Source organism: Phaeovulum sp. W22_SRMD_FR3 (genome assembly GCF_052113705.1).
Lineage (GTDB): Bacteria > Pseudomonadota > Alphaproteobacteria > Rhodobacterales > Rhodobacteraceae > JBGQOG01.
Genome location: NZ_JBGQOG010000018.1, coordinates 1 through 54561, shown reverse-complemented (window position 1 = coordinate 54561; position 54561 = coordinate 1). Strand labels below are relative to the sequence as shown.

The window sequence follows — 54561 nt, the reverse complement described above, 5'->3', positions numbered from 1 at the left end:
GCCTTCTCAGCACCTTTTTCGGCGCGGGCCTATTGCGCCCGGCCCCCGGCACCTGGGGATCAGCGGTGGCCATTGGCCTCGGGCTGATCATCCACGGGCTCGGCAGCTTTCCCCTGCTCTTCGCGGCCTTCGTCGCGGTGACCGGCTGGGGCTTTTGGGCCTGCGAGCGCGAATTGGCCAGCCGCCCCGGCGAAGACCCGTCGGAGATCGTCATCGACGAGGTGGCGGGGCAATGGCTGGCGCTGCTGGCCCCCTCCTTCGGCTTTTGGATGATGGGCCTCGACAATTGGCGTTTCCCCTATCCGGGCTGGGTCGGTGCCTTCGTCTTCTTCCGTCTTTTTGACATCTGGAAGCCCTGGCTTGTGGGCCGCGCCGACCGACGGCACGATGCGGCGGGGGTGATGCTGGATGACCTTTGGGCGGGTCTGTTCGCCGGGATTGCCACCATGGTGGCGGCCGGCCTTGCACATGGATTTCTGATGTGAGCATTACAGCACAAATTCTTGATCTTGCACGGCAAAAGTCATTCAAACTCGCTGCGGCCGAAAGCTGCTCCGGCGGTCTGATCGCCGTGGCGCTGACCGATCTGCCCGGCAGCTCCGAGACCTTTGACCGGGGCTTTGTCACCTATTCCAACGCCGCCAAGCAAGAAATGCTGGGCGTCGGCACCGGCACTTTGGCCGAATATGGCGCGGTCAGCGAAGAGGTCGCGCGCGAGATGGCCGAAGGGGCGCTTGAGCATTCGGCGGCGGATATCGCCGTGGCGGTGACGGGCATTGCCGGGCCCGGCGGCTCCAAGGTCAAGCCCGAGGGGCGGGTCTGCTTCGGCCTCGCCCGGCGCAATGGCGCAACACGGGTGGAGACGGTGGATTTCGGCCCGCTCGGCCGCAATGCGGTGCGCCATGCCACCCGCGATCACGCTTTGGCGCTGATCCTGATCGCCCTGCGCGAGGCCTGAGAGCGCCCCCCGGCCCCCGGCACCCCGCGGCGAGAGAGTCGCGCGGTGCTGCATCTTTCATCACAAAGACGCATCCAAAAGCGCCACATTGCGCTTTTTCGCGCCTTTATTTTGGGCGATTTGCGCAATGCGCGCGATATTGGCGCCCTTGCAGGCATCTGCCTCTTTTAACATCGCCCCGCGCATGTTCCTCAGCGGCCCACGGTGGCGCGGGATGCGCCGGGGCTTTTGGGGGGATTGCGATGAACGGAGCGGATACCGCGTGGATCATGGTGGCGACGGGGCTGGTGCTCTTCATGTCGCTGCCGGGGCTGGCGCTGTTTTACGGCGGCCTGGTGCGGGCGCGCAATGTGCTCTCGGTTTTCATGCAGGTCTTTGGCATCGCGGCGCTGATCTCGGTGCTTTGGCTGCTGGTCGGCTATTCCATCGCCTTTGGTGAGGCGGGGCCGCTCTGGGGAGGCCTTGCCAAGGCCGGGCTGCGCGGCATCACCGCTGACAGCCTGCATGGCACCCTGCCCGAGGTTTTGTTCTTCACCTTCCAGATGACCTTCGCGATAATCACCCCGGCGCTGATCGTCGGCGCCTATGCCGAGCGGATCAGCTTTGGCTTTGTCATGCTGTTCTCGGCGCTCTGGATGCTCGTGGTCTATGCGCCGGTGACGCATTGGATCTGGGGCGGCGGCCTGATGGCGGATGGCGGGATTTTCGGCGCCACCGGCACCCGGGATTTCGCGGGCGGCATCGTGGTGCATGAAACCGCGGGCCTTGCGGCGCTGTTGCTGGCGGTGATGCTGGGGGCGCGCCGCAACCGCACGACACCGCCGCACAGTCCCGGCCTGACGGCGATTGGCGCGGGCATGCTCTGGGTGGGCTGGTTCGGCTTCAACGGCGGCTCGCAACTCGCGGCAGATGGCCATGCGGCGATGGCGATCACCGTCACGCATCTTTCGGCCGCCGCCGCCTCGCTGAGCTGGATGGCCTGGGAGCGGATCAAATTCGGCCGCGCCTCGATGATTGGCCTCGTCACCGGTTCCATCGCCGGTCTCGCCTCGATCACCCCGGCGGCGGGCTATGTCGGGCCGCTGGAGGCGCTCCTCATCGGCGGCGTGGCGGGGGTGCTTTGTCAGGAAGCGGTCGATCTGATCCGCCACCGGCTGGCGATCGACGATACGCTTGATGTTTTTGCCGTGCATGGCGTGGGCGGCATCTTTGGCTCGGTGATGGTGGCGGCGCTGGGGCATGGCGCCTGGGTCGCGCAGCTGGGCGCGCTGGCGCTGGTGGGGGTCTATACGCTGGCCGTCACCTGGGTGCTGGCACGGGCCATCAACCTCGTGCTGCCGATGCGGGTGGATGCCGAGACGGAGCACACCGGCCTTGACCTTGGCACGCATGGCGAGCGCGCTTACGACACCGCCTCGTGAAAGATCTCAGCCCGCGCCATACAGCGCGCGGGCACGGTCCTCAAAGGCGCGGACGATCCGGCGCATCGCCTCATCAAAGACGACGCCGATCACCTTTTGCAGGATGATGTTCTTGAATTCGAAATCCACGAAAAACGCCACATCGGCACCACCCTCGGGCCGGTCGGCAAATTCCCAGTAGCTTTTCAGATATTTGAACGGCCCGTCGAGGTAATCGGTCTCGATCCGGCTGCGTTCCGGGAACAGCCGCACCCGGCTGCCAAACCGCTCGCGGAAAAGCTTGAAGGAAATCACCAGATCCGCCTCCATCACCTCGGCCCCCGCGCCCTGATCGGGCAGCGGGCGGCGCGAGCGGATGCGGGCGGCGGAATTCCACGGCAGGAATTCGGGATAGCGCGCCACATCGGCCACCAGATCATACATCTGCTGCGCGCTGTAGGGCATTACCCGGCTTTCGGCATGTGTTGGCATGGTTCCCCGTGGGTCTGGCGTGACAAGCTGCGCCCTTTTCGATAAGCCTGCCCCGGAAATCAAGGGGAAGCCCCCGGAAATCAAGAGGAAGCGATGTCGCAGCGCCCCTATGTCATTGATCAGATGATCTCCGCCAAGGCGATTGCCGCCCGGGTGGAGGCACTTGCCGCAGAAATCACCACAAAATTCAAAGATACCGACAAGCTGGTGGTCGTCGGCCTCCTGCGCGGCTCTTTCGTCTTTATCGCAGATCTGGTGCGCGAGATCGACCTGCCGGTCGAGGTGGATTTCCTCGAAGCCTCCTCCTACGGCGACAGCACCACCTCCAGCCGGGAGGTGCGCATCCTCAAGGATCTGCGCTCGGGCATCGAGGGGCGCGATGTGCTGGTGGTCGAGGATATCGTCGACACCGGCTTCACCCTCAGCCATGTGGTCGGCATGCTGAAGGCCCGCAAACCGGCGCGGCTGGAGGTTTGCGCGCTTCTGGATAAACCCGCGCGGCGCGAAGTGCCGGTGCAGGCCACCTGGACGGGGTTTGAGATTCCCGATGAGTTTGTCGTGGGTTACGGCATCGACTTCGCGCAACGCAACCGCAACCTCTCCTATATCGGCAAGGTGCGGTTCACCGACTGAGGGGGGCTGATGGCGCAAGCGGACACCGAAACCGGGGCGCATAAACTGCCCGACCGGCTTGGCCCCGGCCTTGATCTGGTGTTTTGCGGCACGGCGGCGGGGGCGGCCTCGGCCCGCGCCGGGCATTACTATGCCGGTCCCGGCAACCGTTTCTGGCCGCTGCTGGCAGAGGCGGGAATCACCCCGCGCCTGCTGCGCCCGGACGAGGATCACCTGCTTCTGGGTTGGCGCATCGGTCTGACCGATCTGGCCAAAACCGCCGCCGGGGCGGATCGCGAGATTCCCCGCGCGGCCTACAACCCGGACCGCCTGCGCGAGAGCATCCGGTCCCATGCGCCGCGCGCGCTTGCCTTCACCTCGCTGACCGCCGCCCGTCTGGCATTGGGGCAGCGGCAGGTTGTGGGACCGCTGGCGCCGCAGCCCGGGTTTGGGCCGACGCAGCTTTGGGTGCTGCCGTCGCCCTCGGGCCTCGCGCGCGGACATTTTTCGGCCGATCCTTGGCTGGCTCTGGGCCGCTGGCTGATGAAATTGCGCGAAGAAAGGCAGGCAAATATATGAATTTCCTATGGTTTGTCCGCGCCGCCCGTTGGGCCCGCAACCCGCCATCCCCCGGACGGGTCAAGCTGGTTTTCGCGGTCATCCTGTTGGGGCTGGTGATCTTTGGCCTCGACCGTGCCGGGCTCTGGCCCGATTGGGCGCGGATGGAAAAGCCGCCGCGCCACGGGGTGAAACTGATCGCCCAGCCGTGATTCCGGCCTCTGCGGTCTTGCCCGGGGCCCGCCCCTCGGTCAGACTGATCCGAGTTGGATTGGGAGAGTTTCCATGCGCAATTTTTTGATGAGCGGCGCGGCCCTCGTCCTGATCTCCGGCGCGGGCTTCATGGTGATCACCAAGCCGCAGCATGTGGACGCCGCCGCCTTTGCGGCGCTGACCCCCGATCCGGCGCATGGCAAAGAGGTCTATGATGCAGGCGGCTGCGCCTCGTGCCATTGGGCGCCGGGGGCCGAGGGGGAGGCGCGCGATGTGCTCTCGGGCGGGCAAAGCATTACCTCGGCCTTTGGCACTTTCTATGTGCCCAATATCTCCAGCGATCCGGCAGAGGGGATCGGCGACTGGAGCACCGTTGATCTGGCGAATGCGCTGGTGAAGGGCACGGGCCCGGCGGATGAACATCTCTACCCGGCGCTGCCCTATGCCTCTTACACGCATATGGTGCCGCAGGATGTGGCGGATCTGCGCGCCTATCTGGCCACCCTGCCCGCCGACCCCACGCCGAGCAAACCGCATGAGATCGGATTTCCGTTCAACATCCGTGCCTTGCTGGGCGGCTGGAAGCTGCTTTACCTCAAGCCAGACTGGGTGGTCACCGGCCCGCTGACGGCAGAGGAAGAGCGTGGCCGCTATCTGGCCGAGGGGCCGGGCCATTGCGGCGAATGCCACAGCCCGCGCGATGCTTTGGGCGGGATCGACCGCAGCCGCTGGCTGGCAGGCGCGCCGAACCCCTCTGGGCGCGGCCGCATCCCCAACATCACGCCGGGCGGCCTCGACTGGACCAAAGATGACATCACCGAATATCTGACCTCGGGCTTCACCCCGGATTTCGACTCGGCGGGCGGTGAGATGGTCTATGTCATCGACCATTTCGCGCTCTTGCCCGAGAGCGACCGGCAGGCGGTGGCGGCCTATCTGAAGAAGGTGCCCGCCGTGGAAACCCAGCCCGGCGATGGCTGACGAAAAACCCCCGGTCGCCACAGGCGCCGGGGGTTTCCCTTCAACTTCAGCGATATAGGGCGTCAGCCCTGCGCGAGCTTGGCCATCCGCGCATCGCGCAGCCGCGCGAAATCATCGCCCGCGTGATAGGACGAGCGGGTCAGCGGCGTCGCCGAGACCATCAGGAAGCCTTTGCCATAGGCAGCGGTCTCATAGCTTTTGAACTCGTCCGGGGTCACAAAACGATCCACGCGGTGGTGCTTTGGCGTCGGCTGCAGATATTGGCCGATGGTCAGGAAATCGATGTCGGCGGCGCGCATGTCATCCATCACCTGCAACACGCCCTGCCGGTCTTCGCCAAGGCCCACCATGATGCCGGATTTGGTGAACATGCTCGGGTCCATCTCCTTGACCCGCTGCAACAGCCGCAGCGAGTGGAAATAGCGCGCGCCCGGCCGCACCTCGGGGTAAATTCCCGGCACGGTTTCCAGATTGTGGTTGAACACATCGGGCTTGGCCCGAACCACCACCTCGAGCACCGACGCATCGGCGCGGATGAAATCCGGCGTCAGAATCTCGATCGTCGTGCCCGGCGATTGCTTGCGCACGGCGCGGATGGTCTGGGCGAAATGCTCGGCGCCGCCATCGTCAACGTCATCGCGGTCGACCGAGGTGATCACCACATGCTTCAGCCCCAGCTTTTTCACCGCATCGGCAACCCGGCCCGGCTCGAACACATCCAGAGCCGAGGGCGGCTTGCCGGTGGCGATGTTGCAGAAGGTACAGGCGCGGGTGCAGACCTCGCCCATGATCATCATCGTGGCGTGGCCCTGGCTCCAGCATTCGCCGACATTGGGGCAGCCCGCCTCTTCGCAGACGGTGACGAGCTTATGTTCGCGCATGATGTCGCGGGTTTCTTTATAGCCCTGCGAGGTCGGCGCCTTGACGCGGATCCAGTCGGGCTTTTTCGGCTGCGCCTGATCGGGCTTGCGGGCCTTTTCGGGGTGACGTTCGGACGGAATCTTCAGGTCGCGCACGGCATGTTCCTTGTCACAGATCGCCCTCTTGATAGGCGTTTGCGCATCAAAACGCAACGCAGGCCAGATGTGCATCCGGCGCAAGGCTCAAGGCGCAAATTTCTGCACCGCAGCGCGTTGACCTTCCCCTTTGCTCGGGTATAGCCATGGGCGAAACCTGCCCCTCCCCGGGCCCGAAACGATGAGGTACATCATGATTCCGGGTATGAAACTCCCCTCGGTCACCTTCCGCACCCGCGTGCGCGACGAAAGCATCGGTGGCCCGAACCCCTACCGCTGGGAAGACCTGACCACCGAAGATTATTTCGGTGGCAAACGTGTGGTCCTCTTCGCGCTGCCGGGCGCCTTCACCCCCACCTGCTCGACCTTCCAGCTGCCGGGCTTTGAAAAGGGCTTTGCCGATTTCCAAGCCGAAGGCATCGACAGCATCTATTGCCTCAGCGTCAACGACGCCTTTGTGATGAACCAATGGGCCAAGGCGCAAGGCCTTGAAAACGTGAAAGTCATCCCGGATGGCTCGGGCGAGTTCACCCGCCGCGTCGGCATGCTGGTGCGCAAGGACAACCTGGGCTTTGGCCTGCGCTCCTGGCGCTATGCCGCCATCATCAACGATGGCAAGGTCGAAGCCTGGTTTGAAGAGCCGGGCCTGTGCGACAACCACGGCGAAGATCCCTATGGCGTCTCGTCGCCCGAAAACGTGCTGAACTGGCTGAAAGACGCCAGCCGCGAACAGGCCGCCTGATCCAGACCGGATCTGCGCCCCAAAAAGGTCGGGGGGCCGTCTGCCCCCCGGCTTTTTCTGCGAAAAAGCGCCCCCCGAGGATATTTTCACCGAAGCAAGCCCGGGGGGGCAGAGCCTGCGCCTCTCCCCCTTGCCTTTCTTCTTGGCCAAAATACCTCGGGGGAGTCGCCGTCAGGCGACGGGGGCAGCGCCCCCTTCCCGGTTCGGGGTCACAGCGCCGTCCAGCCGCCATCCACCGAGATTGTGGTGCCGGTGATCTGATCGGCCGCCGCCGAGCACAAGAACACCACCGTCCCGCCCAGCTGCTCCACCGTGGCGAATTGCTTCGAGGGCTGCCGGTCGAGCATGACCTCCTTGATCACTTCCTCGCGGCTCATGTTATGGGTCTTCATCTGATCGGGGATCTGCGCCTCGACCAGCGGGGTCAGCACATAGCCCGGGCAGATCGCGTTGCAGGTGATCGGCACTTCGGCCGTCTCCAGCCCCACGGTTTTCGTCAGCCCGACGATCCCGTGTTTCGCCGCCACATAGGCCGATTTGAACGGGCTCGCCGTCAGGCCATGCGCCGAGGCGATGTTCACCACCCTGCCCCAGCCTTTTTCGCGCATCCCCGGCAGGGCTGCCGCGATGGTATGGAAGGCCGAGCTGAGGTTGATGGCGATGATCGCATCCCATTTTGCGACCGGGAAATCCTCGATCGGCGCCACATGCTGGATGCCCGCATTGTTCACCAGAATGTCGCAGCCGCCGGCCTTTTCGACCAATGCCCGGCATTGATCGCCCTTGGACATATCGGCCTGAATATAGCGCACCTGCACGCCGAATTCGGCAGCCATATCGGCGGCGAGTTTGTGATCTTCATCGCTGTCGGTGAAGGAATTCAGCACAACCGACGCACCGGCGCGGGCCAGTTCGCGGGCAACGCCCAGCCCGATCCCCGAATTCGATCCTGTGATGATTGCGGTCTTGCCTGCCAGGGTCATGTGATTCCCTCCTATGCTGCATCTGCAAAGACATTACGCCGAGAAACCCTTTTGGCCAGCACCGGGTTCCTGCCTTCAAGATTTTGTGTGCAGCCTATACTTTTGCCCCATTGGCAGCGGGCTGGCCAAGGGCGTTAACTGTCGTTAATCCGCATTTGACCAAAAAAAACGCCCGCACAAGGCGGGCGCTAAGTCATGAGGCAGGTTTCATACAGGCAAGAAACCTATCGAGCAGTGAGATCTTTATAGGCGTTTTGCGAAGCCTCTTCCAGTTAAAAGTTTGCAAGACCGTCTGAGCAAAGCTAGCTTCGCGCCTGAAATCACAAGAAATATGGGGATTGTCGCGATGCAGGCGCCAGAGTTTTTCCGTCAAATGACGCCTTTTTCACGGGCTTTTGCCGTGTTGGCGGTGACGCTCAGCTGTGGCTTTGCGCCTGTGGCGGCGGGGGCTGATTCTCCCCGCCACGGCATTGCGATGGCGGGCGACCCGGCCCTGCCCGCCGATTTCACCCATCTGCCCTATGCGAACCCGGAGGCGCCGAAAGGCGGTCGCATCCGTTTCGGGGAATCGGGCGGCTTTGATTCGACCAATCCCTTCATCCGCAAAGGCCGCGCCGTGACCGGCGTCACCAACTATACGGTCGAGACGCTGATGGCGCGTTCGCTGGACGAGCCCTTCACGCTCTACGGCCTGCTGGCCGAAAGCATCCAGACCGATGCCGCGCGCAGCTATGTCGAGTTTACCCTGCGGCCCGAGGCGCATTTCTCGGATGGCAATCCGGTGACGGTTGAGGATGTGATCTGGAGCTATGAGACGCTGGGCACCGTGGGCGTCGGCGCGCCGCGCTATCTGGGTGCCTGGAGCAAGGTGGCCAAGATCGAACAGACCGGCGCGCGCAGCCTGCGCATCACCTTCAATGCGCCGGACCGCGAGATGCCGCTGTTGATGGGGCTGCGCCCGGTGCTGGAAAAGGCGCAATGGGAGGGCAAGGACTTTGCTGAAGCCGCGACGGTGGTGCCGATCGGCTCTGGCCCCTATACGATCGACACGGTCGATATGGGCCGCACCGTTGTCTACAAGCGCGATCCGAACTGGTGGGGCAAGGATCTGCCGTTCAATCAGGGGCTGCACAATCTTGATGAAGTGCGCTTTGATTATTTCGGCGATGGCGGCGTGGTGTTTGAGGCGTTCAAGGCGGGCGAGCTGGACAGCTGGCGCGAGGTGAATGCGGCGAAATGGGAACGGGACTTCAGCTTTCCCGCCGTGACCTCGGGCGCGGTCCTCAAGGCCGAGATCCCGCATTCCCGCCCCTCGGGCATCACCGGGCTGGTGTTCAACACCCGCAAACCGATCTTTGCCGATTGGCGCGTGCGCGAGGCGCTGACGCTGGCCTTCAATTTTGAATTCATCAATGCCACGCTGAACAACGGGGTCGAGCCGCGGATCACCTCGTATTTCTCGAACTCCGATCTGGCCATGGACCATGGCCCGGCGACGGGCAAGGTGGCCGAGCTGCTGGCCCCCTATGCCGCCGAGCTGATCCCCGGCACGCTGGAGGGTTATGACCTTCCCGTCTCGGATGGCAGCGAGCTGAACCGAGGCAACACCCGCAAGGCGATCAAGCTTCTGACCGAAGCGGGCTGGACCGCCGATGCGGCGGGGATTTTGCGCAATGCCTCCGGACAGGCCTTTGATTTCGAAATCCTCTTGGCGCAGGGTGCCAGCGAGACGCAGCAGGTGGTCGACATCTATGTGGAGGCCCTGCGGCGTCTGGGCATCACCCCGCGCATCGAAACGGTGGACAACGCGCAATTCATCCAGCGAACCAATGCCTATAACTTTGACATGAGCTGGATCCTGCGCTCGCTCTCGCTCAGCCCGGGCAATGAGCAGAACCTCTATTGGAACTCGGCCGGGGTCAGCGCGCCCGATAGCAGAAATGTGATGGGGGTGAACCAGCCGGCGGTGGATGCGATGATCACCAAGATCGTGACCGCCGAAAACCCCGAGGATTACAAGGCCGCCGTGCAGGCGCTGGACCGGTTGCTGACCGCCGGGCGCTATGTGATTCCGATCTGGTATTCGAAAGTGTCGCGGCTGGCCTATGCCCGGGATCTTCACTATCCCGACCGTCTGCCGTTATATGGGGACTGGCCCGGGTTCCAACCGGACGTCTGGTGGTTTGAGGCAGAGAAATGAAGAAACTGATCGTGATCGCAATGATGATGGCACTGGCTGGCTGCAACACTGTGGCGGGCATGGGCGATGATGTCGCGGGTGGCGCCCGCACCGTGCAAAGCTGGTTCTGACCGCGCGCGGCGCGGCGGCGCCACATCAGGCGCCGGAGCGCTGCCCGCGCTCTTGCAGGGCACGTTCTGGCAGGGCGTGTTCTGGCCGTACGCGTTAGGGCTGTACGCGTTGGGGCTGGGCGGGTGCCAGGCCGCACGCTCCCGGCGGACCGGGGCGCTACCGGCCCCGGGGTGTCTCTGGGGCAGAATTGCGCCTGAATGCCGGTTCTCGCGCTGCGATGCGGCGGCCCCTCTGCGGGCCGGGCGGCGCGCGCGAAGAAAACCGGGCCTGCCGGGAACCACAACAAAGCCTTCGCGTTTTTCATTTGCAATTTAACGCCTTGGCCGCAGAATAGGCGGGCATGGGCGGGCGCGCGACTGTATACGGCCCGCGAGGGCCGCGCTCAAAGATCCGGGAGGAGCCTCAGATGAAATGGCAACATGTGCAGGAGAACTGGTCCGCATTCTACGATGCGATCACCGAACGCTGGCCTGCCGCGGATGAGGCCGAACTCGATGAAATCGACGGCGATCAGCGCGCTTTCATCGCCTATATCGCAGGGCTGGAAGAGCAGGAAGCCGCTGAAGCCCGCGAAGACATCCGCGATTGGCTGACGGGCGAACTGCCCTCGGATGTCGTGATGGACCCCCGGCATGACAATCAATCCATCGCCAATTCCGCCAAATATCTGGGCGAAGGCGAGGATGAATATGACGATGATTCCAAATTCGGCGATGACGACGCGGAGTGAACGGGCAGCCTGAGCGGGCCTGATCGGCGGTACGTTCAACGGAATATCACGCGCGAGGTGGCGGATGGGGCCGCCGCGCGCGTTTTGTCTGCGCCTGGGGTGGGCCGGGCCTTTGGGGGCGCTGCCCCCGGCGGCTGGCGCCGCCTCCCCCGAGGTATTTTCGCCAAGAAGAAAGCGCGGGTCCGGCGGTGGACGGAGGTTGCGGGGCGCGGGTTTCGGGGTCGGGGTGTGTTTCCGGCGGGTCAGGTCAGCGAGGTGACCCAGAGCACCAGCGCATCTTCTTCGCCGGTAGAGATCAGGTTGTGGCCCATGCTGGCGTCGTAATAGGCGCTGTCGCCGCGCCGCAGATCGACGGGTTCATAGAATTCAGTGAAGAGCCGCGCGGTGCCGGTGAGGACATAGAGAAATTCCTCGCCGTCATGGCGGACCCAGCCGCCGAATTCCTCAAACTTGCGGGCGCGGATGCGGGCGCGGTAGGGCAGCATCTGTTTGCGTGTGAGACTGTGGGCCAGAAGCTCGTGCTCATAGGTGGTGGTGATATGCGCCTGGCCCTCGCCGCTTTTGGTGGTGGTCATCCGCCCCATGACCTGTCCGCGCGAGGGGGGCGTGAAGAGTTGCGGGACGGAGATTTCCAGCCCCTCAGCCAGTTTTTTCAGCGCCTCATAGGTGGGCGACATCTGGCCATTCTCGATTTTGGACAAAGTTGAGCGTGCCAGCCCCGCCTGAACCGCCGCCTGCTCCAGCGTCCAGCCGCGCGCCTTGCGCAATTCGCGTACCCGTACCGCAAGATCCACCGGCTCGGGCACGGATTCGCTGCCGTTTTCGCGGGCAATCCGGATGATCCTGGTCTGTTCGATCTCGCCCATGGCTCTCTGGCTCCGTTCTCTCTCATGCATTGTGCACCGGCGGGCCGGGCTGCGGGAGCGTGCCTGCGCGCGCGCGCCGGGCTTGCAACGATCCGGCGTGAGGCGTAGCAAAAACCGATGTGCTCTGTCCATGCCGATCCCTGTGCACTGTTCCGCTCTTTGTGGCGGTGGTGGCGGGGCGGCGGCTGACAAGGCGGCCCTGTCCGGAGGCTTTTGCCATGAGTTTTGAATTTTGGCTGGTCTTTGTGCTCGCCGCCCTCGCCCTGTCGCTGACGCCGGGGCCAAATGCCCTGCTCTGCCTGGATCACGGCGCGCGTCTGGGGGCGCGGCGGGCGGTCTGGACGGCCTTGGGCTCGGTGCTGGGCATGTGGGCGATGGTGGGCATCTGTCTGGCCGGTCTCGGTGCGGTGATGGCCACCTCCGAGATCCTGTTTCGCGCGGTGAAATGGGCGGGGGGCGCCTATCTGATCTGGCTGGGGCTGCGCCTGTGGCGGGCGCCGGGGTTTGCCGGGGCGGAGGCGGTGGCACCCCCGCGGGTGCAGGCGGCGCATCGCGGTTTCGTGCAGGGGTTGATGGTGATGCTGTCGAACCCGAAGACCTTATTGTTCTTTACCACCTTCCTGCCGGTCTTTATGACACCGGGCGCAGGTTTCACGCATGAATTTCTTCTGCTGGGCGGCACGCTCGCCGTGGTTGAACTGGCGGTGGAGCTGACCCTTATTCTGGCCGCGGCGCGTCTGGCGCCCTGGCTTGCCCGTCACGGGCGCATTTTCAACCGCATCACCGGCGGTGCCTTTGTCGGCATCGGTGCGCTGGTGGCGCTGGCCGCAAAGGACTGACCCCATGATCCGTCTGGATATTTTCGCAGATCCCACCTGCCCCTGGTGCTATATCGGCAAGGCACATCTGGACCGCGCGCTGGAGGCCCGGCCCGAGCATCCCTTTGCGGTGGAATGGCATCCGTTCCTGCTCAACCTCGGGATGCCGCCGCAGGGGATGGACCGTATCGAATATCTCGAGGCGAAATTCGGCGGTGCCAAGGGCGTGCTGAAATCCTATGGCCCGGTGGTCGAGGCCGCCGAGGCCGCCGGGATCGAGATGAACCTGCCCGCGATCGAGCGGACGCCGAACACGATTGACGCGCACCGCCTGATCTATTGGGCGGGGCTGGAGGGCAAGCAGACGCGGATGCTCTCGGCGCTGATGCGCGCCTATTTCCGCGAGGGCAAGGACATTGGGGAACCCGCCGTGCTAACTGATATTGCAGCGGCACAGGGCATGGAGCGGGCGCTGGTGGTCCGGCTTTTGGCCAGTGATGCCGACCGTGACCTGATCCTGTCGCGCGATGCGCATGCGCGCGAACGTGGCGTCAACGCCGTGCCGACCTATATCGTCGCCGAGACGCATGTGGTTTCGGGCGCGCAGCCCAGCCAGCTTTGGACGCAAGTGATTGACGACTTGAAGGGAACATCCCAATGACCGCGAATTTGACCTCGGAGGTGACGGCCGCGGCGCCGCCCCTGCGCAAGCAGCCGAGCCTGTTTGAATTTACCGCCATGTTGGCGATGCTGTTTGCCACCGTGTCGTTTTCCATTGATGCCATGCTGCCCGCCCTGCCCGAGATTGGCGCGGCGCTGAGCCCGGACAATCTGAACAAGGCGCAGCTGGTGCTGACCGCCTTTGTCTTTGGCATGGGGGCGGGTACTTTCTTTGCCGGGCCGCTCTCGGATGCCTTTGGCCGCAAACCGGCGATTGCCGGAGGCGTGGCGCTCTATGTGCTGGGGGCGCTTCTGGCGGCCATGGCGCCGACGCTCGAGATGATGCTGCTGGCGCGGTTCATTCAGGGCCTGGGCGCCGCGGGGCCGCGGATTGTGGGGCTGGCCATGGTGCGCGACCAATATTCGGGGCGCGAAATGGCGCGGGTCACCTCTTTCGTGATGATGATCTTCATGCTGGTCCCGGCTGTGGCCCCGTCCATCGGGCAGCTGATCATTCATCTGTCGGGATGGCGCGGGGTGTTTCTGGCCTTTATCGTCTTTGGCCTCAGCGGGCTGCTTTGGGTCAGTCTGCGCCAGCCCGAGACATTGGAGCGCCCGCATCGCCGGCCGCTGCATCTGGCCACGCTGGTCGCGGCGGCGCGCGAAGTGCTGAGCAACCGGGAAGTGGTGATCTACACCATGGTGATGACCTTGGGTTTTGCGCAGATGTTCGCGATGATTTCCTCGGCGCAGCAGATCTTTGACGTGACCTATGGCCGGGGCGAGAGTTTCCCGCGCTGGTTCGCGCTGATGGCGGTGATTTCGGGCGTGGGCACCATGCTGAACGCGAAATTCGTGATGAAGCTGGGCATGCGGAAAATCGTCAGCTGGGCCTATCTGATGCAGGTGGTCTCGGCCGGGCTGATGCTGGCGCTGACGCTGGGCGACGCGTTGTCTCCCGCGCTGAAATTCCCGGTGTTCTTCATCTGGGCGGTCAGCCTGATGTTCATGGCCGGGGTGACCTTTGGCAATCTGAACGCGCTTGCCTTGCAGAAAATGGGCCATATCGCCGGGATGGCGGCCTCGATCGTGGCGGCGATTTCCACGGTGTTTGCGGTGCTGATCGCGGCGCCGATCGGGCTGATGTTCAATGGCACCCCGGTACCGCTGGTCTCAGGCGCGTTGATCTGTTCGGCGCTGGCCTGGCTGCTGATGCGGCAGACCGAGGAGTTTTGACCGCAATCCGCGCGCCCGGCATTGCGTGCGGAAGCCTCCGGCGGGGATATTTTGAACGAAGCAAAGGGCGGGGCCAGTGCGGTCCTGCCCTTTGTTTTTATCGGTTTCGGCGTCCTGTGCTGCGTTAGCGGCGCGGTTTGGGGGCGGGCTTGACGGGTGCCGGGCGTGAGGCGGGGCGGTTGTCACTGGGCTTGGCCGTCGCTGGTTTTGGCGCGGCGGGTGTGGTTTTGGCCTTTTCCGCCAGATCGCGGGCCACGGCAAAGGCGCCCTTGATCTTGTCGGCCTCATTGGTCCAGTCGCGGCGGATGCTGATCTTGTTGTTGACCACTTTCGCCATGCCGCGCTCGGCGGTCAGGTAATCGACAAGACCCGCCGGATTGGGGAATTTATCCTGATGGAACTGCACGGTGCAGCCCTTGGGCCCCGCATCCATCCGTGCGATATGGGCGCGTTTGCACATCGCCTTGATCCGCATCACAACGAGCAGCGTGTTCACCTCGCGCGGGACCGGACCGAAACGGTCGATCAGCTCGGCGGCAAACCCCTCCATCTCGACCTTGGTGGTCAGCGTGGAGAGGCGGCGGTAGAGGCCGAGGCGGATGTCGAGATCGGGGATATAACTCTCCGGGATCATCACCGGCACACCAAGGTTGATCTGCGGCGCCCATTGGCCGCTGTCTTCGGGGCCGGAGATCTCGCCGGATTTGATCTTGGCAATCGTGTCTTCCAGCATGGATTGGTAGAGCTCGAACCCCACCTCCTTGATATGGCCCGATTGTTCCTCGCCCAGAAGGTTGCCGGCGCCGCGCAGGTCAAGGTCCTGGCTGGCCAGGGTAAAGCCCGCGCCGAGGCTGTCGAGGCTGCCCAGAAGCCGCAGCCGTTTCGTGGCTTGCGGCGTCAGCGGCATCCGGGGTTTGGTGGTCAGATAGCAATAGGCACGGGTTTTCGCCCGGCCGACCCGGCCGCGGATCTGATAGAGTTGGCTGAGGCCGAACATATCCGCCCGATGCACGATCATCGTATTGGCGGTGGGAATGTCGAGGCCGCTTTCGACGATGGTCGTGGCCAGCAGCACGTCATATTTACCGTCGTAGAAGGCGTTCATCCGGTCATCGAGCTCGCCAGCCGCCATCTGCCCATGCGCGGTGATAAAGGTCACCTCGGGGACATGGGTGGTCAGGAATTCCTCGATCTCGCGCAGATCCGAGATGCGGGGAACCACATAGAAGCTCTGGCCGCCGCGGTAATGCTCACGCAACAGCGCCTCGCGCACGGTGACCCCGTCGAACTCGGAGACATAGGTGCGGATCGCCAGCCGGTCGACCGGCGGCGTGCCGATGATCGAGAGGTCGCGCACCCCGGTCAGGCTCAGCTGCAGCGTGCGCGGGATCGGCGTCGCGGTCAGGGTGAGGACGTGAATCTCCGCCCGCATTTCCTTCAGCCGCTCTTTATGCCCAACGCCGAAATGTTGTTCTTCGTCAATCACAAGCAGGCCGAGGTTCTTGAACTTCACCCCCTTGGCCAGCACCGCATGGGTGCCGATGACGATATCGACCGACCCATCCGCCAGCCCCTCCCGCGTGGCATTGGCATCCTTGGTCGAGACGAAACGCGACAGCGGCCGCACGGTGATCGCGGTGCCGCGGAACCGCTCGACAAAGCTGTTGTGGTGCTGACGCGCGAGGAGCGTGGTGGGCGCCACGACGGCCACCTGCATCCCGGCTTCGGCAGCGACAAAGGCCGCGCGCATCGCCACTTCGGTCTTGCCAAAACCCACATCGCCGACCACCAGCCGGTCCATCGGATTGCCTGCCGCGAGGTCGGTGACCACATCCTCGATCGCGGTCAGCTGATCCTCGGTCTCCTGCCAGGGGAAACGCGCGGCGAAGGCCTCCCATTCGTGATGCGGTGCCTCGAGGATCGGCGCCGCGCGCAGATGACGCTCGGCAGCGACCCGCATCAGACGCTCGGCAATCTGGCGGATGCGTTCCTTCAGCTTGGCCTTTTTCGCCTGCCATGCCCCGCCGCCAAGCTTGTCGAGAAGCCCCTCTTCATGGCCATAACGGCTGAGAAGTTCAATGTTTTCAACTGGAAGATAGAGACGGTCGCCGCCCGCATATTCCAGCCAGACGCAATCATGCGGCGCCCCGAGCGCGGTGATCGTCTCAAGGCCCTTGTAGCGGCCGACGCCGTGATCGACATGGACCACCAGATCCCCCGCCGAGAGGCTCTGCGCCTCGGTCAGGAAATTATCCGCTTTGCGCTTTTTCTTCGGGCTGCGGATCAGCCGGTCGCCCAGCACATCCTGCTCCGAGATCACCGTCAGCCCTTCGGCCTGAAAGCCCTGATCGAGCGCCCAGATGCCAAGGTAGATGCCGCCCTTGCCTTCGGGGACATCGCGGATGTCGCGGATGGGCGTGGCGCCCTCGATCCCCTCATCCTCCATCAGGCCCTTCAGACGCTCGCGCGCGCCCTCGGACCAGGAGGCGATGATCACCTGCCCTTCGCGGCGGCGCGCATTCACATGATCGGCCATCGCCTTGAAGAGGCTGACGTTTTCCAACTGACGCTCGGGGGCGAAATTGCGGCCGATGCGGCCTCCGGCGTCGAGAACTCCGGGGCCGGTCGCCTGCGGCAGCACCGCCAGCCGCAGCGTGCGGTGCGGCGCGAGGGCCGCATTCCAGGCGGCCTCATCCATATACAGCAGATGCGGCGCGGCGGGTTTATAGACCGAATCCACCCGGTCACGGCGCTTCATCGCCTCGGCGCGGGTGTCGTATTGATCGAGGATCGACTCCCAGCGCGCAATCCGTTGCGGTTCGACCTGATCGTCCACCGTCACCGTGGCCTGCGGCAGATAGTCGAAGATCGTCTCCAGCCGGTCGTGAAAAAAGCCCAGCCAATGCTCCATCCCCGCCTGTTTGCGGCCCGCCGAAATCGCCTCATAAAGCGGATCTTCGGCGCCGCCCGAGCCGAATTCCACCCGGTAATTCTGCCGGAAGCGGGTGATCGACGCTTCATCGAGGATCACTTCCGAGACCGGGGCCAGTTCCACCGCCGTCATCTTTTCGGTGGTGCGCTGGGTCACGGGATCAAAGCGGCGCGCGCCATCCAGCACATCGCCGAAGAGATCGAGCCGGACGGGCCCGGATTCCCCCGGCGGGAAAATGTCGATGATGCCGCCACGAATGGCATAATCGCCGGGCTCAGACACGGTGGAGGTTTGCGAAAAACCCATATGCACGAGGAAGTTGCGCAAGGCAGCTTCATCAATCCGGCCGCCGACTTTCGCCACAAAGGACGAGGCGCGCAGCAGGTCGCGCGCGGGCAGCCGCTGCATCGCCGCCGAGAGCGTGGTCAGCAGGATGAAATTTCCCGGCATCCCCGCTGCCAGCGCCGCCAGCACCGCCATCCGGTTGGCCGAGACCTCGGGGTTGGGCGAAACGCGGTCATAGGGTTGGCAATCCCAGGCCGGGAAGCTCAGCACCACCGCCTGCGGCGCCAGAAAGGCCAATGCTGCCCGCATCGCCTCCAGCCGCCGGTCATCGCGCGCGATATGGAGGACGGGCGTGCCCTTGGCCCATTCCCGGGCCAGGATACGCGCGTCAAAGCCCTCGGGGGCGCCGGATAGGGTGAAATGGTTCGCCTGCATCATGCCTCCGACCTACCCCGCCTTGAGGCGAAGTCAAGCCCCGCGCCGGTGAGAATAGTGCCACATCCTGAGACCCTGCGGCCCCTGTCGCCCGCCGCGCTTCAGCCGCCCAACACGGAATAGGTCAGGTTTTGCAACATCCCCCAGAGCGCGGTGACGGTGATCGCCAGCATCCCGAGGATCTGCACCTGCAAACGGTGGCGCAACAAAGCGGCGGTCAGCACCTCAGGGTCGGGGATGCCCGCCCCGATCAGCGCCGCGATCCGCCCCGCTGCGCGCAGGCTGAGCAGCCAGACGAGCGTGTAGGGAAACAGCAGCAAAAACAGCGCCTGACTGAATTCGAGGTGATAGAAAAAGCCGGTCACCGCCAGCGTGGTCAAGAGGAAGCTGACAAAGACGGTCAGCACCAGCCCGCCCTCTTTCTCGATGTAAAGGATCCGCCGCAGGTGAATGCGCAACAGCGCCACCATATCCTCGGCGGCCTCCCCGCCGCGCCGCCGCGCCCGCATGATCAGATCATGCGGCACGCCGAGCACCCAATGGGTGATCGAGGACCAGCCGACCGCCAGCACGATCCAGTACCACAGGTTGGAAAAGGACCGAAGATCGATGAGTTGCAGGATGGATTGCGTCAGATGCACCGGGCTGCTCCGCTGAGTGATGCCCGACAGTAGCGAAGGCCGCAGGCGAGGAAAACCCGACAAACGACGCCCTGCGCCGCGGCCCGCTGCATTTCGAGCGGGGCCAAGCGTCTTGGCAATCGCCTCGGGCGCGGGTTCGCCGTCCCCGTGCGCGATGGTCGCAGCGCGAAAGGCTTGAGCCGGGCGGCGATCCGTGGCACCCCTCTGCCATCCCGGAGCAAGAGCCAGAGCCAGATGCCATTCCAGCCGCACGCCCCCGCCGCTTTCCCGACCGCCCGCCTGCGCCGCCTGCGCGCGAGCGCTGCCCTGCGCGATCTGGCGCAGGAGAACCGGCTGAGCGCCGCGGATCTGATCTGGCCGATCTTCATCACCGAAGTGCCGGGCGCGGATGTGGAAATTCCCTCGATGCCCGGGGTGAAACGCCTGACGCTGCAAGGGGCGGTGCAGGCCGCCGAGCTGGCGGCCGAGCTGAAGATCCCGGCGATCTGCCTCTTTCCCTATACCGATCCCGCCGCCCGCACCGCGCATTGCGCCGAGGCCTGGGACGCGGACAATCTGGTCAACCGGGTGATCCGCGCAGTGAAAGCGGCGGTGCCGGAGGTGGCGATCATGACCGATATCGCGCTCGACCCCTATAACATCGACGGCCATGATGGCTTCGTCTCGGGCAACCGCATTCTGAATGATGAGACGGTGGAGGCGCTGGTCAAGATGGCGCTGGCGCAGGCTGAGGCTGGCGCGGATATCCTCGGCCCCTCGGATATGATGGATGGCCGCATCGGTGCGATCCGCGCGGCGCTGGAGGCGCATGGGCATCAGGATGTCACCATCCTTTCCTATGCCGCGAAATATGCCAGCGCCTTTTACGGCCCCTTCCGCGATGCGGTGGGCGCGACCGGCACGCTGAAGGGTGACAAGAAGACCTATCAAATGAACCCCGGCAATTCGGATGAGGCGCTGCGGCTGGTGGCGCGCGATCTGGCCGAGGGGGCGGATATGGTGATGGTCAAGCCGGGGATGCCCTATCTCGACATTTGCCGCCGGGTGAAAGACAGCTTTGGCGTGCCGACCTATGCCTATCAGGTCTCGGGCGAATATGCGATGATCGCGGGGGCCGCGCGCAATGGCTGGATCAACGGCGATGCGGCGATGATGGAGAGCCTCTTGGGCTTCAAACGCGCCGGTTGCGACGGGGTGCTGAGCTATTTCGCCCCGGCCGCCGCGGCGCTCTTGGCGGCGGGCTGAGGCCCGCCTGCCCCGTCCTCAGGCGCGCTTCTGGCGGATTACGGCGTATCTTGCGGCGGTCACGGTCATTTCACGGGGCTTTTGCTTGACAGATCCCACCAGCGACAGTGACAAGTCAGGGAATTTCGTCTATCTATAGAAAAAAAGGGCATCCAATGCCCGGGAACCAAAGCGAGGCAGAGCAATGACCCGGAAATCCCCTTCTTTCGGCACGTCCCTGAGTGAAACCCCTTCGACGGTGCGCCAAGCGCGCCTCAGCCGCCGGGGTCTGATCCTGGCGGGCGGTGCGACCCTGGGCCTTGCGGCCTGCGGCAATGGCATTGGCACCGGCGGCGCGGCCAAGCTGGATGCGCGGGTCGATGCAACGCGCGACTTCCTGATCAACCGCTATCCCGGCACGCAGGATCTGATGAACAAGGCGGTCGGCGTGCTCTATATGCCGCTGGTGACCGAGGCGGGCTTTGGCTTTGGCGGCTCTTACGGGACCGGCGCGCTCCGGATCAACAATGTGACGGTGGATTACTATTCGGCCACCTCGGCGAGCTTTGGCTTCCAGATCGGCGCGCAGCAATATGCGCATGCCTTGTTCTTCATGACGCAAGATGCGCTGGCCAATTTCCGCCGTGCGGATGGTTGGGAACTGGGCGCGGATGCGCGCTACGCGCTGCCCGACCGCGGCGGCGCCATCGGTGCCGACACCACCACCGCCACCGCGCCGGTCATCGCGCTGGTCTTTGGTCAGGCCGGTCTGATCGCCGGTGCTTCGCTGGCGGGGTCGAAATACACGCGGATCATTCCGTAACCGCCTGCCGGATTTCAATGGGCCTGAGATTTCACATAGCCTGAGAGATATTCAGGCCCTATGCAGAGAAAAGCCGCCCGACACCGGGCGGCTTTTTCGCAATATATCGCTGGATTGGCGGCCGCAGCGCCCTGTTTGCGAAAGGGCCGCGCGGTTCGTTGACAGGGGCAGCCTAACGGCCCGTCGCCGCCGGCTGAACGCCATAGCTCCGATAGGCATCCGCGCGCATCTCGGCTTCGCTGCGCGTTGGGAAGAATGTGTAGCTTGGCGCCAGGATCGGGGACCTGCGGGTCACATGCACGGAAATCACGTGGCGGATGGGAAAATGACCCCCCGCCATCGCGGTCAAGGGGGCGCACAAGGCCGGATGTTCGGGATGATCTGCCGCGATGATCTCGGCGGTGCCGTCCAGTTTACACCCCCTTTGCAGGAAAATGTCGATCATGCTCACACAGACCTCCGGGTTGGCCCTGATGTTGCGCACCGTGCCCGCCGAAGCGATATCGGCAATGACAAGGTGATCCTCCGCGATTTCCGCAAAGATCTCCTTTGGCGAGACATTGGGCCGGTTTCGGGCATCAACGGTTGCCAGCCAGCACAGGACGGGCTTGTGCGTCAGCATGGTGTGATCCTTCGTGTCGCGGGGGCCGGGCCGGTCAGCCGCTGCCGAAAACCACCCGCACATAGTTCAGGGTTTCCTGATAGGGCGGCACGCTGCCATGCTTCGCCACCGCCTCCGGCCCGGCATTATAGGCCGCCAGCGCCAGTTTCCAATCGCCGAACCGGTCGTACATCATCCGCAGATAGCGCGCGCCGCCGTTGAGATTGGCCTGCGGATCGCGCGGATCCACCCCCAGCTTGGCCGCGGTCCCCGGCATCAACTGCGCGAGGCCGATGGCACCTTTGTTGGACACGGCATTGGGATTCCAGCCGCTTTCCTGCTGCACGAGCCGCAAGAAGAGATCCTCGGGCACACCATACCGGTTCGCCGCCGCCTTGGCCGTGGCCAGATGCTCGCCACGGTAGCGGCCGCGGTAGCGGGGCAGCACGATCGCCTCGTCGCTGTCGTCGAGGGTGAAACCAGGCTGCAGGCGTTTCGAGGCGGAATATTGCGAGGACAGACGGCGGTCCATCAGCCGGGTTTGCGTTGCGAACAGCGCCGCGCGCGACTTCACCGACCCACCCGAAAGTGACAGCCCTTCGGCCCCCACCGTTTGCGGCATCAAACCCATGCCCCCCAACACAACCATCGCCACAACACGCCGCATGCATTTCCCCCGAACCCTGCTGGCTCCGCAGGGACTATACCCGGATGTGGCCAAAGCGCCAGCCTTGTGAAAAGCTCCCTTTCCGGGCCGATTTCCCTCGGCAATTCCCCGCCGACGGAAAGGCCCTGCCCCGTGCCGCCGCGCGCTGTCCATTTGTGCCCCCCACCGACCCAAGCGCCGCTTTCTTCCGCAGCAGCTTTGGTCTATCACGGTCGCCAAATCAGATTCGAGCGGAGGACAACATGGCGGGTTCGGTCAACAAGGTGATCATCGTCGGCAATCTGGGCCGCGATCCGGAAGTGCGGTCTTTCCCCAATGGCGGTAAAGTCTGCAACCTGCGGATTGCCACCTCGGAAACCTGGCGCGACAAAGCCTCGGGCGAGCGCAAAGAGCGCACCGAATGGCATTCGGTGGCGATTTTCTCGGAACCTTTGGCGAAGATCGCCGAGCAATATCTGCGCAAAGGCTCGAAAGTGTACATCGAAGGCCAGCTGGAAACCCGCAAATGGCAGGACCAGTCGGGGGCAGACCGCTATTCCACCGAGGTGGTGCTGCGTCCGTTCCGCGGTGAGCTGACGCTTCTGGACGGCCGCGATGGCGGCGGGTCGGGCGGCGGCGCGGGCCAGGGCGGTTACGGCGGCGGTCAGGGTGGCGGCTACGGCGGCTATGACGAGGAACCGCGCGGCGGCGGCAGCGCAGGCGCCAGCGCGCCGGGCGGCAATTCGGGCTTTGACGACGATATCCCGTTCTGATCACCGGGCCTTGGACGGTTTGCGGAAAAGCGCCCCGCGCCCGCAGTCTGCGGCGCGGCCTTGATGCAGTGACCCTCGCCAGACCGTCACACTTTCCGGCCTGACCCTCCTCCCTGGTGGAGCATCGGAGCCCCTCGTCGGCACATCGGTGGCGTCGGGGGCGGTCACGCCCGCAAGGCCGGATCGGCAAGAACCGGCCCTCTCAACCGTAGACTCCAGACGGAAACTGCCTGCGGCTGCCCCCGGCGCCACGGCGGCTGCGTTCGGTCGAACAGCTCCGTCCCCCCTTGCCGCACCAACCTGCCCGTACAACCACCAAAACGCGCATTCAGCCCAGCGGCCGCTGCCGGGTCAGGCACTGGCGTCTCTAGGTTTTTGCCCGGAACATCTGGCCCGGCGAGGTTCCGTATTCCGCCCGGAATGCCGTGATGAAAGACGACACATCCTTGTATCCGACGTCGAAGGCCGCCGCGGTCACCGAGACACCTGCCCCAAGTCGCGCCAGCGCCGTCTGAAGCCGTAATTGTCGCCGCCAGGCCCCGAAAGACATTCCATATTCCGACAAGAAATGGCGCGCGGCGGTGCGCTCGCTGAGGCCCGTGCGGCGCGCCAGCGCTGACAAAGGGTCCTGCAGCGCGGGGTCATTCAGCAGGAGTTTCGCCAGCCGCGCCACCGGTCCCTCCGATGCAATCGGCAAGCCCGCTCTGGGATCCGGCAGGGCTTTCAAACGGTCGAACAACACACTGACCAACCGTTCGGCTTCCGGCGTTTTCCAATCCGCGCCGAGGTCGGCAATCTCGGGCAGCAACGCCTGAGTCAGGGCATCAATGGCGACAATGCCTTGGTGCTGTGTGCCGAAGCGTTCCGGCTCCACATAGCAGGTCGTCAGCGTAAACGGCGTGGCAGAGGCGATCCGGTGCGCGCTGCCGGGGGCGATCCAGACACCGCGCTGTGGCGGAATGGTCCATTGATGATGCCGGGTGGCAACGGTGAGTGTGCCCTGGCTCACATGAATGAGCTGGGCGCGGCGATGCGCGTGGAACGGCACGCGGATATGCGCGTACCGCTCCTTCAGAACGAAGATCGGCATCGGCGTCTGGTCAGGGTCGATCCGCGCGGTCATCGCTTTCTCTTCGGTTTGGCAGTTAATCCATATTCATTGGCAGATGGCGGAAAGTCAGCCAAGCCTGTCGTGGCTATACCTCCCGTATCGACACAAAACAGGAGAAATGTGATGAAGGTAGCAATTCTTGGGTGCGGGAACATGGGCGCGCCCATGGCCGAGCTGAGCCGCAAAGCCGGATATGATGTGAGCGTTGTGGGTCAGGACGGGGACGCGGAAACCGCGATCAAAGCCGCCGACCTCGTCGTGCTCGCCCTGCCCTACGATCCGGCAAAGGCGCTGCTGTCGATAAGGTCGGTGCAGGATGCGCTCACGGGAAAGGTGCTGATCGATGTCACCAATCCGCTGGCTCCGGACTACATGAGCCTGACGGTTGGGCATGATACATCTGCCGGTGAAACCCTGGCCTCCATGGTCTCCGGCACGCGGGTGGTCAAAGCGTTCAACAAGGTCTTTTCAGACCTTCTCAAAGGTCAGGCCGCGGGCATGGCCGCGCCGGTGCCGGTCTATGTTGCCGCGGATGATGCCGATGCGCGCGCGCAGGTCATGCGCTTTGCCGAAGATCTGGGAATGGTGGCCATCGACTGCGGCCCGCTCCGCAATGCACGCTATCTGGAACCGATGGCCGAGATGATGATTCAACTTGGGTACGGCTTGGGACATGGTGCAAGGATTGGTTTCGCATTGGTCAAAGCCGCCTGATCAGGGCGGCTGGCAGGCGGCGGTTCCGCCACCGCCTCGCCAAAACCACCGCTTGTTCCGCGCCTCACCCGTCGCCGAGATGGGGCAATCGCGCCAACAGCGCGCGGCAGCCGCAACCGCGCCATTCGCCCCCGGATGTCGTGGCGACAGGCCATGAACGGCGCCCCACGGTGCCGCAAGCGGGCGCAAAGCCCAAATGGTCAGCGGCTGTCCGGTGCTTGGCGGACCACTATTCCCTGTGCTGCAAGACGCTGTAGGGGCAGACATCATCGTCAAACGGCACGTGGCGGCGGCGAAAACTTGTTCCCGCCACCGCCACTGGCTGACTGATCCGATCCATCCGGAAATGACGAAAACCCGCGCGCGCGGGGTCCCATCCGACGAGATACCACAGCGGCGGCAGGATCAGCATGGCCTGGGGTTCGACCTCGCGCTCTGTGTGCTGCCCCTTCGCATCGCGATAGTCAAAGCGGAGGCGTTCGCGGTGAAGAAATGCGGTCTCGAAGGCGGGCAGAAGGTTCCGGTCCATCTTGCCCATGTCCGACAGGTCCTGGAGCGGCGACAGCTTCCCGATGTGCAGACAGCCGAGAAAGGCGCGCAGGTCCTTTACCTTGTCGGCGGGCAGCGCCTTTTCGATCCTGGCCAGCCCGGCATCCGCGAGTTCCGAGAACGGCAAGGTGCCCGCCGCGCGCATGGCGGCGACGCTGATCAGCAGGGCGAAGACTTCCGGCACGGAAAACCTGGCCGTCATATGCACCGATTGCGGATCGAGCTGAAGCCCGCCGCCGCGACCGACATCGGCATGGATCACATAGCCCTGATCCCGCAGCGCGCTGATGTCACGCAATATGGTGCGGCGCGAGCTGCCAACCTCTTCGGCCAATGTCCGGATCGTGGAGGTTCCGTTGCGCCGGAGGCTGCGCAGGATGGCGTCTTGTCTGATGCGTGCGTTCATGGCCCCACCATAGCATAAAAGGTGACACATTTTGGCACTGTTTCAAATTAGAGCCTTTACAGCAACCAAAGCAGGAGATGTGCACCATGGAACGCAAAGCTGTGAACCCTTGGGATTGGTCGGGCAAGCTCGGCTACAATCAGGCCGAAATCATCATTGGTGCCCGCCGTCAGTTGATCTGTGCGGGCCAAACCAGCGTTGATGGGGATGGAAGGCCGCAGCATCCCGGCGATATGCGGGGTCAGATCGGCCTCGCGCTCGACAACCTTGAGGCTGTTCTGACGGCGGCAGGCATGACCTTGCGCGATGTCGTCAGGCTTGGTCTCTATGCGACGGATGTTGAGGAGGCGCTCAGGAACTTTGACCTCATGGGCAAGCGCTTTGGCCCGCATCAGGTGGCGCCGCCGATGACCCTCCTCGGGGTGACAGCGCTCGCGATGCCGGGACTTCTCTTCGAGATCGAAGCAACGGCACTGGCCTGAGAAGAGCGCCGGCCGCCCGAGACAAGATGCCGGGCGGCCGCAAGCTGGCCCCGACCCCTTCGCGGTCATTGCTTTGGCTGAAATGTTCCCGTAAAGTTCCTATCGTCAAAGGGGAGCTTTCATGTCGGCATCTGCAAACAGCACCTCTGCGGATCGTATTCCGCTGGCCGTTGCGTCGATCATCCTGACCGTGCTGTCGCTGTCACTCGGGGATGCGCTGATCAAGATGACCAGTGGCAGCTTCGTCATCTGGCAGATCTTCGTGGTCCGGTCATTGGTCGTGGTGCCGGTTCTGGCGGGCGCGGTGATCCTGGCCGGGCAGTGGCGGATGCCGAAAGCCTGCGGGTGGATCGCGGTGCGAAGCCTGATGCTGATCGCTATGTGGGTTTGTTACTACCTCTCGCTGCCAAAGCTGGCGCTCTCTGCGGCGGCTGCGGCCTATTACACGCTGCCGATTTTCATCACGCTCTTCTCGGCGATCTTCGTCGGCGATCGCATCTCCGGAACCGGATGGCTTGCCGTTGTTCTGGGCTTTGCGGGCGTTTTGCTCATCCTGCGGCCGAAGGCGGGGGACTTCAATCTCTATGCCCTTTTGCCGTTGCTGTCGGCGATGCTCTATGCCGGGGCGATGATCGTGACGCGGCGACGGTGCCGCGAGGAACACCCGTTGATCTTGTCCCTCGCCCTGAACCTCGGTTTCATCATTGTCGGAGCGCTCGCGGCCGGTCTGATCCTGCGCGTGCCTGCCGTGTTCCGGCACGGGTTCTTGCTGGCGCCCTGGACAGCCATGGCGCAGGGCGAATGGGTCTCAATGGGGCTGCTGGCGGCCGCGATCCTGATCGGCAGCATCGGTGCCGCCATCGCTTACCAGAACGGCCCGCCCGCGATGATCGGGGCCTTCGACTTTGCCTATGTCGGTTTCGCCGTCCTGTGGGGCATCGTGTTTTTCAACGAGACACCGGATCTGATTGCATCTTTGGGCATGGTGATGATCGTCAGCGCAGGTGTTTTGTCCTTGCGCCAGTGAAGCTCCGTTCTGTTTGCTTCGGCATCAGCCCTTCCCGAATTGTGCTGCGTCAGGCCATACCGCCGCCGGGGGGGCGCCGCATCGTCGCGCAGGCCAATCACCGGGGGTGCAGGGCCGCCTGCCCTATCACCGGCTGCGGGGTCATCCCACGCCGCCGCGCCCGCGCCTGTCCCCGCCTGGACCACGCCCGGGGCTTTGCGGTCGCGGCCTACGAAATGCGCGTCCTGCCGCGGTGCATCGGCGGATGGATAGCCTATGTCATCGCCAGTTCAGCCGTCATCCGTTCCGCGCGCATGGCCCAAAGGGCCACCCTCACCGCGAAACCCTCAGAACGGCGCTTGCGCATCGCCTTGTCGGATCGCTTCTGCCCCGGCGCGGCAGCGTCGCACCGGGCCCGGATGCGGGCGCGCAGATCAAGACCTCAGGACCATTCGGCCCGCCGCGCCAGCGCGGCGCGGCGCAGCAATCCACTGTCGATATCCACCGCGATGAACAGGGCACCGGCCGCTTTGGCCTCGCGCAGAAAATCCTGATCCAGCGACAAAATCCCGGCCGGCACGCCGAGATCACCAAGCACGCCAATGCCATCAAGGATCGCCTTGCGGACCTCGGGATGCGACGGCTGGCCGGGATGGCCCAGACTGGCCGCCAGATCCGCCGGGCCGAAGAACACACCGTCCACCCCCGGCACCTGCGCGATTTCGCGCAACTGCAGCAGCGCCTCGCGGGTTTCAACCTGCACCAGCAGGCAGATTTCCTCCTGCGCACGGGTGGCATAACCGGCCACCGCACCGTAACGGGTGGCGCGGGTGATCCCCGAGACGCCGCGCAGGCCGTGGGGCGGATAGGTCACCGCCGCCACCGCCGCCCGGGCCTCCTCCGCGTTCTGAACATAGGGGATCAGCAGGGTCTGTGCCCCGGCATCCAGAAGCTTTTTGATCTCCACCGGATTGTTCCAGCCGGGGCGCACCACCGCGCTGACCGGATAGGGCGCAAGCGCGCGCAAAAAGCCCACGACCTCGTTCAGGCTCGCGGTCGAATGCTCGGTGTCGAACATCATCCAGTCATAGCCGCATCCGGCCAGAAGCTCTGCCGCATTCGGATCGGCGAGCGAGCTCCAGAGGCCGATCTGGCGCTGTCCGGCACGCAGCGCGGCCTTGAAATGGTTGGGCGGTAGGTTCATGGCCAGATCCTGCATGGTTGCGTCGCGAAAGGGGTAAGGGGCGGCCGGGTCACTCGAACCGGACACCCAGAGAGCCGAGGGGGCCGTAATCGGCAAAGATCACATCGCCCGAGACAATATCGACGGGTCGGGTGAACGAGCCGCCGAGCACGATATCGCCCTTTTTCAGCCCGCCGCCCAAGGGCGCCAGCTTGTTCACCAGCCAGGCCAGCCCGGCCGCAGGATGCCCCATGACCGCAGCCGAAACACCCGATTCCTCGATCACGCCGTTTTGCGACAGGGTGGCGCCGATCCAGCGCAGATCGACATCGAAGGGGCGAATTGTGCGGCCGCCGAGAACGATGGCGCCAAAGGCGGCGTTGTCGGCGATGGTATCCACGATCTGGCGCGGCACTTCGGTGCGGTAATCGATGATCTCCAGCGCGGGCTGCACGAATTCCGTCGCCCTGAGCACGTCATGCACCTGACATCCGGCGCCGGACAGATCCTCGCCCAGAACAAAGGCCAGCTCGACCTCAAGCCGTGGTTTGATGAAGGTACCGGCCTTGATGCGCGCGCCGTCCTGAAACAAGGCATCGTCCAGAATGACACCGTAATCCGGCTCGGTCATCTTCGAGGCCTGCTGCATGGCGCGGCTGGTCAGGCCGATCTTGCGGCCGACGATCCGCGCCCCGGCGGCCATGCGCGCCGCAGCCCAGCGACGCTGCACGTCATAGGCATCTTCCAGCGTCATGCCGGGCCAGGTCTTCGAGGGTTGCGGACAGACCTGACGGGTCTGCTCGGCGTGCAGGATCGCGTCGGCCGCCGCCTGGCGCTGTACTTCTGTCAACATCTGCTGCTCACTTGATCGGGGGAATGGGAAGTGTGGAGACGCCCGGTTCCAGCGTCAGCCTGTGTTCGAGCATGAACCATTCGCCGACATCGCCATCTTGCGGATGCGGCCCCTCGTGCCGTTCAAGCGTGCCGATCAGCGCCTCGGTCACCCCGAACTGGACATCCGAGGTGAGGTAATCGGTCTCATCGACATAGGTCTGGTTGATCAGCGTCTTGAACCCCGGCTTGTGGGCAAGGACATGGACATGCGCCGGGCGGTACGGGTGGCGGTTCTGCGCGTCCAGCAGCCTGCCGACCGTCGTATGCGTCGGGATCGGATAGCCGACGGGCTTGACCGATTTGAAGCGCACGATGCCGTCCGCCCCTGTGATGAACTTGCCGCGCAGATTGAAGGCGGCCTGGCTCTCGTCCTGGTTCTCATAAAGCCCGACGGGCGAGGCATGCCAGATGTCCACCTCCAGCCCCTCGATCGGCATGCCCGCCGGATCAACGAAGGAAAACGTGCCATAAAGCCGGGGCCCCGGCGTGTCCGAGCGCAGGATCGAGCCGCCGTTCTCGGTCAGGGGGTGGTGCAGGCGCCAGAACGGACCGAGCAGCGATTGCGTGGTCTCGGTCGTGCCCTTGTCGCCGTTGTTGAGCAGACAGACCAGCGAGGAGACGCCCAGCGATCCCGCCATGAGCACGAATTCATTGTGCTTGTCATTGCTCTGCTGACCCATGGTGTTGAGGATCCGCGTCGCTTGCTGGAATTCGGTCTCGGTCAGCCGCACGTCACGGATGAAGCCATGCAGATGCGTGATCAGGCTCAGCATGATCTCGCGCAGGCGCGGGTCGCTGGTCTGCTCCATGACCTTCAGGACAGCGGGTGTCACCTCTTGCTGGTTGTGAATGATGGTCATTGAAAATCCTCCGTCGGTGTTGCGGCGCCCGCCGCGATCAGCGCGGAGGTCGCCGCAAAGATGGCGCGGGCGCGTTCGGGCGGCGGCCGGGTGTCCTGGGCCGAGGGCAGTTCAACGGAAACAATCGTTTCCCCGGGCAATGCCGCGAGGATCCCCGCAAGGTCCAGCCCGCCGTCGCCGGGCAGCAGCCGCCCGCCGCGCGCCTCGGCCAGCAGGGCGCCCTCGCCCGATGGGGCAACGGCCGGCGCATCGCAGAGTTGCGCCGAAACCACCTGTCCGCGCAGCATCCCTGCGATGTCCCCCGGCGTGCCGCCACAGCGCGTATGGTGCAGCGCATCGAGCAGATAGGCGGCGTTCGGCGCGCCCGACGCGGTGATCAGATCGAGACAGGCGCGCGGCGTGTTGATCCCGCGCCAGGCCATGCATTCCAGATCCAGCGCCAGCCCGCAGTCCGCGGCCCGCGCGGCGATGTCGGCAAAGGTCTCGGAAAGACCCGGAAACACATCCGCACAGACATTGACGCGCTTGCCGCCCAATGCGGCGGCAGCCTCCATCGCCGGAACAAGGTCCCCGGGCCGCAACGCCGCATCAATGACAATCGTTTCGATGTCGTAAAGCCTGACCCCCTCGCCCTGCAGGACGCGGGCCAGTTCGCGTAGGCCCGCCGCATCGGGCAACCAATGGAGCCCCCCCGGCGCGACCGGATGAAAGCGCAGCCCGACGAAGTCAAAGCCTGACTGGCGCGCCAGCCGAACCAGTTCAACCGGGGGCAGATCCAGAAAGGTGAAATGTCCCAATCCGAGCGCGCGTTTCACAGCGGCACCGCCGGAAGCTCGGCGGCGATCAGCGGCCGCAGGTTGTTCGTTGAGGCCTGGATATGTGCGGCCAGCAAGGCGGCGGCATCCTCGGCACGCCGCTCGACCGCGGCCTGGGCAATCGCGGTATGCTCCGCGATCACATCGCGCTGGGCCGCCACCGCCTGCAAATAGAGATGCCGGTAGCGGTCATTCATGCTGACGAGTGATTTGTACATCTTGAGCAGCAGCGGCATGTCGCAGCGCGCGACCAATGTCAGATGAAAGGCGTTGTTCGCGGCCTCCCAGGCGGCAAGGCTGGCGGCATCGCCGGGAATCCGCTCGGTCTTGTTCAGCCGGTGCAGCGCGCCCATGACCTCAGATTCCCAGACGAGGTTGCCGTTTTCAATGGATTTGCGCAGCGCATAGGGCTCCAACTCCAGCCGCAGGGCGCAGACCTCGTCAAGATTGGCAATCGAGATCGGGGCGACGGAATAGCCGCGCTGCGTTTCAACCTCGAGCAACCCTTCGGTCACCAGCCGGGTGACGGCCTCGCGCAGCGGCGAAAGCCCCACATCCATCGCCGCCCGCAGCCTGTCGAGATTGAGCTTTGCGCCGGGGGCCAAGGTGCCGTGCAGAATATCGCGCCGCAGCCGCGCCTCGATCTGCCCCGCAATCGTGGGTTTGCCCGCTGATTTTCCGTTGAGTTCCATGGCTGCCCTGTCCGTGTTGGGTGCCGCCGACAGTGGCCGCCATGAAAAGCGATGTAAAGACATAAAACCGATCTTGCTCCAACAAATCGATTTCATCATCGGTGACCGATTTCCATTGGCAATGCTGCAACCGGCAGGCAGTCCTGTTTCCGGTCCGCATCCTCGGAATATGCCGTGGCGGCGGAGGGGTGCGATTTTGCTGGCGGGCGTGCTGGGAGACAGTGTACGTCGGGCGGCTTTGGTGGGTCCGGGCGTCGCGTGCTGATCGGGAGGGTCAGTGTAGTGAGGAAAGCGACGCCCATGAAACGCCGCAACGTCAGCCGCGAACGCAGGAAAGTGGCTACTGCTCCCGGAAATTGGGATCCGGACAGTGTGGATTGAGAGCCCGCAGGCACACTAATGATTCAAGGTATTGAAAAATGGCGGGTCGTGACGGATTCGAACCGCCGTCATTCTCGGTGTAAACGAGACGGAATTCCTTATAATTCCTTGAAATATATAAACTAAGGGTTTCCGCCACGCGCAGGGATATGGATCTCATGGATGAGACCAAAGATGGAATTTGGGAACCTCTGCTTTCATCGTGCGACGACGTTAGGCGCCAGCCGCACTGGATCCCACGGCCCCACCGAAGACCGAAGTATGCGTTGAGCGCGCCGCCCATCACCGTCCCACGCACAATGCTCAAGATCGGAAAGTCGAACGCAACCATTTGCGGCCGGTCGTGCCAGTCGCAGCACCGCGCCAGTACTGTGCATGAAAGGCGGAGGTCAATCTTTCGGGGCGCTCCGCACCAAGGTCTGCCGAGCGGTCGAACCTGCCGCCTATTGTCGCGCCATAGAGAATAGGCGACTTTTCTTTCGTATAGCGTGAGGATTGGTTTGAAATGCCCTTAGACGACGAAATATTTATGTGGGCCTGCAAGTGCCTGAGCGGAGAAATCTCTACCGAAATGAGGATGATAGTCCTCAAAATGGACGGCAGAAAGGCAACATTCAGATACTATCTGGACCAAGAACCATCTGAATTTACACGTGAAAGGGCCGAAGTCGTAGCGGTGAATTTTGACTCCGGTTTGAATTTTGCGCTCGATGTACTCGACATTGAATTTGAGTATTCAACAGTGCCCTTGGGAAAACTGGATGTTCTTGACGGCGCATTGTTCAGGCGCTGGGAGAACGACACTTGCGGCACTGAACAAGATCAATGAGAAAGTGAACTATGGGCTCGAAGCCGTCATGCAGCAGCGCGGCGAGCACTTCTTGAGGCCAGCGCCGTCGTATCGACCTGATCGGCCCCCAGCCGCCGGTCGAGAGTGTTCTTACGCTGCGGTGCGGCTTTCCCGAAGCGGCCGCTCATGGCCTGGCGTAGCAAAGACCGGGGACGAATTTGCTGATGCGGGCGGAGCCGCCGGGCGCGTCCTTGACGTCTGGATGCTGTCCGAGATGCATCAGGGGCTCGACCCAGTCAGCCGGGAAGCCCTTCTATCCTTTCGATGGAGGCAAGATCCCTGTCCCAGTTCGCGCGACTGGAACAGCAGATATGCGCCTTGGGTCGTATGTCGATCTGACTGTCAAGCGATCCTGCGGGCACGACAAGCAAACCAACATCCGGCTGGGAAACCGGCAGCGCGGACCCGCAGTCGGAGCAAAAGCTCTTTACGTGGCGTGATCCGGAGAGCCTGAACGTCTTGATGTTTTCCTCGCCTGAAACCCAGGTAATTGTGGCCGTGGACGAAAACAGGTTTGCCGAATGGGCCGAACCGCTGTCCTTGCGGCAGCGGGAGCAGTGGCACAGGAAAAAGCTATCGAACTCTCCCGATATGCGGAATTTCACAGCGCCACAAAGGCATTGTCCAGTGGTCGGATTGTCGTCCATTCACACTCCTATCGACAGGCCAACCCCCTGCCGCCCGTCGAACGCACTTTCATTGATCCCTTGTATCCGCATGTTGGATCACGGTCAAAAGGGCTCGAAGCGGTCATGCCGCGGCGCGGCCCGTCGAACCGGCCATTCGTGCATGTCGCAGCATTTTGGAATGCTGGAACGTCGGTGTGCGGACCTTTCTGCCGTTCGCCGTGAGCTCGGTCTCCGCTGCGATAGCAAGACTATTGGCGCGTTGGGCGGAGAGAGGAGATTCACCGGTGCTCGTTTTGCCGCCCCCGGCGCGGGCAGAAGCGGACCCCGAACGCTCACCCAGTCGCTTTGTTATTCATGTCGTGTGAGGCCGTGGGCAGGGAATGGCGCTGCCGGAAGCGTCAGTAACGGTTTATTATCCTTGATGCGGATATGCCAACGGTAGTGTTTCCTTAGAATGAGGGCGACTGAAGATGGCAAAAGACCTCGCGCTGACCTTTGACGAAGATGATCAAATTCATCAAAAGCTTGATTATCAGGAGGCACAAGACGCGGACCACCTTGTCCACCTTGCCAAACGCGAGCCGCTGACAGATGGCGGGCTGCGAACGTCGCAGCTCCTCTTGGCGGCCTTGGCCAAGGACCCCCATCACCACGAAGCGCAGATATTGCTGGAGCGGCTCTACCAGATTTTCGTTCCCCGTTGGCATTTTCCCATGCTCGCGGACAAGCTTCGCAATCGAGCCTATGCCGATGCCATTGCCGCGAAAGTAAGGCCGGGTGATGTCGTCCTCGACATTGGGTGCGGCGCTGGCTTGACGGCAATGCTGGCGATACGCGCCGGTGCGAAACACGTCTATACCTGCGAGCAACAGCCCCTGATCGCACAGGCTGCGGTGCGGGTCATCGAAGCGAACGGGCTCGCGGATCGTATAACAGTCATCCCAAAGATGTCGCAAAACCTTGTCGTCGGCGTGGATCTTCCGGAACCGGCGGATGTCGTGATCTCTGAAATCGTCGATACCGTGCTGCTCGGAGAAGGAGCGCTCGCCACGCTCGAACATGCCATGCAAAAGTTGGCGAAGCCCGATGCGCGTGCAATTCCTGAACGCGGTAAATTGAAGGCTCAGTTGGTGGAAAGCGACAAGCTTCTGAATCTCTGGCGTCCGCATCAGGCAGAGGGCTTTGATCTGTCGGCGTTTCACCACTTTGCGACCGTTGCGCGGATCACGCCGAATGACTTCGCGACCTGTGGTCTGCGGCCGCTGGGGCCTGCGAAAGATCTGTTCGAGTTTGATTTCACCAGACCGAAGATGGACTCTGGCCACGTGACCGAGACTCTCGACTGTACCGGCACCGGCACCATCCACGCCGTTTTCGTGTATTTCGAAATGGACCTTGCATCCGGCATTCAGCTGACGAATGGCCTGGACCCAGAGGGTCATTGGGGAAGGACGGCCTTCCTGCTGGACCGGCCGATCCCTGCGGAGCCGGGAGTGCAGCTGAAGATCACCGCGCATCATGACACATCTCAACTGAGCCTATCAGCGCAGGAAGCCACGCATTGCACAGATGGCGCTCACCAGAACGTTGTGTGGATGGACCAGGTGTGGGATCGTCGGGGCATCCCCGAGAAGATCTGTCAGAACGCCGTTTCGCCCTCCGCACCGCGTTGCACAAACACCAGCAAAGCTCCTGCCAAGGTGCTAGAGTTTCAGACGTGAAGTGCTTCGACCGCAAGTCTGAAAACGCGCGCCGACGAGGGCCTCCGCCACGCCAAGATCGCCGGTCGCAAGGGGGGCGTGACGGGGCTCGCCTCACTGCAATTGCCAATTTGACCTGACGACCCACGGTCAATTTGGGCTCAAAGCCGCCTTGCGGCGCTGCTGCGTGGTGGCTGCTGGGCTTAAGCCGGGAGCGCCGCCGCTCCGGGCCCTATGCGGTCATTTACCCAATCGACCAATACCGCAGTGCAGCTTTCACATTTCTGACATTCATACACTCCGCAGCATTTCTGACAGCGCATCAACTTTTTAGCGGAGCGCATAATGGATACAGGAAATCCAATCATTGTGCCCTCGGCCTAGGTAAATGTGGGACAAGACAGGGCGACAACCAGCGCCAGCCTGCGCAAATTCACAAAGCGCATGTGGTCCACCTTGGTTCGTCCAGATGTGGGAAGACCGCGCCGGAATGTAACGGGTCTGGACAGTTTGCCGCGACGGGTAATCAGGCGGGTTTGGCAGCGGACATCACTTTGCCACCAATTGCTCCAAAAGCTGTGGGATTTGCTTTTTTACCTTAAAGAACCCGGCGGTCGCATGCGGCCAGATCGCGCGGTCCCAGTCGCGCTGCCATTCACATAAACGGATGCCGCGCGCGGCCAGAGCGGGTGCGGCCGCGTCCAGCCAATCGCGCAATGGGCCGCGGGTGACATAGGCCGTGGCGATCTGTGTGGCCCCCGCCGATGCCGCCCATTTGGCAAGGTCGTCGGGAGACCCTGCGCACAACTTTTCCGGTGTAACTCCGGCACGCGCCGCCGCATCGGCCAGCGCCGCCACCTCAAACTGGGATACGCAAGCAGCGACCGGCAAAGGCGAGCGAAGATGGCTGGTGGTCAACGTGGCCGCCGTGCGGAGATCAAGATCGGCACGGCCGAAATCCTCGATCCGGCAATCCTCATCCGTGATCAGCAAGGCTGTCGGCCCACCGGGCTGCGGCGGTGTGCGGGGACGCAGCGGCAGAACCGGCGGCAGGCCGTCAGGCTCGGTCGCCTCCAGCCCTTGTGTCACCTTTGCCAGATCAGCCGCGTGCGGGTTGAACCGACCTGCGGTAAAGGTTTCGATATTGGCAGCCTCGGCGGGATAGGGCTTGCCGCGGGTATGCAGCCCGGCAACCCAGCGCCAGCTCAGCGTGTTTGACGCCGCATCGCCATCCAGAAGGTGACGATAAAAGAAATCCGCCCCCAGCCGCCACGGCAAGCCCAGCGTAAAAATCCAGATCGAGGCAAACCACATCCGGGCGTGGTTGTGCAGATAGCCTGTCGCCAGCAGTTCCTCGGCCCAAGCATCAAAACACGCAAGGCCGGTCTGGCCGTCCATCGCCCGCGCGACATCGCGGGTCAGACGGCGGTCGCGGTCCAACATGGCAAGATCGGCCCGCAGTCCCGTCACATAGCTGGCCCAGACCTGCGGGCGACATTCCAGCCAGCCTTTGAAATAGCCGCGCCAGATGACCTCTTGCACGAACTTCTCGGCATCCTTTGGACCGTGCGCCGCGAGCGCCTGCGCCACTGCATCAGATTCCAGCACAAGCCTGCGACGGATATAGGGCGACAAGACTGACACGGCTGTATGTGCGCCCTGCCCGTGATCTGCGTTGCGACCGCCCGCATAGCCCCGCCCCATACGCGGCACAAAGCCTGCAAGCCGGTTTTCGCCCTCGGCACGGGTCGCTATCCAGTCGGTCATGCAGTCACCATTTTCATTTTCACCGCTGAATGTGGCGCAGGGCAAACCGATTTCAACGGGACTCCGGTTTGCAATAGGCCGCGACCATCGGGCCCAGGGCGACACGCGCCCGCAGCTTTGCCGCCATCAGATACATGCCGCCGATCTTGCGGTGCAAAAACAGGGTTTCTGCGGGGGGCACATGGGCAAGCTCACGGTCAGTGCCGATGGTGAGGCCCATGTTGCGCAACCGTCCCAGCAGGTCACTGCTGCCGAAATCGAAGGGGGTGGTTTGACGCAGCGGTTCCATCGCCATATTGAACATCGTGACGATCAGATCCTGATGATGTGGCGCGGTCTGGGGTCCGAAATACCCGATCCGCAGCATCGCGGCCCGCCTTTCATCATCGCCGCCAGCCAGCGCCGCCTGTGCAAGGGCGCGGAACTGCGCTGCCAGTTCTGGCGCGACCGCCTGCACCGCCCCAAAATCCAGCAGCACGATACGCCTGGTTGTCGGATCATATCGATAATTGGCAAGGTTCGGATCCGTCTGCATCGCCCCAAAGACAAAGAGTTCGCGCAGCACCAGGTCGATCAGGGCTGCGGCCACCCGATCGCGATCGGCTTGGGGCGCATCGATCAGGGTTTCGATCGGAACACTGTCCAGATAGGTCATGGCAAGGACCTGCGGCGTGCAAAACTCTGCATGCAGCTCCGGCAGAGTGAAGGTGTCAGATCCCGCGAGCGTTGTGGCAAAGCGGGTCAGATGCTGCGCCTCTGCCAGGTAATCGGCCTCGGCGTGCAATTGACGTTTGGCTGCGGCCATCAGGGGCGCAAGGTCCATCCCCCGCGGCACAAGGCCCGGCATGCGCAACAGCGTGGCCATGTTATCGACATCGCTGTCGATGCTGGCCCGCACGCCGGGATATTGCACCTTGATCGCAAGTTCGCGGCCGTCATGGGTCTTTGCACGATGGACCTGCCCGATAGAGGCCGCCGCAAAGGGGCGCACGTCAAAGCGGGAAAAGCGTTTGTGCCAGCCCGCGCCCCATTCGGCATTCAGCGTGGATTGCAGCTGTTTGGGCGGCATGTGGCGGGCGTCGGCGCGCATCCGCCCCAGGATTTCAGTCAGATCGTCCGACAGAACCAAACCGGTGTCCATCGACATCATCTGCCCCAGTTTCAGCGCTGCCCCGCGCAGATGTGAAAGCCCGTCTGTCAGCCGCAACGTGTTGGCCGGTGTCAGCAAAAGCCGCGCCATATCGGGCCGCTTGCCCTGTGCCAACGCGCGCAAGCCCCCCGCCGCGACGCCGCCCGCTATGCCGCCCGCGATACCACCAAACCGCAAAAGCCGCCCGACCCGCCCCGTTGGCACGGCTGCCCCCTTGTCGCCGTCGTCCTGTGGCACGGGGGGCTCCAATTTCAGTCAGACGCGGCGGCGTGTTTACGCAACCGGCGAACGTGCCAGCGGTAAATCACGGGCGCCAAGATATGGTCGTAAACTGCCGAAGCGATCTGCTTGATGCCGGGCACAGCTACGACCCGAGCCAGCCATCTGTACCGCGGCATTTGCGCCCACAGCACCAGAAATGCCGGTATCCCCGAGGTCAGTCTGCCATCGTGGAGCACATAGAGCCGCCGGGCAGCCGTATCGGCATCAAGCCCCCATTGCCCCCGCGCATCCGAGTTCAGATCGTCGAACCGGATCGGCAAACCGTTTCGATGCACATATTGCGCATAGTGTCTGATCTCAAAGTTGCAGACCGGACAGCTTGCATTGTAAAGGACCGAGGTTTTGGGAGCATTTTCCATCGCTCAGAGATAGACTGCGGCAAACGTAATTCAACGCCCACTTTCTCAGGATGGAATGGATGCGCGCGGGTCCCAAAGCGTGATCACGTAGCTTTTTCTTTGCATTGCGGCCATTCGACCGCGGTGGAGCGAGTGTCGCTTTCCGCCCTTCGCGTCGCATGCTGCGCACCGCTAGAATGTCGCTGAAAGGCACGAACGGGCTCTGCGGCGCGCTGCATCAACCAGCTTGCCGTGATATTGCCATATTCCGTCGTGAGATCATGCCGACCCGTTGCTGCCGGGCGCACGAGGCGCAGTGTTTCTCCCGACCCCAGACGCGAAGGGCCGACTTTCGCTGCTCGCGCAAACAAAATGATCAACCTGAAGAAAGCGGACGTTCTGGGCTGCGAGGCAACTTTTGCCGAGGTTAGGTGCGGCGAAGTCTCGGCTCGAGCCCTATTCTTTATAATAGATTCTGACGAAGGCGAGGCTCAGGACATGAGATTAGAGGAAATTATTGGCCGTCGTCGATCCAAGCAACGAATCTGATATTTTTCCCGCTGTCTTTAGCTTTTCGTATCTTCCCCATCGCAAAATTCAAAGAGCGCGCCACAGATTGATGGCACTCCCAGTCGTCATCTCCATCAAGGCCTAAAATACTATACTCGAAAGTTAATGGTTGTTTGGTGTCGCTGATGAAATCGAACGCCTCCATAGATTGAATTCCAGCAGTATTTATTTTACGAAGGTACAAAATAAATTTTATTAGTTGATCGCAACTTAGTGCAGGCGTACCTTTTCCGGTTAGTGCAACTTCGTACAACTGCTCGTCAGTCATTTCCTTCGCTCCTCCGGTCATCGTGCCCTCCATCTTTCGTGGGTTTATTAATTTCAATTTTTTTAATTACGGCAATCCCCTGTCGGAATTACCACGATCGATACTATCATAAATTGGCTTTTTTGTTAATTACTACCCAGTCCCCTCGGGCCCCTGAGCCTAGAGTCCTAGCATTGTCGGTGGGTGAGATTATGTAAGGAAATCTGTTGGAATGCAAAGACGCATCAACGAATTTCCGAAGTCCTTTCAGTACTAACATCTCCTCGTTCCAATGAAATTTTCGTCCGCATCGGAGGCATTCGTCCCCGGATTCTGCTGCGCTAGGCAATGAACGGTCGCTTCGGGGAAGCCGCACCGCAGCGTCGGCAGGCTCTCGACCGACAGCCATGGGCCGTTGGTTTCCAGTACCGAAAGTCACTTCACGCCCCCCCAGGCCACCTGGCCGGTCTGCGATGGTGAGGCACGCATGAAATGTGCAATGAATGCGGCCCCCATGATGTAAATTTGACGTATCGCTGCTCGATATGCTAAGGGACACTTGAGGGGCCCTTGGAGGTCAATTTGAATGCGTACCATATTTTGCTTAATGTTTCTGCTTCAGGGGTGCTCAGCAGTCGGATTGGGCGCCGATAACGAAATCTCTCAGGTTACTGCCGCATACTCAGTTGCGCGCAGTTCTCCACTATCAGATCTCGAGGCGGCAGTATCCCTCGGTCACGACACATATCATGGTGAAATTTGCGTTGGGAAACTCAATTATGCAGATCTTCGCAGAATAAATGAGTATGTTTCAGGTGGGGAATTCACTAAATATGAAGATTTCGATGAAGATAGTGTTTCAGTATTAATTTCATGGCCCAATGGTAGAAAACTCGCGGTGGATGCATTTGATATCTATTGGAATTTCATCGGCGATCCAATTAAAATAGACAGCGACACATATCGACATATTGATGCTTCGATAGTGCACGCTATTCGTTCTGATGAGTGCCGCATCATTCAACCGAAGTATTATTACTGATTGAAGCATTCAAGTTCAGCTTCGCCGATGATCAGGTCCTCCTGCGACTCAAGCGTTGAGCTGAGCGTGCCTAGATCGTCAAAGCCGCAGGTGGTGCGGCTATCTGGTTCTAGCGAAGATGCACCGCTGGTTACCGAAGGTACTGGGAGCGCGGGAATGGCAGGCACGCGACATCGTGGACGTAAGCCAAAGGTCTGGAGCGTCTGCATCAGCGACATTCGGCCCCGGATTTTACTGCGCGAAGGCATGAACGGCCGCTTCGGGGAAGCCGCACCGCAACGTAGCCACACTCTCGACCGTCAGCTCAGGGCCGGGTCCTCGACGAAAGCTATCCCCAGTTGCCCTTGACGGACCATAAAATCGCCGATTAAATCGGTGCGTTGACATCTTGCCAGGGGGACGCACATGACCATCGCATATCGCTTCCTCCCGGGCCTCTCCCGTTTCGGAGCCGCCCTGATCTGACAGTTCTGCGGCGGCTCTCGCCCAAAGCTCAGATCTCATTGTCCACGCTGGACTTATTTTCCAAATCATTCGCAAGGCGCAGCCGACAAGGTTTGCGAGACTGTCATGCTTCCTTTTTCTGCCAACGGCGCGTTTGCGCGTGTTTTCTCGTTCACCTTCCGGCTCTGGATGCGCCAGGGCGGAAAGATTTTTGCCATCTTGGCACTGGTCCTGGTCTCAACAGCCGCGGACATTGCGGTGCCTGTCATCACCGGACGCCTTGTTGATGCGGTCGCGGCCGCAAACGCGCCCTGGCGCGCCTTCGCTGCGCTATTGGGGGTTGGGGCCTTGTCGATTGCGGCCAAGATCCTGAGCTACTTTGTCATCATCGACCTGACCATTCCCTCTATGCGCACAGCTGAAGCCGAGGCCTTCGCACATGTGCAACGTCTGCCTGCAGACTGGCATGCGAATGCCTTTGCCGGATCGACCGTGCGCAAGATCACACGCGGGGCTTGGGCGCTGGATGAGATGGGGGATCTCCTTTTGTTGGCACTTTTGCCCTCGATGCTGATCCTGTTTGGCACCATCGGTACGCTCACGGCGTTTCGCTGGGAGGTCGGGCTCGTCGCCGGTGTCGGCGCGCTTGTGTTTTTGACCCTCTCCTTGTCCTTGACGTTGTTCTGGGTGGCCCCCGCGGCCCGTTTGGCCAACGCACAAGACAGCCGGGTCTCGGGCGCACTGGCCGACGCCATCACCTCCAATGGCGTCGTGCGCGCCCATGCGGGAGAGCGGCGCGAGGATGCGCGGCTGGGCATTGCCTTGACCAAATGGGCGCACCGCAACCGGCGCACATGGCGGCGTGGCACCTTGTCGGGCTTGTCTCAGGACATGACGATCTGGGCGCTGCGGGCCGCGGTCCTCGGGGGCGCGCTCGTCGCCTATACCCGCGATCTGGCCGATGCAGGTGAAATCGCCTTTGTCGTCTCTGCACTCGGGATGCTCGACGGCTACTTGCGCCAGATGGGAAACCATGTGCGCGGGCTGCAAAAGGCTGTCAACGATGCCGAGGAGCTTGTCGACCTGATGGGGAGCGCGCGCGAAGAATCGGTCGCCAGATACCCCGCAACGAGCCTGCCGCCCCACGCAGCGGCGCTGGCGTTTGACGGTGTTGACTACGGCTATGCAGGGGCCGCGACGCCGCTCTTTGCGCAATTGGACGTGGCCATTCCGGCGGGCCAGAAAGTCGGGCTGGTCGGACGGTCAGGGTCGGGCAAAACCACCTTCGTGAAATTGATCCAGCGGATTCATGAAATCAACGGCGGCACGATCACGCTGGGCGGGGTCGATATTGCGCGCGTTCCCCTGGATGTGTTGCGCCAGCAAATCGCACTTGTCCCGCAGGATCCTGTTCTGTTTCATCGCTCTCTTGCTGAGAACATCGCCTATGCCCGGCCCGGTGCCACGATGCAGGACATCCGGGACGCGGCAGAGCGCGCGGGGGCTCTCGATTTTATCGAGCGGCTGCCCAAAGGCTTTGGCACGGAAGTGGGCGAACGCGGCGTCAAGCTGTCGGGTGGTGAGCGTCAACGGGTGGCCATCGCGCGGGCCTTCCTGTCGAATGCGCCGGTCCTGGTCATGGATGAGGCGACATCTTCGCTGGATTCAGAGGCCGAGGCGCTGGTGGCTCAAGCCGCAGAGCGGCTCATGGAGGGCCGCACCACGCTGGTGATCGCCCACCGTTTGGCCACGGTGGAACGGATGGACCGCATCCTCGTGTTTGATCGCGGGCGGATCGTTGAAGACGGCACGCCGACGGATCTTATGGCCCGCAACGGGGGGCTGTACCGCAGCCTGCGCGCGCGGCAGATGCTGGTGGGGTAAGGCGTCCGGCATCGGGGCGCGCGGCCCCTGCCCCATCCGGTGCCGCCCCCCCCACTGCCGATCATGACGCGGTGCTGATCATCCGCTCTGCCATATCCCAGAGCCGCGCCGCGTTCTGCGGGTCCAGCGCATAGCGGGCAACCGTCCCGATGGGCTGATCGCGGCGCGCATCCACGACCTCGGCCTCGGTGCAATCGTCGAAGTAGCGGCCCGTCACCCCCGCAACCAAAGGTGACGCCGCGAGAAGTACCGTGGTCGCCGCCCCTTGCTGTGGTGTCTTGCGGAACGGTTCCGGCGTCTTCAACCCACCGGTGTGGCGCTGCAGATTGGTTGCAATCGCGCCCGGGTTCAGCGCGTTTGAAGTGATGCCATCCGCCGTCCATTTCAGGGCAATCCCGGCCGAGAGCAGGATGCAGGCGGTCTTGGATTGCCCGTATGCGACAAAGGGATCATACGGGGTGAAGCGGAAATCCGGGTCATCCCAAAGGATCGGGCTCCAAAGACTGCCTGTTGAGGAAACCGAGACGACCCGCGCGCCCCCGGCGGCCCGCAGCCAGGGATGCAAGCCCCGCGTGAGCGCAAAGTGACCCAGGTAATTCGTGGCAAACTGCATCTCGCGCCCTGCGTTGTTCCGCGCCAGTTCCGGCAGTGCCATGATCCCGGCATTGTTGATCAGCGCATGCAGTGGCTTGTCCCATGCGGCCACGAAGCGGCGCACCGAGGCCAGATCGGCGACGTCCAGCGCCCGCACGCCGATGGCGGCATGGCCCGTCTCCGCCCGCAGTTCTGCCGCGACACTCTCTGCCGCCTCAACCCGCCGGGCGGCAATCGTGACTGCCGCACCGGCAACCGCCAGCGCCCGCACGGTTTCAATGCCGATACCGCTGGCGCCGCCCGTGACAATCATCGTCTTGCCGCGCAGGTCTGCATCATGCAGCACCTCTGCCGCGGTTGAGGTAAATCCAAATCCCGTTGTGATCCTGGTCATCTGCCGCATCCCTTTCCTGTTCTGCCGAAGAGGTAGCGGTTCCGGGCTGTTGGGATTAGATATTGAATATGGCACGACATAATGAGATTTTTCGCACAGTAGCGCAGCTCGCTCCGGCAGAGTTGTCGGCATTCCTCGCCGTGGTGGAGCATGGCGGGTTTCGGGCGGCCGCGCGGGCGACGGGAAGCAGCCCCTCGGCACTCAGCCATGCGGTGGCGGGACTGGAGGCGCGGCTGCGGGCGCAGCTATTGGTCCGGACGACGCGGAATGTGTCACTGACAGAGGTGGGCGAACGCTTTGCCGAGGCCCTGCGCCCGGCGCTGAGCCAGCTCGGCGCGGCGCTGGACGCCATCGGGGATTTCAGCGCCCAACCCAAAAGCACGATCCGCATCAACGCCTCGGCGGTTGCGGCAGAGCTTGTGCTCGAGCCGCTGATCCTCGGCTTTTTGCGGCAATATCCAGAAATGCACATTGATGTGCGGTCTGATGATGCCTTGCTGGATCTGGGCCTTGGGGGGGTCGATTGCGGCCTGCGCCTGTCGGAATTCGTGCCCGAGGATATGGTCGCCATCCCGGTCGGCGGGCCGCAACAGCATATCGTGGTCGCTGCGCCCGCCTATCTGAAAGACGCCCCTCCGGTCCTCAGCCCGGCGGATTTGCAGGCGCATGACTGCATCCAGCTGCGGCTGGCAGAGGCGGCCCGGTACCGCTGGGAATTCACGCGCCGTGGCGAGAGCCTGAGCTTGGTGACCGAGGGGCGGTTGGTTCTGGATGATGCGCGCCTCGTGCTTGCCGCCGCACGGGCGGGTTTTGGCGTGGCCTATGTCTCACTGTCCGCCGCCGCCTCTGATCTGGCGGCGGGGCGCCTCGTGCGGCTGCTGGAAGATTGGACACCGCCCTATCCGGGGTTGGCGCTTTACTATGCCCGCAACCGGCAGATGAACGCAGGCATGCGGGCCTTCGTATCCTTCGTCCGCAACCTCGGGTGATCCCCGGCGCCTGACAAAGGCCCGTGAAAAAAATCTTTGGCCCATGTCACATCCGGCTGGGCTGCCGCGTCATACCCATGTCAGATAGAGATGGAGACACCGATGACCCCCCGCATGACCGATCATTTCAAACGCGCCGAAACCGGGTTCAAGCCGCTCTTCGCGCTGGAAGCCGCGATCAAGGCCAGCCCGCTGGAACCCGGCTTGCTGCACCTGATCAAGCTCCGCGCGAGCCAGATCAATGCCTGCGCCTTTTGCGTCCACATGCACACCGACGAAGCGCTGAAGGACGACGAGGCGCCGCTGCGCCTGCATATGCTGGTGGCCTGGCGCGAAAGCCCGCTTTACACGCCCCGCGAACGCGCGGCGCTGGCCTGGACCGAAGCCCTGACCCGGCTGGAGCAGACCGGTGCCCCCGATGCCGACTGGGACGCCGTGACGGCCGTGTTCACGCCGGACGAACGCGCCTGGCTGTCGCTGGCCATCGGTGCGATCAACATCTGGAACCGGGTGCAGGTGGGCTTTCGCGCCGCCCATCCGGCAGAGCTTGCGCATGCGGCCTGACCCCGGCACCGAGATCTTTGAGACGCAGCGGCCCCGGCTGCTGCGTCTGGCCTACCGGATGCTCGGCACCCATCCCGATGCCGAGGATGTGGTGCAAGAGGCCTGGCTGCGCTGGCAGCAGAGCGATCAGGGCAGCGTGAACGCACCCGCCGCCTGGCTGACGCGGATCGTGTCGCGCCTCTGTCTCGACCAGATGAAATCGGCCCGGGTCCGGCGCGAAACCTATCCCGGCACCTGGTTGCCCGACCCTTTGGTCGAGCCGGAGGACGATGCCCTGCGCGCCGACAACATAACGCTGACGCTGATGGTGGCGCTGGAACGCCTGTCGCCGCTCGAGCGGGCGGCATTTCTGCTGCATGACGTGTTCGGGCAAAGCATGGACGAGGTGGCCGTCACCCTCGGGCGCAGCGCCGCCGCCACGCGGCAACTGGCCCGCCGCGCCCGGGCGCATGTCAAACACGACCGCCCCCGCACCACGCTCCCGCGGGAGCGGGCGGAACGGCTGACGCAGGCATTCTTCGACGCCTGCCAGAACGGCAATGCGGCGGTGCTGGGCGCCATGCTGGCCGCGGACGCCAGTCTGCATTCCGACGGCGGCGGCAAGATCCCGTCCTACAATATCCTGCGCGGCGCGGATCCGTTGCAGCGGCTCTTCCTCGGCATCAGCCGCAAATTTGGCCCTGCCGAGCATTTGGGGCGCGTCACCATCGACGGGCTGCCGGGGTTCATCAGCCGGATCGGTGGCGTCGTGCAAACCACGGCGCTGGCATTCGACGGCGACCGCATCGCCGACATCTATATCACGCGCAACCCGGACAAACTGACGCGGATCGTGCGGCATTGACGGCTCGGGATCGTCGTCGCGCGCGCCGGGGAAACTGGCCGCCAACAGTCACATCTACGCCCTGCCCTCCGGATGATATGGGTGTCAGTGGTGACGGTCCCAAAGCGGCCGTCATCGTTCAATGGTATTCGTTTTTTGTCGGTTGGCGTGGCTACCCTGACGACCATAACCTTTCCCCAAGTGGGCTTTTTTCTCCAATTCGCCGCGCACGAAAACAAAGGAGCGGAGGACGGTTACCCGGCAAGACGCCTCGATTTTCGGATACCCCCCGGGGGGTGCTGCGGCGAAAACCTCGCGCGCCTAATTTCAGCTGTGGCAGGTCACTCAGGCCCGTGCCAGTTCGCCGGGCCCCAGATCATCCGGGCGTCAGATGTTTGGATGCCCGCTTGCGCGCCATGGCAAGGAACGCGCCGAAGCCAGCGGAGGGGTTGCGCCTTCCGGGATAATATAGGCAGAAGCCAGCGCGCGGCGGTGTCCAGTCTTCCAGCAGGCGGACCATACGGCCCGAGGTTATTTCATCGGCCACGTCCTGCTCGATGAAATAGCCGATACCGGCCCCATCCAACACAGCGGCACGGGCGATTTCGGCCTCGTCGAGCGTCAAACGCCCCTTGGCATCAACCTGCACCACCTCGCCGTTTCGTTCAAATTGCCAGCGGAACAGTCCGCCATTTGGCAAGCGGACCCGCAGGCACTGCTGCAGCGGCAGATCGGCGGGGGTTTGCGGCGCGCGGTGGGCCTTCAGCCAGTCGGGGGAGGCGACGACGGCATAGCGCTGCGGCGTGCCTAAGGGGAGCGCAATCATGTCACGCGGCACCAGATCGGCGGATCGGATGCCCATATCGAAGCCTTCGGCCACGATATCGACCAGCCGCCTCTCGGTCACCAGATCGACCTGCATCTCAGGGTAGCGCCGCAGGAACTCCAGAACCAGTGGCGCGATCTGCCGCCCGCCTTGCACGGAGGCGTTGATCCGCAGCAGGCCAGAGGGGGTTTCGCTGCGGGATCGTGCGGTGCCCATAGCCGCACGGATTTCGGCCACCGCCGGGGCAGTCCGCTCAACAAAATCCCGTCCCGCATCGCTGAGCGACACGCTGCGGGTTGTGCGGTTGAACAGCCGCACGCCAAGGCCGGTTTCCAGTCGGCCGATGGTATGGGACAATGCGGTTGTCGACATGCCAAGGTCCAGCGCCGCTGCCCGGAAGGATCCGTGACGCGCGATGGCCAATACGGCCTCAAGCGCCCTGACGCCCACATCCTGCATCCTGCATAGTCCCTATCCTGTCATCGTTAGATGCTGAATTATCCCGATTATCAGGATCAAGGTCGAGCGTTAACTTACGATCAGCTCAACAAAAGGAATTCAAAGATGAACCTTCCCGGTGCGGTCCACACCTATTTCAGCGCGCAGGTGCCACAGGATGGCGAGGCTTTCGCTGCGGCCTTTGCGCCAGAGGCGATTGTCCATGACGAAGGCCAGCAGCATCGCGGCCCCGAAGAGATCCGCGCCTGGTGGCTTGCCGCCAAGGCGAAATATCGCCACAGCGCGGAGCCGCTGGACATGGCTCAAAGGGCGGGAAAGACGGTCGTCCGCGCCCGGGTCAGCGGTGATTTCCCCGGCAGTCCAGCGGTTTTGACCTTCACCTTCGGGCTGTCGGGCGAGAAGATCACCGAACTGGAGATCGGCTGATGTCGGGCTTTTTGACCCTCACGGGCAAGCGCGCCCTGATCACGGGCGGCACGCAGGGCGCAGGGGCTGCTACGGTTGCGCTGTTTCGCGATCTTGGGGCCGAGGTATTGACCACCGCCCGCACCCGCCCCGACGATCTGCCGACTGAGATGTTCGTTGCTGCGGATCTGACCAGCTTGCAAGGCTGCACCGCGGTTGCCGAAGCGGTCCGCAGCCGCATGGGCGGGGTGGATATCATCGTCCACATGCTCGGCGGTTCCTCTGCACCGGCGGGCGGATTTGCCGCCTTGGACGAGGCGGAATGGCAGGCCGAATTGAACCTGAACCTGCTGCCTGCCGTGCGGTTGGACCGCGCGCTTGTGCCCGGGATGGTCGCACAGGGCGCGGGGGTGGTGATCCATGTGACCTCGATCCAGCACCATTTGCCGCTGCCAGAGGCGACCACAGGCTATGCCGCTGCCAAAGCTGCACTGTCTGTTTACAGCAAGAGCCTGTCGAAGGAGGTCTCCCCCAAGGGTGTCCGGGTGGTGCGCGTGGCCCCCGGCTGGATCGAGACCGAGGCCTCGATCCGCCTCGCTGAGCGTCTCGCGCAGGAGGCCGGAACCGATCTGGAAGGCGGCAAGCGGATGATCATGGAGGCCCTCGGTGGCATTCCGATCGGACGTCCCTCCACCCCGTCTGAGATCGCCAATCTGATCGCCTTCCTCGCCTCCGATCGCGCGGCCACGATCAACGGGACGGAGATACTCATCGACGGAGGAACGGTGCCCACCGCCTGATCCGCAGCCACGGGGACGGCCAACTGCATCGGGAGAGGATGCACATCGGGCCCCAGCATCGCGATATGCTTTGCCACCGCCTGACAGCGAAGTTGATGCCGCGCATGCCAGCGCAGCGGCATCAACTCTCGGTGCGCATGTGAAGGAGTGCCTTCACTGGGGATACCTCTTCGCATTGCAGTCTTTTGGGGAATACGCAGTCAAAACTCGGTGTTTCGGTCCATGAATGTCTGCCTTCTCCTGCTGAGGCACGACCCAATCTTCTGCGGCACAATCACACTTTCCACCTGCGCCATCGAGCGAGGCGCTCTCGGCCCGAAGCGGTCATTTGCGATCTGGTCCACTTCAGCTTTGGTCACGAGCTGCCCTTCGGCGCTTTTCTATGTGGAAAGAATTCGACCGGATTAAGCCAATCGCAATACATGTCCTCGTCGACAGGCTCCGTATCAAAGAAGTCGTCGGGATCGGAGAGCGCGTGCGCCTTTTCGGTCATGGCGATCAGCGTTTCCGCCCCGTCAAACCGGGACGTGAGAAGGACGCCTGGATCGGGGACGTGAATCGCCCAAGCCAAGCTTTCCCCGAACCTGCCCTTCAACGCGATTGTGGGAGCGTCCTTGTCCAACTCTGACAGGACGAGAACGCTGGAGGTCTCCCGATGCTCGTCATACATCACCATGTCGGTACCGCAGAACGGAGCGAGGAATTTGCCGATGGCAGGATGCAGGATCGGGGAGATCGCATCATCCTCCGGCAAGTTCAGGAACTTGTCCTGGCAATAGGCAAGTATCCTCTTCTGCAGATCGATGTCGGCGCGCTCCGCAAAGCCGAGGCAGCTCAGGAGCCAGACGGCCCTGTAGAACGGGATACGCGGCACCTCCGGCGCGACGTCGGCGTGTACGCTCTTCCACGTCACCATTTCCCCGCGCCGTTTCAGTAGGTCCCCGTAGTCGCTGGGCCGTGCGCCGCGCTCTATGATTTCGTCATACCCGCCCGAGGGAAGGCCGCCGGAGCCAACGGACCGGATCCGAAAAAAGGGATGCGGCACGATGAAGAACCGGTCGTAATGCCCCTCCCACCATTTCATGATGGGCACGTGGATGTCAGGGTCGGCGATCGCTCTGTCCATTGCCTGCTCGCGGTGGCGTCCTTTGCCGATCGTATCTCAGGTGCAGGTTCGCGCAACGCTTTAGACGTCTCGCAAATTTGCACGCTTCAGCCGCCCGAGGAACTGCTTCATTTGATACAACGAGCCTCTGCTGCGTTCCAATCGCTGCCGCCCGCTCGAGGATTTCGCTGCGCCATGCCTGAGCGACCGCTTCGACGCATGCGGCAGTGCGGCATCCGCCATCGGCGACCGGCGGCTCTTGGCGGGTGCCGCGATGCCCGGCGTAGGGCCTGACCGTCCGCAAGAGGCCGTTCGCCTCGCTCCGGAAGACGGTGCTACCGCAACTTTGCAAAGGTCGCTTTTGCGCTTACCTGCCGTTCGTCCACTGCGCAGCATCAGACAATTTGGGCCCAAAGCGGTCTTGCGGCAGCGCGGCGGGCCTTTCTTGCCGCCAGCGCCGCCGTGTCGACCTGACCGGCCCAATCCGGACCTTGGCATGGGAAACGAAAGCTGCGGTGCCGCTCCCCAAAAGCGGACAAAAGCCAAATAACAAGACAGAGTTGTCATCGAACAAGCTTGCCTGTCGGCGCGGCATCCCAGCTCATCTCGGGGTCGAACCAGATCGTCAGCGAGCCACGGCGCTTGAGCGCTTCATTGTAGGCTGGCCAGTTCCTGGTCCTGTAGGTCGGGGATGTCGGTCTGCTCATGCATCCCCAGCTACCGTATTGGATTCACCAGATGAATTCCTCACAGGATTTCTGCAACAGAGCCCGTCGAAATTCCCATGATACGGTAGACGGCGACGGGAATTCAGGCGAAACTTACATGGCAGAAGGCGGGCGCTTTGATGGCCAACGTTCGAATGGGGTCCACGGAGCGAAAGACATGGATGCTGCGAAGCTCTTATATTGGAAGTACGGAACCGCCTGCAGTATTACGGCAGCAATAGCACTTCTGGTTCTAAGTTCGGAACGGCTACGCCCAGCTGTCGCGATACCTGTCAGTTACGCTATCGTTGTGGCGGGCCTTTTCCTCGCAACGATCTTCATGAGGAGGTTAGGGGCACGTGAAGGCCGAAGCGAGGACATGTTCTGGCCTGCCCTACCCACAGTTTACCCAAATTTGACGGTGCTAGCGTTAATTGGGAATATGGGGCACACGGCAGCGTTCATTTTCCTGTTTTTCTTGTCGGTTCTGCTTCTGCGCCTCTTTTGGTGGCTGCTGAAATAGTCGTGCGAGCGGAATGGTTTCCGCCCATCACGTCGATCCGACACCGGAGATGCGGCGCAGTGAACGAACGACTGCTTTAGCCGGACGCTGCAATCGCGCCGCTGCGCAACCCAACCGATGCGCATTCTGATCGGCTGCGAGACCTCGGGCGTGATGCGCCGGGCCTTTGCCGCGCGCGCGCATGACGTCTGGTCCTGCGACCTGCTGGCCGCCGAGGACGGCAGCACCCGCCACATCCGGGGCGACCTGCGGGACCATCTGCACGACGGCCGGGACATGCTTGCGGTGATGCATCCACCCTGCACACGCCTCTGCAATTCGGGCGTCCGCTGGCTCCACGTCCCGCCGCCCGGCCGCACTGGCGCCGAAATGCAGGCCGAGCTGGAAGCGGGCGCCGCGCTCTTCTCAGACTGCTGGCGCGCACCGATCCCGCGCATCGCCATCGAGAACCCGGTGATGCACCGCCACGCCCGGGCCCTGCTGCCCGCCGATCTGCCAAAGCCGCAGATCGTGCAGCCCTGGTGGTTTGGCGAGCCCTTTTTCAAAGTGACCGGCTTCTATCTGCGCCGCCTCGCCCCGCTGGCCGCCAGCAACCGCCCGACGCCACCCAGGAAGGTACAGGAGCCCGCACGGCACAAAGCGTGGTCCGCCATCCACCGCGCGCCGCCTGGGCCGGACCGCTGGAAATTCAGATCCCGCAGCGTTACCGACATCGCCGAAGCCTGCGCAGACCAATGGGGCGGATGCGCCCAGAAACAGGAGGCCCGACATGGGTAGCGCACCGGAAAAGCAAGTGCGGCGCATGTGGCATGCCGAAAGGAGGCAATGACGGGACAGCACAAACGCATCGAGCTGACGGCAATGCCAGAGGCGGTGGACACCGAGCCGCGCATCATTGCCTATGTCGGCATTGGCACATTGTGCCAACTGCTGGATGTGAGTGACGGCACGGTCTGAGAACGGGTGCGCCGGGGGCTGCTGCCGCGCCCGGTGCGGATCGGCGTCACTGCCGATGGAAATGGGCCGAAGTCGGGCGCCGTTTGTCACAAACGGGCGAAGAAACTGTGGATGATCCGATTTTAAGGGAAAGCGGTGGCAGCTGATCTGCGTTTGGAAAGCTATGTGCAGCGGAAGAAAAGCCGCGCTCGCGACTACTTTTACTTTCGCGTCGTGCAAGGCGGCAAAGAGATCCGCATGCCACGGCCGCATCCCTTCACCGCGGGCCATCGCGCGGCATATGATGCCGCCCATCGTGAGGCGTTCGGCATGGCACCGGGCGAGCTGGAAAACCCAGGCAGCATCGGTGCAATGCTGCGCGTACATCTGAGCAGCCGCAAATACTTAGGTTCGCCCTCCAAATCGAAAAGCAGCCGCGCCAAGGCGCTCAACCTCATGCGCGACCGCTGAGGTCAGGTCGATGCCTCGGCCATCCGCCCGGTGCATGTGCAGGCGCTCCATGACAGCCTGTCTGAACGCCCCGCGACCGCGAACCGCGTGCTGGATGATATCCGCTCTGTAGTCAGGTGGGGACGCCCGCGCGGTTACCTCGACGTGACCCCGTGCCGCAAAATCGAGCGTGTCATCAGTGAAGGCTCCTATCAGCCGTGGCCGCAGGATATTCCTCGGCGCACTGATCGCGCACGGCAAGCTGGAAATCCTGTAGGTGGTTCTGGTGGCGATCTACACCAGCCAGCGGCGCAGCGATGTGCTGTTGCGGCTATTCGAGGCGCGGATCGATGGCGGGGTCTGATATCTGAAGCAAGGCAAGACCGGCACCGAAGTTCCGGCTTCCCTGCATCCGGTGGTGATGGCCATTCTGGATCTGGAACGGGCTGAGCGCGGCCGCACCGGCGCCGATGATGCCCGGCGGCCGCTGCTCACAAACCCGCGTGGCAAGATTTGGACCTCAAGCGGCTTTGGCGCGTCCTGGCGCACCGAGCTCATCCGGCTGGGTCTGCGCCCGGAGACAATCGACGCCTATGAACCGGACCAATTCCAGCCGACCTTCCATGGCCCGCGCCACACAAACGCGACCATAATCGCCAATGCGGTGGCCCGCAATCCGGCAGCTTTTGGCGGCATTCAGCGGGTGAAATCGATGCTCGGTCACCTGTCAGAGAAGATGGCGCGGCATTACGCGCGGCGGGTCGAAGCCGAGGCGATGAATGCCGAAACGCTGCTTTTGATACGCGAAACTGGGAACCGGCCCGCGTGGATTGGGAACCCGGAGGCAACCACATCGTCTAAGGTATTGAAAAATGGTGGGTCGTGACGGGTTCGAACCGCCGACATTCTCGGTGTAAACGAGACGCTCTACCAACTGAGCTAACAACCCGGTACCGCGGCTTTTAAACCAACTGCGCAGCCAATGGCAAGCCCGGCTACACCCAATCTAGTGTGTTTTTTCGGGCCCGCGATGCGCCCTCTGCACAAGATGAAACGGCGTTCACAGGCGGTACGACCCCCTGCCCGCCGGCAATGGTCGCCCTTGCGCGCAGAGGGCACATGCGGGATCGGAACCTCGCCCCCGCGTTACGCGCGCGACCTGCCGGAACCAAACATCTTCACGCGAATCCGGGCCGCCCGACCGGCGCGCGCATGCCAGATTGGTTGAAAGCCACCAGCTAACATCTTGGAAAGTGGTGCACCCGACTGGACCACGCAAAGCCAACTAGATCAACGGAATGCGCCGCAAACGGGGCCGCGGTGCTGCCTAATCAAGTCAATGGCTTACAGGTAGGATTGGAAACGACTTCGCGGTCTTGCCTGCTTCCTTGCAGATCGAGATCGACGCGACATTGCGATGGCCCACCCAAGCGCGACGCGCGGTTTCCGGAAGTTCGCTGTGGACGCAAGGGAAGCCCCGGAAGAAGGATAATTTATAAATAATTTCATATACTTGAAATGAAAACCGCCCGAGACTCGGTACAACTGAGAACAAGGGCTTACGAGATACATTGGAAACCAACTACCCGTTTGAGTTCCAGCGTGGTTGTCTGTTGAGCGAAACAGGCGCGTTAACAACCACAGAACTTGAGATACTCCAATCGTGGCCGCAGGCAGCTACACAGCGCACGCCGCCGCGCCATTCGCCGCGAGGTCAATCGCAAGTTTCAGAGCGAACACCGAAACCATTCCGTGCAACCAGCTGTAGCCGCCGAGCGCAAGACGCGTCGCCCCTTTGCCGTCAAATATCTGCCGCTCGAAGCCTCCGATAGCCAATTGCGCAATCTGCGAATATGCGCCTGCGGTTATGCGTCCATGCACATCTATGATAGAGGTTCGAGAAGGTACAAGGCAGGCCATGTTTGGGGAGATTCCGGATTATTATAATTAATCAGAATCAATTACTTAGGTTGAAAAGTAACCGGCCGATTGCTACCGCGGTGACCGGGCCTTGATGCGGGCGACGAGTTCTGCGTCATCGACGAAGTCGTCGA

General features: G+C 62.9%; 56 protein-coding genes, 1 tRNA gene and 1 pseudogene (1 of these 58 only partly in view). 33 read left to right on the top strand and 25 right to left on the bottom strand.

Annotation, left to right across the window (positions count from 1 at the left end):
• The 3 genes from ACEN2S_RS18470 to ACEN2S_RS18460 all read left to right on the top strand — a co-directional run.
• Window positions 1-485: the 3' portion of a phosphatidylglycerophosphatase A family protein gene (locus tag ACEN2S_RS18470; protein WP_441868867.1), read on the top strand. It extends 13 nt beyond the left edge of the window; only the last 485 of its 498 coding nucleotides appear in the window; its start codon lies beyond the left edge, outside the window; the stop codon is at window positions 483-485.
• A complete protein-coding gene (locus ACEN2S_RS18465; RefSeq protein WP_441868864.1) occupies window positions 482-958 on the top strand; it encodes a CinA family protein in 477 nt (158 codons plus the stop codon). The genes ACEN2S_RS18470 and ACEN2S_RS18465 overlap by 4 nt, the downstream gene beginning before the upstream one ends.
• A gap of 242 nt (window positions 959-1200) precedes the next feature.
• A complete protein-coding gene (locus ACEN2S_RS18460; RefSeq protein ID WP_441868861.1) occupies window positions 1201-2379 on the top strand; it encodes an ammonium transporter in 1179 nt (392 codons plus the stop codon).
• Window positions 2380-2385: 6 nt separating this feature from the next.
• On the opposite strand, the gene ACEN2S_RS18455 is transcribed toward ACEN2S_RS18460, so the two are convergent.
• Complete coding sequence (locus ACEN2S_RS18455) at window positions 2386-2850, bottom strand: type II toxin-antitoxin system RatA family toxin (RefSeq protein WP_441868858.1); 465 nt, start codon at window positions 2848-2850, stop codon at window positions 2386-2388.
• 93 nt (window positions 2851-2943) lie between these two features.
• Here ACEN2S_RS18455 and hpt point away from each other — a divergent pair, with 93 nt between their 5' ends.
• The 4 genes from hpt to ACEN2S_RS18435 all read left to right on the top strand — a co-directional run bounded on the left by hpt (window position 2944) and on the right by ACEN2S_RS18435 (window position 5214).
• A complete protein-coding gene (gene hpt / locus ACEN2S_RS18450; protein WP_441868855.1) occupies window positions 2944-3483 on the top strand; it encodes a hypoxanthine phosphoribosyltransferase in 540 nt (179 codons plus the stop codon).
• A gap of 9 nt (window positions 3484-3492) precedes the next feature.
• Window positions 3493-4041 carry a mismatch-specific DNA-glycosylase gene (locus tag ACEN2S_RS18445; protein ID WP_441868852.1) on the top strand — a complete coding sequence of 183 codons (549 nt, stop codon included), beginning with the start codon at window positions 3493-3495 and terminating at the stop codon, window positions 4039-4041.
• Window positions 4038-4232: a hypothetical protein gene (locus tag ACEN2S_RS18440; RefSeq protein ID WP_441868849.1), complete on the top strand. Its 195-nt coding sequence runs from the start codon at window positions 4038-4040 to the stop codon at window positions 4230-4232. Before ACEN2S_RS18445 ends, ACEN2S_RS18440 begins: the two co-directional genes overlap by 4 nt.
• A 73-nt stretch (window positions 4233-4305) precedes the next feature.
• The gene (locus ACEN2S_RS18435) at window positions 4306-5214 is read left to right on the top strand and encodes a c-type cytochrome (RefSeq protein ID WP_441868846.1); all 909 of its coding nucleotides are present in this window, start codon (window positions 4306-4308) and stop codon (window positions 5212-5214) included.
• A 62-nt stretch (window positions 5215-5276) separates the two neighbouring features.
• On the opposite strand, the gene lipA is transcribed toward ACEN2S_RS18435, so the two are convergent.
• Window positions 5277-6230 carry a lipoyl synthase gene (lipA, locus tag ACEN2S_RS18430; protein WP_441868843.1) on the bottom strand — a complete coding sequence of 318 codons (954 nt, stop codon included), beginning with the start codon at window positions 6228-6230 and terminating at the stop codon, window positions 5277-5279.
• A 193-nt stretch (window positions 6231-6423) separates the two neighbouring features.
• Between lipA and ACEN2S_RS18425 the strand changes: the two genes are divergently transcribed.
• A complete protein-coding gene (locus ACEN2S_RS18425; RefSeq protein ID WP_441868840.1) occupies window positions 6424-6972 on the top strand; it encodes a peroxiredoxin in 549 nt (182 codons plus the stop codon).
• Between the two features lie 209 nt (window positions 6973-7181).
• Here the strand turns inward: ACEN2S_RS18425 and ACEN2S_RS18420 are convergent, their stop codons facing one another.
• A complete protein-coding gene (locus ACEN2S_RS18420; protein WP_441868837.1) occupies window positions 7182-7955 on the bottom strand; it encodes a 3-hydroxybutyrate dehydrogenase in 774 nt (257 codons plus the stop codon).
• Window positions 7956-8328: 373 nt separating this feature from the next.
• Here ACEN2S_RS18420 and ACEN2S_RS18415 point away from each other — a divergent pair, with 373 nt between their 5' ends.
• The 3 genes from ACEN2S_RS18415 (at window position 8329) to ACEN2S_RS18405 (ending at window position 10996) form a co-directional block, all read left to right on the top strand.
• Window positions 8329-10155, top strand: a complete 1827-nt coding sequence (locus tag ACEN2S_RS18415; protein WP_441868834.1) for an extracellular solute-binding protein — start codon at window positions 8329-8331, stop codon at window positions 10153-10155.
• The gene (locus tag ACEN2S_RS18410; protein ID WP_441868831.1) at window positions 10152-10265 is read left to right on the top strand and encodes an entericidin EcnA/B family protein; all 114 of its coding nucleotides are present in this window, start codon (window positions 10152-10154) and stop codon (window positions 10263-10265) included. Before ACEN2S_RS18415 ends, ACEN2S_RS18410 begins: the two co-directional genes overlap by 4 nt.
• 407 nt (window positions 10266-10672) lie before the next feature.
• Complete coding sequence (locus ACEN2S_RS18405; protein WP_441868829.1) at window positions 10673-10996, top strand: hypothetical protein; 324 nt, start codon at window positions 10673-10675, stop codon at window positions 10994-10996.
• A gap of 242 nt (window positions 10997-11238) precedes the next feature.
• On the opposite strand, the gene ACEN2S_RS18400 is transcribed toward ACEN2S_RS18405, so the two are convergent.
• Complete coding sequence (locus tag ACEN2S_RS18400) at window positions 11239-11862, bottom strand: helix-turn-helix domain-containing protein (protein WP_441868826.1); 624 nt, start codon at window positions 11860-11862, stop codon at window positions 11239-11241.
• 218 nt (window positions 11863-12080) lie between these two features.
• Between ACEN2S_RS18400 and ACEN2S_RS18395 the strand changes: the two genes are divergently transcribed.
• The 3 genes from ACEN2S_RS18395 to ACEN2S_RS18385 are packed head-to-tail and all read left to right on the top strand — an operon-like array spanning window position 12081 to window position 14576.
• Window positions 12081-12701 carry a LysE family translocator gene (locus ACEN2S_RS18395; protein ID WP_441868823.1) on the top strand — a complete coding sequence of 207 codons (621 nt, stop codon included), beginning with the start codon at window positions 12081-12083 and terminating at the stop codon, window positions 12699-12701.
• A gap of 4 nt (window positions 12702-12705) precedes the next feature.
• Window positions 12706-13341, top strand: coding sequence for a DsbA family oxidoreductase (locus ACEN2S_RS18390; RefSeq protein ID WP_441868820.1), 636 nt, complete (start codon window positions 12706-12708; stop codon window positions 13339-13341).
• Window positions 13338-14576, top strand: coding sequence for a multidrug effflux MFS transporter (locus tag ACEN2S_RS18385; RefSeq protein WP_441868817.1), 1239 nt, complete (start codon window positions 13338-13340; stop codon window positions 14574-14576). Before ACEN2S_RS18390 ends, ACEN2S_RS18385 begins: the two co-directional genes overlap by 4 nt.
• Window positions 14577-14700: 124 nt before the next feature.
• Here ACEN2S_RS18385 and mfd read toward each other — a convergent pair whose 3' ends face one another.
• On the bottom strand, window positions 14701-18231 hold the full coding sequence (gene mfd / locus ACEN2S_RS18380) for a transcription-repair coupling factor (protein WP_441868814.1): 3531 nt from the start codon (window positions 18229-18231) through the stop codon (window positions 14701-14703).
• Between the two features lie 98 nt (window positions 18232-18329).
• A complete protein-coding gene (locus tag ACEN2S_RS18375; protein ID WP_441868811.1) occupies window positions 18330-18869 on the bottom strand; it encodes a component of SufBCD complex in 540 nt (179 codons plus the stop codon).
• Window positions 18870-19103: 234 nt separating this feature from the next.
• Here ACEN2S_RS18375 and hemB point away from each other — a divergent pair, with 234 nt between their 5' ends.
• Both hemB and ACEN2S_RS18365 read left to right on the top strand, forming a co-directional pair.
• Window positions 19104-20114, top strand: a complete 1011-nt coding sequence (gene hemB, locus ACEN2S_RS18370) for a porphobilinogen synthase (protein WP_441868808.1) — start codon at window positions 19104-19106, stop codon at window positions 20112-20114.
• A gap of 184 nt (window positions 20115-20298) precedes the next feature.
• On the top strand, window positions 20299-20916 hold the full coding sequence (locus ACEN2S_RS18365; RefSeq protein ID WP_441868805.1) for a YSC84-related protein: 618 nt from the start codon (window positions 20299-20301) through the stop codon (window positions 20914-20916).
• 172 nt (window positions 20917-21088) lie between these two features.
• Here the strand turns inward: ACEN2S_RS18365 and ACEN2S_RS18360 are convergent, their stop codons facing one another.
• Window positions 21089-21538, bottom strand: a complete 450-nt coding sequence (locus ACEN2S_RS18360; RefSeq protein ID WP_441868802.1) for a pyridoxamine 5'-phosphate oxidase family protein — start codon at window positions 21536-21538, stop codon at window positions 21089-21091.
• Between the two features lie 34 nt (window positions 21539-21572).
• Complete coding sequence (locus ACEN2S_RS18355) at window positions 21573-22184, bottom strand: lytic transglycosylase domain-containing protein (protein ID WP_441868799.1); 612 nt, start codon at window positions 22182-22184, stop codon at window positions 21573-21575.
• Window positions 22185-22426: 242 nt separating this feature from the next.
• Between ACEN2S_RS18355 and ssb the strand changes: the two genes are divergently transcribed.
• A complete protein-coding gene (gene ssb / locus ACEN2S_RS18350) occupies window positions 22427-22936 on the top strand; it encodes a single-stranded DNA-binding protein (RefSeq protein ID WP_441868796.1) in 510 nt (169 codons plus the stop codon).
• Between the two features lie 367 nt (window positions 22937-23303).
• On the opposite strand, the gene ACEN2S_RS18345 is transcribed toward ssb, so the two are convergent.
• A complete protein-coding gene (locus tag ACEN2S_RS18345; RefSeq protein ID WP_441868793.1) occupies window positions 23304-24059 on the bottom strand; it encodes an AraC family transcriptional regulator in 756 nt (251 codons plus the stop codon).
• Window positions 24060-24170: 111 nt separating this feature from the next.
• Between ACEN2S_RS18345 and ACEN2S_RS18340 the strand changes: the two genes are divergently transcribed.
• Window positions 24171-24761 (top strand): NADPH-dependent F420 reductase, encoded by a 591-nt coding sequence (locus ACEN2S_RS18340; protein ID WP_441868790.1) that lies wholly within the window; start codon window positions 24171-24173, stop codon window positions 24759-24761.
• A gap of 229 nt (window positions 24762-24990) precedes the next feature.
• On the opposite strand, the gene ACEN2S_RS18335 is transcribed toward ACEN2S_RS18340, so the two are convergent.
• Complete coding sequence (locus ACEN2S_RS18335) at window positions 24991-25716, bottom strand: helix-turn-helix transcriptional regulator (RefSeq protein ID WP_441868787.1); 726 nt, start codon at window positions 25714-25716, stop codon at window positions 24991-24993.
• Window positions 25717-25802: 86 nt separating this feature from the next.
• Here ACEN2S_RS18335 and ACEN2S_RS18330 point away from each other — a divergent pair, with 86 nt between their 5' ends.
• On the top strand, window positions 25803-26198 hold the full coding sequence (locus ACEN2S_RS18330; RefSeq protein ID WP_441868784.1) for a RidA family protein: 396 nt from the start codon (window positions 25803-25805) through the stop codon (window positions 26196-26198).
• Between the two features lie 121 nt (window positions 26199-26319).
• Window positions 26320-27225, top strand: coding sequence for a DMT family transporter (locus ACEN2S_RS18325; protein ID WP_441868781.1), 906 nt, complete (start codon window positions 26320-26322; stop codon window positions 27223-27225).
• A 421-nt stretch (window positions 27226-27646) separates the two neighbouring features.
• Here the strand turns inward: ACEN2S_RS18325 and ACEN2S_RS18320 are convergent, their stop codons facing one another.
• Genes ACEN2S_RS18320 through ACEN2S_RS18300 form a run of 5 tightly spaced genes read right to left on the bottom strand, consistent with a single transcriptional unit; the run spans window position 27647 to window position 31648 of the window.
• Entirely contained in the window at window positions 27647-28408 is a 762-nt protein-coding gene (locus ACEN2S_RS18320; protein ID WP_441868778.1) for an HpcH/HpaI aldolase family protein, read from the bottom strand.
• 49 nt (window positions 28409-28457) lie between these two features.
• On the bottom strand, window positions 28458-29240 hold the full coding sequence (hpaH, locus tag ACEN2S_RS18315; protein ID WP_441868775.1) for a 2-oxo-hept-4-ene-1,7-dioate hydratase: 783 nt from the start codon (window positions 29238-29240) through the stop codon (window positions 28458-28460).
• A gap of 7 nt (window positions 29241-29247) precedes the next feature.
• On the bottom strand, window positions 29248-30141 hold the full coding sequence (locus tag ACEN2S_RS18310) for a dioxygenase family protein (RefSeq protein WP_441868772.1): 894 nt from the start codon (window positions 30139-30141) through the stop codon (window positions 29248-29250).
• Entirely contained in the window at window positions 30138-30956 is an 819-nt protein-coding gene (locus ACEN2S_RS18305; protein ID WP_441868769.1) for a sugar phosphate isomerase/epimerase family protein, read from the bottom strand. The genes ACEN2S_RS18310 and ACEN2S_RS18305 overlap by 4 nt, the downstream gene beginning before the upstream one ends.
• Window positions 30953-31648 (bottom strand): GntR family transcriptional regulator, encoded by a 696-nt coding sequence (locus ACEN2S_RS18300; protein WP_441868766.1) that lies wholly within the window; start codon window positions 31646-31648, stop codon window positions 30953-30955. The genes ACEN2S_RS18305 and ACEN2S_RS18300 overlap by 4 nt, the downstream gene beginning before the upstream one ends.
• Window positions 31649-32534: 886 nt before the next feature.
• Between ACEN2S_RS18300 and ACEN2S_RS18295 the strand changes: the two genes are divergently transcribed.
• Entirely contained in the window at window positions 32535-32858 is a 324-nt protein-coding gene (locus ACEN2S_RS18295; protein ID WP_441868763.1) for a hypothetical protein, read from the top strand.
• A 257-nt stretch (window positions 32859-33115) separates the two neighbouring features.
• Here the strand turns inward: ACEN2S_RS18295 and ACEN2S_RS18290 are convergent, their stop codons facing one another.
• Window positions 33116-33526, bottom strand: coding sequence for a GFA family protein (locus tag ACEN2S_RS18290; RefSeq protein WP_441868760.1), 411 nt, complete (start codon window positions 33524-33526; stop codon window positions 33116-33118).
• 452 nt (window positions 33527-33978) lie between these two features.
• Here ACEN2S_RS18290 and ACEN2S_RS18285 point away from each other — a divergent pair, with 452 nt between their 5' ends.
• The gene (locus ACEN2S_RS18285; RefSeq protein WP_441868757.1) at window positions 33979-35229 is read left to right on the top strand and encodes a 50S ribosomal protein L11 methyltransferase; all 1251 of its coding nucleotides are present in this window, start codon (window positions 33979-33981) and stop codon (window positions 35227-35229) included.
• A gap of 528 nt (window positions 35230-35757) precedes the next feature.
• On the opposite strand, the gene ACEN2S_RS18280 is transcribed toward ACEN2S_RS18285, so the two are convergent.
• The 4 genes from ACEN2S_RS18280 to ACEN2S_RS18265 all read right to left on the bottom strand — a co-directional run bounded on the left by ACEN2S_RS18280 (window position 35758) and on the right by ACEN2S_RS18265 (window position 39604).
• Window positions 35758-36975, bottom strand: a complete 1218-nt coding sequence (locus ACEN2S_RS18280; RefSeq protein ID WP_441868754.1) for an FAD-binding domain-containing protein — start codon at window positions 36973-36975, stop codon at window positions 35758-35760.
• 52 nt (window positions 36976-37027) lie between these two features.
• Window positions 37028-38362 (bottom strand): ABC1 kinase family protein, encoded by a 1335-nt coding sequence (locus ACEN2S_RS18275; RefSeq protein ID WP_441868751.1) that lies wholly within the window; start codon window positions 38360-38362, stop codon window positions 37028-37030.
• Between the two features lie 14 nt (window positions 38363-38376).
• Window positions 38377-38766: a thiol-disulfide oxidoreductase DCC family protein gene (locus ACEN2S_RS18270; protein WP_441868748.1), complete on the bottom strand. Its 390-nt coding sequence runs from the start codon at window positions 38764-38766 to the stop codon at window positions 38377-38379.
• 493 nt (window positions 38767-39259) lie between these two features.
• A complete protein-coding gene (locus tag ACEN2S_RS18265; RefSeq protein ID WP_441868746.1) occupies window positions 39260-39604 on the bottom strand; it encodes a hypothetical protein in 345 nt (114 codons plus the stop codon).
• A 544-nt stretch (window positions 39605-40148) separates the two neighbouring features.
• On the opposite strand from ACEN2S_RS18265, the gene ACEN2S_RS18260 reads away from it, so the two are divergent.
• Both ACEN2S_RS18260 and ACEN2S_RS18255 read left to right on the top strand, forming a co-directional pair.
• Entirely contained in the window at window positions 40149-40604 is a 456-nt protein-coding gene (locus ACEN2S_RS18260) for a hypothetical protein (RefSeq protein ID WP_441868743.1), read from the top strand.
• A gap of 570 nt (window positions 40605-41174) precedes the next feature.
• Window positions 41175-42932 (top strand): ABC transporter ATP-binding protein, encoded by a 1758-nt coding sequence (locus ACEN2S_RS18255; RefSeq protein WP_441868740.1) that lies wholly within the window; start codon window positions 41175-41177, stop codon window positions 42930-42932.
• A gap of 61 nt (window positions 42933-42993) precedes the next feature.
• On the opposite strand, the gene ACEN2S_RS18250 is transcribed toward ACEN2S_RS18255, so the two are convergent.
• Window positions 42994-43920, bottom strand: a complete 927-nt coding sequence (locus ACEN2S_RS18250) for an SDR family NAD(P)-dependent oxidoreductase (RefSeq protein ID WP_441868737.1) — start codon at window positions 43918-43920, stop codon at window positions 42994-42996.
• 68 nt (window positions 43921-43988) lie between these two features.
• Here ACEN2S_RS18250 and ACEN2S_RS18245 point away from each other — a divergent pair, with 68 nt between their 5' ends.
• From ACEN2S_RS18245 to ACEN2S_RS18235, 3 genes are all read left to right on the top strand, one after another.
• On the top strand, window positions 43989-44909 hold the full coding sequence (locus tag ACEN2S_RS18245) for a LysR family transcriptional regulator (RefSeq protein ID WP_441868734.1): 921 nt from the start codon (window positions 43989-43991) through the stop codon (window positions 44907-44909).
• 102 nt (window positions 44910-45011) lie between these two features.
• Window positions 45012-45473 carry a carboxymuconolactone decarboxylase family protein gene (locus ACEN2S_RS18240; protein ID WP_441868731.1) on the top strand — a complete coding sequence of 154 codons (462 nt, stop codon included), beginning with the start codon at window positions 45012-45014 and terminating at the stop codon, window positions 45471-45473.
• Window positions 45463-46317, top strand: a complete 855-nt coding sequence (locus tag ACEN2S_RS18235; protein ID WP_441868728.1) for a sigma-70 family RNA polymerase sigma factor — start codon at window positions 45463-45465, stop codon at window positions 46315-46317. Before ACEN2S_RS18240 ends, ACEN2S_RS18235 begins: the two co-directional genes overlap by 11 nt.
• A 355-nt stretch (window positions 46318-46672) precedes the next feature.
• Here the strand turns inward: ACEN2S_RS18235 and ACEN2S_RS18230 are convergent, their stop codons facing one another.
• Window positions 46673-47581, bottom strand: coding sequence for a LysR family transcriptional regulator (locus tag ACEN2S_RS18230; protein WP_441868725.1), 909 nt, complete (start codon window positions 47579-47581; stop codon window positions 46673-46675).
• A 105-nt stretch (window positions 47582-47686) separates the two neighbouring features.
• Between ACEN2S_RS18230 and ACEN2S_RS18225 the strand changes: the two genes are divergently transcribed.
• Entirely contained in the window at window positions 47687-48007 is a 321-nt protein-coding gene (locus ACEN2S_RS18225) for a nuclear transport factor 2 family protein (RefSeq protein WP_441868981.1), read from the top strand.
• A complete protein-coding gene (locus tag ACEN2S_RS18220) occupies window positions 48007-48786 on the top strand; it encodes an SDR family oxidoreductase (RefSeq protein WP_441868722.1) in 780 nt (259 codons plus the stop codon). Before ACEN2S_RS18225 ends, ACEN2S_RS18220 begins: the two co-directional genes overlap by 1 nt.
• Before the next feature lie 355 nt (window positions 48787-49141).
• On the opposite strand, the gene ACEN2S_RS18215 is transcribed toward ACEN2S_RS18220, so the two are convergent.
• Together ACEN2S_RS18215 and ACEN2S_RS18210 are read right to left on the bottom strand one after the other, a co-directional pair.
• Window positions 49142-49912 carry a hypothetical protein gene (locus ACEN2S_RS18215; protein ID WP_441868720.1) on the bottom strand — a complete coding sequence of 257 codons (771 nt, stop codon included), beginning with the start codon at window positions 49910-49912 and terminating at the stop codon, window positions 49142-49144.
• A 554-nt stretch (window positions 49913-50466) separates the two neighbouring features.
• Window positions 50467-50598, bottom strand: a pseudogene (locus tag ACEN2S_RS18210) (IS5/IS1182 family transposase); the annotation flags it as partial.
• Between the two features lie 640 nt (window positions 50599-51238).
• On the opposite strand from ACEN2S_RS18210, the gene ACEN2S_RS18205 reads away from it, so the two are divergent.
• From ACEN2S_RS18205 to ACEN2S_RS18190, 4 genes are all read left to right on the top strand, one after another.
• The gene (locus ACEN2S_RS18205; protein WP_441868717.1) at window positions 51239-51898 is read left to right on the top strand and encodes a hypothetical protein; all 660 of its coding nucleotides are present in this window, start codon (window positions 51239-51241) and stop codon (window positions 51896-51898) included.
• A 48-nt stretch (window positions 51899-51946) separates the two neighbouring features.
• On the top strand, window positions 51947-52078 hold the full coding sequence (locus ACEN2S_RS18200) for a hypothetical protein (protein WP_441868714.1): 132 nt from the start codon (window positions 51947-51949) through the stop codon (window positions 52076-52078).
• A 135-nt stretch (window positions 52079-52213) separates the two neighbouring features.
• The gene (locus tag ACEN2S_RS18195) at window positions 52214-52528 is read left to right on the top strand and encodes a hypothetical protein (protein WP_441868711.1); all 315 of its coding nucleotides are present in this window, start codon (window positions 52214-52216) and stop codon (window positions 52526-52528) included.
• A 400-nt stretch (window positions 52529-52928) separates the two neighbouring features.
• Window positions 52929-53393, top strand: a complete 465-nt coding sequence (locus tag ACEN2S_RS18190) for a hypothetical protein (RefSeq protein WP_441868708.1) — start codon at window positions 52929-52931, stop codon at window positions 53391-53393.
• Here ACEN2S_RS18190 and ACEN2S_RS18185 read toward each other — a convergent pair.
• Window positions 53381-53456, bottom strand: a tRNA-Val gene (locus ACEN2S_RS18185). The genes ACEN2S_RS18190 and ACEN2S_RS18185 overlap by 13 nt on opposite strands.
• Between the last annotated feature and the right edge of the window lie 1105 nt (window positions 53457-54561).

What these genes read in the sequence shown, in the direction of transcription:
- ACEN2S_RS18250 (WP_441868737.1), bottom strand. Translation starts at nt 43,920, where the DNA reads ATGACCAGGATCACAACGGGATTTGGATTTACCTCAACCGCGGCAGAG.
- ACEN2S_RS18240 (WP_441868731.1), top strand. Translation starts at nt 45,012, where the DNA reads ATGACCCCCCGCATGACCGATCATTTCAAACGCGCCGAAACCGGGTTC.
- ACEN2S_RS18445 (WP_441868852.1), top strand. Translation starts at nt 3,493, where the DNA reads ATGGCGCAAGCGGACACCGAAACCGGGGCGCATAAACTGCCCGACCGG.
- ACEN2S_RS18255 (WP_441868740.1), top strand. Translation starts at nt 41,175, where the DNA reads ATGCTTCCTTTTTCTGCCAACGGCGCGTTTGCGCGTGTTTTCTCGTTC.
- ACEN2S_RS18435 (WP_441868846.1), top strand. Translation starts at nt 4,306, where the DNA reads ATGCGCAATTTTTTGATGAGCGGCGCGGCCCTCGTCCTGATCTCCGGC.
- hpt (WP_441868855.1), top strand. Translation starts at nt 2,944, where the DNA reads ATGTCGCAGCGCCCCTATGTCATTGATCAGATGATCTCCGCCAAGGCG.
- ACEN2S_RS18330 (WP_441868784.1), top strand. Translation starts at nt 25,803, where the DNA reads ATGGAACGCAAAGCTGTGAACCCTTGGGATTGGTCGGGCAAGCTCGGC.
- ACEN2S_RS18310 (WP_441868772.1), bottom strand. Translation starts at nt 30,141, where the DNA reads ATGACCATCATTCACAACCAGCAAGAGGTGACACCCGCTGTCCTGAAG.
- hpaH (WP_441868775.1), bottom strand. Translation starts at nt 29,240, where the DNA reads ATGTTGACAGAAGTACAGCGCCAGGCGGCGGCCGACGCGATCCTGCAC.
- ACEN2S_RS18220 (WP_441868722.1), top strand. Translation starts at nt 48,007, where the DNA reads ATGTCGGGCTTTTTGACCCTCACGGGCAAGCGCGCCCTGATCACGGGC.
- ACEN2S_RS18395 (WP_441868823.1), top strand. Translation starts at nt 12,081, where the DNA reads ATGAGTTTTGAATTTTGGCTGGTCTTTGTGCTCGCCGCCCTCGCCCTG.
- ACEN2S_RS18270 (WP_441868748.1), bottom strand. Translation starts at nt 38,766, where the DNA reads ATGGAAAATGCTCCCAAAACCTCGGTCCTTTACAATGCAAGCTGTCCG.
- ACEN2S_RS18290 (WP_441868760.1), bottom strand. Translation starts at nt 33,526, where the DNA reads ATGGACGACAATCCGACCACTGGACAATGCCTTTGTGGCGCTGTGAAA.
- ACEN2S_RS18345 (WP_441868793.1), bottom strand. Translation starts at nt 24,059, where the DNA reads ATGACCGCGCGGATCGACCCTGACCAGACGCCGATGCCGATCTTCGTT.
- ACEN2S_RS18285 (WP_441868757.1), top strand. Translation starts at nt 33,979, where the DNA reads ATGGCAAAAGACCTCGCGCTGACCTTTGACGAAGATGATCAAATTCAT.
- ACEN2S_RS18230 (WP_441868725.1), bottom strand. Translation starts at nt 47,581, where the DNA reads ATGCAGGATGTGGGCGTCAGGGCGCTTGAGGCCGTATTGGCCATCGCG.
- hemB (WP_441868808.1), top strand. Translation starts at nt 19,104, where the DNA reads ATGCCATTCCAGCCGCACGCCCCCGCCGCTTTCCCGACCGCCCGCCTG.
- ACEN2S_RS18365 (WP_441868805.1), top strand. Translation starts at nt 20,299, where the DNA reads ATGACCCGGAAATCCCCTTCTTTCGGCACGTCCCTGAGTGAAACCCCT.
- ACEN2S_RS18415 (WP_441868834.1), top strand. Translation starts at nt 8,329, where the DNA reads ATGACGCCTTTTTCACGGGCTTTTGCCGTGTTGGCGGTGACGCTCAGC.
- ACEN2S_RS18205 (WP_441868717.1), top strand. Translation starts at nt 51,239, where the DNA reads ATGCGCATTCTGATCGGCTGCGAGACCTCGGGCGTGATGCGCCGGGCC.
- ACEN2S_RS18455 (WP_441868858.1), bottom strand. Translation starts at nt 2,850, where the DNA reads ATGCCAACACATGCCGAAAGCCGGGTAATGCCCTACAGCGCGCAGCAG.
- ACEN2S_RS18200 (WP_441868714.1), top strand. Translation starts at nt 51,947, where the DNA reads ATGACGGGACAGCACAAACGCATCGAGCTGACGGCAATGCCAGAGGCG.
- ACEN2S_RS18460 (WP_441868861.1), top strand. Translation starts at nt 1,201, where the DNA reads ATGAACGGAGCGGATACCGCGTGGATCATGGTGGCGACGGGGCTGGTG.
- ACEN2S_RS18420 (WP_441868837.1), bottom strand. Translation starts at nt 7,955, where the DNA reads ATGACCCTGGCAGGCAAGACCGCAATCATCACAGGATCGAATTCGGGG.
- ACEN2S_RS18295 (WP_441868763.1), top strand. Translation starts at nt 32,535, where the DNA reads ATGCCCTTAGACGACGAAATATTTATGTGGGCCTGCAAGTGCCTGAGC.
- ACEN2S_RS18355 (WP_441868799.1), bottom strand. Translation starts at nt 22,184, where the DNA reads ATGCGGCGTGTTGTGGCGATGGTTGTGTTGGGGGGCATGGGTTTGATG.
- ACEN2S_RS18245 (WP_441868734.1), top strand. Translation starts at nt 43,989, where the DNA reads ATGGCACGACATAATGAGATTTTTCGCACAGTAGCGCAGCTCGCTCCG.
- ACEN2S_RS18400 (WP_441868826.1), bottom strand. Translation starts at nt 11,862, where the DNA reads ATGGGCGAGATCGAACAGACCAGGATCATCCGGATTGCCCGCGAAAAC.
- ACEN2S_RS18325 (WP_441868781.1), top strand. Translation starts at nt 26,320, where the DNA reads ATGTCGGCATCTGCAAACAGCACCTCTGCGGATCGTATTCCGCTGGCC.
- ACEN2S_RS18335 (WP_441868787.1), bottom strand. Translation starts at nt 25,716, where the DNA reads ATGAACGCACGCATCAGACAAGACGCCATCCTGCGCAGCCTCCGGCGC.
- ACEN2S_RS18390 (WP_441868820.1), top strand. Translation starts at nt 12,706, where the DNA reads ATGATCCGTCTGGATATTTTCGCAGATCCCACCTGCCCCTGGTGCTAT.
- mfd (WP_441868814.1), bottom strand. Translation starts at nt 18,231, where the DNA reads ATGATGCAGGCGAACCATTTCACCCTATCCGGCGCCCCCGAGGGCTTT.
- ACEN2S_RS18410 (WP_441868831.1), top strand. Translation starts at nt 10,152, where the DNA reads ATGAAGAAACTGATCGTGATCGCAATGATGATGGCACTGGCTGGCTGC.
- ACEN2S_RS18190 (WP_441868708.1), top strand. Translation starts at nt 52,929, where the DNA reads ATGGCCATTCTGGATCTGGAACGGGCTGAGCGCGGCCGCACCGGCGCC.
- ACEN2S_RS18425 (WP_441868840.1), top strand. Translation starts at nt 6,424, where the DNA reads ATGATTCCGGGTATGAAACTCCCCTCGGTCACCTTCCGCACCCGCGTG.
- ssb (WP_441868796.1), top strand. Translation starts at nt 22,427, where the DNA reads ATGGCGGGTTCGGTCAACAAGGTGATCATCGTCGGCAATCTGGGCCGC.
- ACEN2S_RS18225 (WP_441868981.1), top strand. Translation starts at nt 47,687, where the DNA reads ATGAACCTTCCCGGTGCGGTCCACACCTATTTCAGCGCGCAGGTGCCA.
- ACEN2S_RS18265 (WP_441868746.1), bottom strand. Translation starts at nt 39,604, where the DNA reads ATGACCGGAGGAGCGAAGGAAATGACTGACGAGCAGTTGTACGAAGTT.
- ACEN2S_RS18280 (WP_441868754.1), bottom strand. Translation starts at nt 36,975, where the DNA reads ATGACCGACTGGATAGCGACCCGTGCCGAGGGCGAAAACCGGCTTGCA.
- ACEN2S_RS18260 (WP_441868743.1), top strand. Translation starts at nt 40,149, where the DNA reads ATGCGTACCATATTTTGCTTAATGTTTCTGCTTCAGGGGTGCTCAGCA.
- ACEN2S_RS18300 (WP_441868766.1), bottom strand. Translation starts at nt 31,648, where the DNA reads ATGGAACTCAACGGAAAATCAGCGGGCAAACCCACGATTGCGGGGCAG.
- ACEN2S_RS18340 (WP_441868790.1), top strand. Translation starts at nt 24,171, where the DNA reads ATGAAGGTAGCAATTCTTGGGTGCGGGAACATGGGCGCGCCCATGGCC.
- ACEN2S_RS18385 (WP_441868817.1), top strand. Translation starts at nt 13,338, where the DNA reads ATGACCGCGAATTTGACCTCGGAGGTGACGGCCGCGGCGCCGCCCCTG.
- ACEN2S_RS18405 (WP_441868829.1), top strand. Translation starts at nt 10,673, where the DNA reads ATGAAATGGCAACATGTGCAGGAGAACTGGTCCGCATTCTACGATGCG.
- ACEN2S_RS18215 (WP_441868720.1), bottom strand. Translation starts at nt 49,912, where the DNA reads ATGGACAGAGCGATCGCCGACCCTGACATCCACGTGCCCATCATGAAA.
- ACEN2S_RS18235 (WP_441868728.1), top strand. Translation starts at nt 45,463, where the DNA reads ATGCGGCCTGACCCCGGCACCGAGATCTTTGAGACGCAGCGGCCCCGG.
- ACEN2S_RS18440 (WP_441868849.1), top strand. Translation starts at nt 4,038, where the DNA reads ATGAATTTCCTATGGTTTGTCCGCGCCGCCCGTTGGGCCCGCAACCCG.
- ACEN2S_RS18320 (WP_441868778.1), bottom strand. Translation starts at nt 28,408, where the DNA reads ATGAACCTACCGCCCAACCATTTCAAGGCCGCGCTGCGTGCCGGACAG.
- ACEN2S_RS18360 (WP_441868802.1), bottom strand. Translation starts at nt 21,538, where the DNA reads ATGCTGACGCACAAGCCCGTCCTGTGCTGGCTGGCAACCGTTGATGCC.